The sequence below is a fragment of the Halocynthiibacter styelae genome (assembly GCF_016123485.1).
Lineage (GTDB): Bacteria > Pseudomonadota > Alphaproteobacteria > Rhodobacterales > Rhodobacteraceae > Halocynthiibacter > Halocynthiibacter styelae.
The window spans coordinates 1-56,096 of the sequence record NZ_JADCKQ010000007.1 but is presented as its reverse complement, the minus strand read 5'-3'; the positions used below and the strand labels follow the sequence as shown (position 1 = coordinate 56,096).

Here is a 56,096-nt window from a genome sequence, read left to right as displayed (position 1 = left end):
GCCGAAAGTCTGGATGGTTTCAGCAGCGTCATCCGGGATCTCAATGCCGAACTCTTCTTCGAAAGCCATAACCAGCTCAACGGTGTCCAGGCTGTCTGCGCCCAGGTCGTCGATGAAGGATGCGTTTTCAGCTACTTTGTCCGCGTCTACACCCAGGTGCTCAACAACGATCTTTTTTACACGATCTGCAACGTCGCTCATGTTTCTTCCTCGTTTATTACAGGGGTATTCCCCGTTTCTCTCTGTTTGGCCCGGCTCACCAACTGGGTCCGGCTGTGGGTGACGTAAGGACACCCTCTCTACAGCTTTCCCGACACGGTTCATCCGCGTCCCGGTAAAATGCTGCGTGGCCTATAGCACATCATGCGCATAAGGCAAACGCTTTCGAACGCACATGTCCAACTTGGTGCGACAAATCAAACATTGCAAGTCTCAGATTACTCACCTTAGGGTAGCACTATTTCACTTAAACACTCCATGAGGTTTTTTATGAAGCGCGTCTATTCGCTTACTATTATGATTTCAGCGACACTCCTGACCGGATGTGTCGCAACCACCAGCCCACCAGTGATCTCGGATTTTAACGGTGACAGTGTCAAGCTTGTTACCCCCATGATGGCCGAGAATTTAAGAAAGGCTAATGAGATTTGCGGCACCCGTAACCGTAGCGCACAGTACGCTTCAACAACCACAATCGAAAGCGATATTGCATTCGGCGAAAAGGCAGAACATCTATATCTCTGCATTTAAGTATATTGCCTCCGGCTACTGGAGCCGGAGGCAATAAATCACAACATGGCCATACCGCCGTTCACATGCAAGGTTGAACCTGTGACATAGGCGGCTTCCGGGCTTGCCAGGTAAAGAACCGCTGCCGCGATCTCTTCCGGGCTGCCCATGCGTGCGGCCGGGATCTGCACGTTGATTTTGTCTTTCTGCTCGTCGGTCAGCTTGTCAGTCATCGCTGTCGCGATAAAGCCTGGTGCAACGGCGTTCGCGGTGATTCCCCGGCTGGCAACTTCATAAGCGATGGATTTGGTCATACCAACCATGCCCGCCTTGGAGGCCGCATAGTTCACCTGGCCCGGGTTGCCCGTCGCGCCAACGATAGAGCTGATGTTGATAATACGGCCCCAGCGGGACTTCATCATCGGGCGCATCACACCGCGGCACAGGCGCATGGTGGAGGTCAGGTTCACATCCAGAACAGACTGCCATTCGTCATCAGACATACGCATGAACAGCTGATCGCGCGTGATACCTGCGTTGTTGACCAGAATATCAACAGATCCCATAGCGGCCGCAGCAGCTTTTGGCAGTGCGTCTACAGCTTCGGCGTCAGAAAGGTTACACGGCAGTACATGGGCGCGCTCGCCCAGTTCCGCAGCCAGCGCCTCAAGTGGCTCAACCCGGGTACCGGAAAGGCCCACAGTCGCGCCTGCCCCGTGCAGAGCTTTCGCAATTGAGCCGCCAATGCCGCCGGACGCTCCGGTGATCAATGCACATTTACCTGTCAGATCAAACATCTGAAATTCCTCTTTCAGTTATGTGGTCACCGTTTTCTTTCAAAGAAAACGGTCCGGAAGCTTTGAAAGCTTCCGTTTACGTTTCACTCTGCAGCAACGGCCGCTTTTACGTCGTCCGGTGCGCCAATCGCTTTACAGGCGATGGAACGTTCAATCCGGCGGATCATGCCGGACAGGGCTTTGCCTGCACCGATTTCCCAGATTTCCGTCACGCCCTCAGCCGCCATAAAGGCCACGCTTTCACGCCAGCGCACAGAACCGGTCACCTGCTCCACCAGAAGATTGCGGATGGTTGCCGGATCAGAAATCGCACTTGCCCGCACATTTGCCACCAGAGGCACAGCAGGACGGTTGATTTCCACATGAGACAGAGCCTCAGCCATGACTTCAGCCGCAGGCTGCATCAATGCACAATGGAATGGCGCAGACACAGGCAACAATACGGCACGTTTCGCCCCTTTGCCCTTGGCGATCTCAATCGCACGCTCCACCGCTTCCTTATGACCCGACACAACAACCTGGCCCGGATCATTGTCATTGGCCGCCTGACAGACCTGATCATGAGACGCCTCAGACGCCACCTCAGACGCAGTTTCAAAATCGAGACCCAGAAGCGCGGCCATCGCACCAACACCAACAGGCACAGCCTTTTGCATCGCTTCGCCACGGGTGCGCAACAGACGCGCTGTATCCGCAACGGAAATCGCACCGGCAGCCGCAAGTGCCGAATATTCACCAAGGGAATGACCTGCCACAAAGGAAGCATCCGCGATTTTCACGCCTTCCGCCTCCAGTGCACGCATCGCCGCCAGAGACGTCGCCATCAACGCAGGTTGCGCATTTTGCGTCAATGTCAACGTGTCCGCATCGCCTTCCCAGATCAGGTCCGACAGTTTTTCGCCCAGCGCCTCGTCGACCTCATCAAAAATCGCTTTAGCCGCCGGATAAGCTTCTGCCAGAGCTTTCCCCATACCAATGGTCTGAGCCCCCTGCCCCGGAAATACAAATGCGCGCATATCTCGCCCCTCGTTTTGTTTACTTAACGTTGGGATACCCTGCCCGGGGAAATGTCGCAATGGTTTAACGATCCGGATCGGGAAAGACACAGCCGCCTTGACACAGCGCCCCCGGATGGCAAGATCCGCATTCAACGGTGTAAAAGGTCGTAAATATGTCGGAATGGTTTTCTCAGGTTGTCTCTGGCCTGGCGCTTATACTCACAAATCCTATCCTTCTGTTTCTTGTAATTCTGCTGATCGGGGGAAAATGGTTTATTCTTAACCGTGTGACAAAACGCACTCAGCGCAAATTTCAGGAAAGGTCCACATCCGGATGGGGCACACCCGCACAGCGATCTCTTCGCACACATGACACCGGAGTTGGCACGCTTGATATCAAAGTCATGAAACCGTCACGTCGCACATTGCCGGGCGCCTTTGTTGGGCTGCTGTTTTTCGGAGGTTGCGCCTATCTGGCCTGGACCAGCATGATACCTGAAGCACAGGTACAATCAGCCAGGCCGGACAAACTCTACAAAGCATGGTTTGTATTTGTCATCTCTGGCCTGTTCGCGCTCGGCACGCCATACATAGCATGGTTCAGCTTCCACAGAATTGAAGTAACCCGTCAGGATCTGGTGCTACGTCGCCCGCTGTGTCGCCGCAAAATATTCCTGCTCAGCACCTTGCAAAGCGTCACCCCGATCGGCCCGAACGGCAGCAATGGTGTAAAACTATATTTCTCAGATGGCCGGTCGCTGCGCCTGCTGGCATCCTTTGATGGGTACGGTGAAGTTCTGAATTCACTCACACACCTACACCCCGACCTGATGGTATATAAGTTCCTCGGCAATAGGGCGCGGAACGCGATGAAGAAAAGAGAGTAACAAGCGGCTTTTCGCCTCTTTTCCCCGGGCTTCGCGCATATGTGCACATTCATCGCGCGCCGGCGCAAATAGCCATACTTGCCGTAAACTCCTATTCAGGCCATGCTGAAATACAGCCCGTCAGGAGTATCTTATGTCGCTGAAGAACACCCAAACCCGCTATGGCTCTGTCGCCCGCTTTTTTCACTGGAGCATTGCGCTGTCCATCCTCACCCTGATCCCGCTGGGGATTATTGCGGATGATATGGCTTTTGACACGTCCGAACTTCTGGCGCGCAAAGCCTTCCTGTTCCAGATCCATAAAACCTTTGGCGTGCTGGTGTTCTTTCTGGCCCTCGCCCGGATCACCTGGGCCATCACCCAGCCAAAACCCGCAAACCTGCACCCGGAACGTAAGTTGGAAAGCTTTATGGCCGAACTTGTGCACTGGTTGCTTTATGGCTCACTTGTGCTGGTTCCCCTGACGGGCTGGATCCACCACGCAGCGACCACAGGCTTTGCCCCCATCCTCTGGCCCTTTGGCCAGGATCTGCCTTTTGTGGCCAAATCAGAAAGCACCGCTGAACTTTTTTCGATCCTGCATAAAACCTTTGAACGTGTCCTTGTCGTTTCCCTGTTCCTGCACATCGCAGGCGCCGTCAAACATCACGTAATTGATAAAGACGTTACCCTGACGCGCATGCTGGGGCGCGCCGAAGGCGGCCATCCGCATAAAGCAAAACACAATCTTGCCGCGCCTTTTGCAGCCCTTGCTGTCTGGGCACTTGCTTTGCCCGCCGGGATGGCGTTTTTTCATGAGCCACAAGCGCATGCCACCGAGGCTGTTCCCGCCGTTGAACTGACAGAAAGCCAGGGCAACTGGGAAGTCACAGGCGGCAACCTTGAAATCAGCGTCACGCAGTTTGGCTCTGCCGTCACTGGCAATTTCGCAGACTGGAATGCTGAGATAAACTTCACAGATGATCGCAGCCTGCCGGTAATGGGCAGCGTTGATGTCGAAATCGCGATTGCATCGCTTACACTGGGGTCAGTGACAGATCAGGCCATGGGGGCCGATTTCTTTGACGCTGCACAGTTCCCGGTGGCCCGCTTTACCGGTGACATTATCCCTGTCCTGGATGGCTATGCCGCAGATGGCACCTTGACCCTGAAAGGGATCGAACAACCGCTGCGCTTTAACTTTGATCTGTCGATCACCGACGAGGGGGCCGAAATGGCGTCTCGTTTTGAACTGATGCGCCTGGATTTTGGGATTGGTGCCTCTATGCAGGACGAAAGTTCCCTGAGTTTTCCGGTTGAGGTCGCAGTGTCCCTGACGGCGACCCAGAACTAAACCCTCAATGTCCGGGTGCCGCAGTGGTGCCCGGACATGACCTGACGATCAACAAAAGCAGCCCCTCTGCTTTCTGTCATTCCCCTACATACAATGCTGGTACTTTCTCCGGACACATCAGGCGCACCGCTCGCGGAATGCCGGCCAGCCCTCTTTTCAGTTCGTCAATCAGAGGCTAACGGTCTGGGACTGGAATAGCCTCACGATGCCCACCGGCCCCGGGGTATCTGATCTTCCCGGCAGCAAACCAAAGCCAGATAAAAACTATCAAAACGGCATCACAACGAAAACAAAAAACCCGCCAGAAAGACTGACGGGTTCTTAAAGGTTATATCAGGTCGGTTATTCGGCCTGACCAGCCTCGATTGAGATCTGGATCGCAACTTCATCGGACACATGTGGTGCGAAGTTGCCCACACCAAAATCGGAACGCAGCACAGTTGCAGTCGCGTCAAAGCCCAGCCATGGTTTCTGCGCCATTGGGTTTGTCGCCGCCTGGTTCAGAACCGCATCCAGAACAACAGATTTGGTCACGCCGTTCAGGGTCAGATCGCCAGTGATGTTTGCGGTGTTGTCACCTGTCACTTCGATACCGGTGGATGCGAAGGATACAATTTCATCCCCCTGGGCGTTGAAGAAGTCTTCAGACATGAAGTGACCAAAACGGCCTTCCCAGCCTGTAAACATGGACGCCAGCGGCATGGACACAGAAACGGAAGACGCTGCCGGGTCCGTTTCGTCAAACATAATTTCGCCTTCAAAACCAGAGAACATGCCCCAGGTGGTAGAGAAACCAAGGTGGTTATAAGAAAAGAGGATCTGGCTGTGCGACGCGTCCAGATCGTATTTAACGGCTTCTGCAGAGGCGGCAGTGGCTGCGGTCAGCATGGTAGCTGCCAGGAGGAGAGATTTCATAACGGTGATCCTTTATAAGTTCGGGGTGAACCTGATGCGATCATGCCATGAGATCAATTCAGTGCAGGTAAACAATTTGTGTTCGCAAATGCGCAGAGCAGGATTTCGCCGCTATTTCACGCCAGACTGGCAATATCGGGCCGGAATGGGCCGGAAAGCAAGCTTTGCACAGGTTCACCTCTTACTTCAGCTGATGTGATCTGCAGGCCGTCCCCAAATTCCGTATAAACAGAACCTTCGTTGAATTAATTCCCCCACATTAATTACATCAATATAGACAGCCGACTGGTCATTGAGCTACGCTGTCTGGATTACGTTTAATGCATTGAGATTGAGACATGCATAGTCTGAACTGCCCAAATTGTGGATCTGCCCTGCATGTGTCTTTCGCTGCCGCGAAAATGACAACCTGCCAGTCCTGTAATACCAGCCTGTTTCTTGAAGGTGAACAGATTGAAAAGGCTGGAAAAAGCGGTGAGATGCATGAGGCACCGCAGTTGTTTCATCTGGGTGAGACCACCTCTGTTGACAATGACAGCTATGCGATCGTCGGGCATGCACGGTTCGATTACGGGCCCGGGTTCTGGGATGAATACTGGGCATTGGACCACAATGGCAGAGGTCAATGGATTTCAGTTGATGAAGGGATCGTGATTTTACAGAAACCAGTCGCACCCGAAGCCGTTCCGAAATTCCACAAGACACCTGGTCTCGGTCACGAATTTCAGGCATTTGGTGATAGCTACCGGGTAACTGAGGTGAACCGGGGTACCTGTGTTGCGGTGCGTGGAAGCTTTCCCAGGCCGATGGTTGTCGGGGAAGTTTTTGAATACGTGAACTGCCTGGGCACGCATGACGAACAATTATCTGGCGAGTTCTCCGCAAGCGGCACAGAATGGTTTCGCGGTATCTGGTGTGATCCCTTTGACGTAAAGGTAGTATCCCCGTGACGCGCAGCAATGAGATCAAAACAATAAACTGTACCTCTTGCGGTGCCGGGTTGGATATTTTTGGCGGGGGCCGTGTAGAGGTTCATGCCTGCGGTTATTGTGGATCAGTTCTTGATGCGCAGAAAAATTATCAGGTCATTAAAAAATATACGCATCTGACCCGTCCCGCCAGCCCGTTTTCTATCGGCATGTCTGGTATTGTTCAGGGCGTTGAATTCACGATTATCGGCACTTTGGGATATGAAGAAAACTGGGGACGCAAATTCTGGACCTGGACCGAACACCAACTGTTTTCCCCCACCCATGGTTACGCATATCTGACGGTGGAACAGGGACATCTGACCTTTACGCGCAAATATCGCAAGTCCACCCGTCCCAATTGGGTCAGCAGCTGGACGGTTGAAGCCGCCGAAAATCGCCCTGTGGCATTTAGCAATGATGACCGATACCAATATTACGACACCTCCACATCAAAGCTGACTTTTGTTGAGGGTGAATTTAACTGGCGTCCCGAAATTGACCGCACTGCAACCAGCGTGAACATGATGTCAAATGACGCCATGCTGTCCTTTAGTGAAACAGCGACGGAACGTGAGGTGCATCGCACGGTGTATTTGCCGTTTCAGGAAACCTGTGCAAGCTTCGGCCTGAAGGACCCACAGCCCCCGACGGATACCCACCGGCTGATGCCATATAAACAGGGATTGAATGAAGTTTTCCTGAGATCCGCAAGCTTGAACTTTGCTGCTATAACTTTGGTTTTATTGGTTATACTACTGCTTCAGTCCAAAGGCACCGAGATTGCCCGCGAACAGTTCTCAGCCAGAAAATTACCTGCAGAGTTCACTTTTGAAATTGACCGTCCCGACCGCCTGGCACGCATTGATCTGTCGGCAGATGTGAATAACAGCTGGGCCTATTTTGACCTTTCGCTAAGTGATGCAAATGATGAGCCGGTGTTTGAAGCAGGCCGAACAGTTGAAGTCTACTCTGGCCGCGATTCTGATGGTGCCTGGACCGAAGGCAGCAATCAGACATCCATCATTTTCATGCCCGAAACGGCAGGTACTTATACACTTGAAGTCGGGTCCAGTGAAAGCGACGGCAGAGGTAGCCCGAACGGGCTCGCCTTTGGTCGTGTCACAGTGCGTATCAGCGAAGGCATCGCAACCCTGCGCTGGATGCTGGGCTTAACGCTTGTTTTCGCGGGTATCGCAGCTTACCAGATCGCACGCCCCCTGCTGCATTCGCGCAGGCGTTGGTGGGGCAGTGACTGGACCAATGAGGACGATTGAATGAACACAATGCGCATCATCTTCATCACAATCAGCCTGTCTGCGATCGGTGGTTTTTACTACCTGTCATATATGGGGGTCATGGGGGAAAGCCGTGACCTGGACCGCTCGGTGCGTTTGGGCGGGCCTTCGGGCGTGTCAAACGGACGGGTCAAATAAACAAGAGGTACTAAAATGGACTTATTCTCAGCGATTTCCCTGGCAGAAGTTGTGTCGACCATCGTCTTTTCCCTCATCGGCATCGTCATCCTTTTGCTGTGTTGGTGGGTGATCAAAACGTTCTCGCCCTTCCCAATCGTTAAGGAAATCGAAAAGGATCAGAACGTTGCCCTGGCAATTCTGATCGCATCGGTGTTCTTATCCCTGTCCCTGATCATCTCGGCAGTCATTCTTTCATGACTTCAAAACAAGCTGTGGATCTGCGGCCTGTCTGGCTGTTGCTCGCGACTTTTCTGGTCGCGGTCTCAAGCCTGATTTACGAACTTATCGCAGCAACGCTTTCCAGCTATCTGCTGGGGGATTCAATCCGTCAATTCAGCTTTGTCATCGGGGTATTTCTGTCCGCGATGGGGTTGGGCGTGTGGCTGTCGCGCATGGTAAATGCAGCCCTTTTGGGCTTTGTCTGGGTGCAAATTTTCATTGGCCTGATCGGCGGCGCTTTGGCACCGGCCCTGTTTTTCGCCTATGCCTATCTTGGGGATATCGCAGTTCTTCTTTACGGAATGCTTGGTTTAATCGGGCTGCTTTCCGGTATGGAAATTCCATTGATTGCCCGCGTTCTGAAAGACATTGGTGCGCCGTCATTCCGGTTTGAAAACGTCCTAAGCGTGGACTACGTCGGGGCTTTGGTTGCTTCGCTGGCCTTTCCGGTTTTCGTCATTCCGCATTTCAGCCTGACCTCTGCCAGCATCATTTTTGGCTGCCTCAATCTGGCCGTGGCCGGGGGATCAATCTGGGTCTTTCGTGACAGATTGCCAAAAACAATCTGGGCCGGATGGGCTGCGGCTTTCATCCTTTCACTGGTCGCACTGGTCAATGCGGAGCGCATGGTGTCAGTCGTGGATGCCGCGATGTTTGAAGATGACATTATTATCAACGAAACAACGCCCTACCAGAATATCGTTGTGACACGGTTTCGGGATCGAACCCGTCTGTTTCTGAACCATTCAATTCAATTCGATACTTTAGATGAACACAGGTACCACGAATCTTTAGTGCATCCGGTCATGGCAACGACACCGCGCCGCAACAACATCCTGATCCTCGGGGGCGGGGATGGTATGGCCGCACGCGAAGTGCTTAAGTACCCGGATGTTGATACCGTCACATTGGTTGACCTGGATCCGCGTGTCACAGAGCTTTTTCGTGATCACGATAATTTAAGCACGCTAAACGCTCGTGCCCTGAGCGACCCACGCGTCACAATCATCGCTGATGATGCTTGGTTATTTTCTGAGAATACAGTGGACGTTTATGATGTGATTATTATTGACCTGCCAGATCCTAAATCTATCGCATTATCCAAACTCTATTCAATTGAGTTCTACGCAATTTTGATGGAACGCCTGTCCCCACATGGCGCCATGGTAACACAGGCCGGTTCCCCGGTGTTTGCGCGTGATGCATTCTGGTCAATCGTTGAAACTTTTGAAATGACCCGAAACCCAGCAGCACGGACACCGCTTTCCGTCACGCCATATCACAGCTATACCCCCAGCTTTGGCGACTGGGGGTTCATTATTGCGCGCCCCTTCGCATTGCAGGCGCGCGATGTTTCGTTCCCCGAGAACCTGAAGTATATTAGTTCAGAAACATGGCAATCCGCACAGATATTCGCGCCTGATGCCAGTCGTACTGATGTCGAAGCCAATTCTATAAAATCACACCCCCTTGTGACCTACTATCAGGAAGGTTGGGATCACTGGTTTCGGTAGAATTACGAGGTTTGCCTCCCCCTCCTCAGGCAAAATCCGTTTTGGGCCTGTTCTGTTGAAAAGTTGCCATCGAGCACGTATCACAGATATCGCTCCAAGCCCCTTGCCCCACGCCCAATTCCCCCCTATAAGGCGCCGTCCGGATGCAAAGTATATGAACCGCGCAGTCTCTCGTGGATGGGTCGTATCCGGTGACAAGACCCACCCTTTGAAATGCGCCTTAAAAAATGAACGGAGCACACATGCCGCTTTATGAGCATGTCTTCATCGCGCGTCAGGATCTGTCCAACACGCAAGCTGAAGGTCTTATCGAACATTTTGGCACAGTCCTTGCGGACAACGAAGGTAAACTCGTTGATTCCGAGTACTGGGGTGTCAAAACCATGGCTTACAAAATCAACAAAAACCGCAAAGGCCACTATGCCTATCTGCGTTCCGATGCACCAGCAACTGCTGTGCAGGAAATGGAACGTCTGATGCGTCTGCATGATGATGTGATGCGTGTTCTGACCATCAAGGTTGATGAGCACAAAGAACTGCCATCCGTACAGATGCAGAAACGCGAAGAACGTGGCGAACGCCGCGAACGTCGCTGAGCTGGTTTAAGAAAGGATTGTAAATCATGGCTTCTAAACCATTTTTCCGCCGCCGCAAAGTTTGCCCGTTCTCCGGCGACAATGCACCTGCGATCGATTACAAAGACACACGTCTTCTGCAGCGCTACATCTCTGAGCGCGGCAAAATCGTTCCTTCCCGTATCACCGCAGTTTCCGCAAAGAAACAGCGTGAGCTGGCCCGCGCTATCAAACGCGCACGCTTCCTCGCCCTGCTTCCTTACGCTGTGAAGTGAGGATCTGACCGATGCAAGTTATCCTTCTTGAACGTGTCGCAAAACTCGGCCAGATGGGCGAAATTGTCGACGTAAAAGCCGGTTACGCCCGTAACTTCCTGCTGCCTCAGAAAAAAGCAATGACCGCTTCCAAAGCGAACATCGCAGTTTTTGAAACGCAGAAAGCACAGCTGGAAGCACGTAACCTCGAAACCAAGCAAGAATCTGAATCACTGGCTGAAAAGCTGAATGGTCAGCAGTTCATCGTGATTCGCTCTGCGTCTGACGCTGGTTCTCTCTATGGTTCCGTAACCCCACGTGATGCTGCAGAAGCAGCAACCGCGGCTGGTTTCTCTGTTGATCGCAAGCAGATTGCTCTGCAGGCACCGATCAAAGAGCTGGGTCTGCACACTCTGACCGTGCGTCTGCACGCAGAAGTCGAAGCTGAAATCGAACTGAACGTTGCACGTTCAGAAGAAGAAGCAGAACTGCAGGCTTCCGGTAAATCCATCCAGGAACTGGCTGCTGAAGCAGAAGCTGAAGCAGAATTCGAAATTGCTGAACTGTTCGACGATATCGGCTCTGCCGCATCTGACGACGATGACGACAGCGGTCTCGTGTCCACACCTGAAGGCGACGACGAAGCTTAAGCTTCTCTGACCTGACAAAATAGAAAGCCCGCACATTTTGTGCGGGCTTTTTCTTTGCCCGCAGCCCTCTCCTGACAGAAGGCTGTCAGGATACCCTCGTTATAGCTGTCCTTCTGAAACGTCAGAAAGGACACAGGCCATGACATCGTTCATCAAACCCACCGCACTCTCGCTTGCGATAGCTACCGCATTTTTCAGCACATCCCTGAACGCCGATCCACGGGAAGACGCCCTGGGTGTTATTCACGATATGGCCTCTGCCATGGGGAACGGCCAGGTGGCCCGGGTGGTCAACAGTTATACGCAAGACGGGCTTCTGGTTCTGAACAAAACAGATTTCCGCGGACCCGAAATGCTGACGGCTGCCTACACAGAATTTGCCGCCATCAGCCCGGACATCCGCTTTGAGTATGAGGATCTGCACATCACCGGCGACATCGCCCTGCACATCGCCCCCTGGTCCATGACAGGCACCGCGCCGGATGGCACGGCTGTGATCGATAGTGGATTGTCCGTGGTCGTTCTTCAGAAGCAAACCGATGGTGAATGGCAGATCCTGATGGACCTGCCCCATGCAGAGGCATCTGATCAGGAATAAACTGACAGCAGTCTGGCCAATGCAGGCTGCGATTGCCCATAACTGACGATTGTAACATCAAGCCCGGCGTCATTTACCCTGCGCAAAGCATAGTCAATGGCGTCGGTGATCCATTCTGTCCGATTTCCAAATGCACCGCCGCCCAGAAGCGTCAGAAACAATTTGTCAGACGTTCCTTCGCTTGCGTTCTGCGCCGCGATCCGCAGGGTCGCCTCATAAGCCGCTTCCAGAACAAGCCGGGCGAAAGGCTCCCAGTCCCATTCCGGCAGATTACTATATGCCACCGGCAAAGCACTGGCATATACCTGTGAGACAAGTGATCCACCGCCCGCAACCGTCACTTCGGTATTCTGCTGCAGGCCGATGCGCAGCAAACTCCGGATTTCATCACGCCCGGCCTCATTCATTCTCAGGATCCGGCCGCGCAGTTGGGCCAGGGCTTTTTCTCCCGGAAGAACATATCCGTTTTGCATCCGCCAGATCGCGCCGCTCTCATTCCCAAGCGCCCGCCCCATGTCAGCCAGAGAATCAATCTGCTTTCGGCACTGCCCCAGATCACCGGAAAGCGTTGTGAAATAATTGCGCCAGATCGTTCCTGCACCGCAGGCAATCGCGCAGGCTGGTCCCTGGGTCCGATCATATTCATACCCGGTTATTCCATCCGCCGGAGAAACGGACGGCCCGATCATCTCAAGCAGGTTGAACTGCGAAGCCACCTGAAACACCGCACCGGCATTTTCAGGGTCCACATGCAATGCGGTCACATCAGCAACCATTTCGCACAGCTTATTCTTTCCTCTGGACGGAGGTGGTGATTGACGCAATTCATTCAGAGATGGCACTGTCAACTGGCCAGCCTGCATCCGTCGCCCGGTCGTCTGGCTGACCAGAGTGTGGCCTTCAACGTCAAACGCAGCGCGCACCGCCCCTTCATCGCCCTCGGAAACACCCGCCAGATCCTCAAACCAGGACATGGTCACTCTTCCTCCGGCACATATTCCAGAATGTCGCCGGGCTGACAGTCAAGGTGCTTGCAGATGGCCTCCAGCGTGTTGAAACGCACGCCTTTTACCTTGCCACTTTTCAGCAGGCTCAGGTTGGTTTCTGACAGGCCGATGGCGGCGGCCAGTTCGCGTGAAGACGTTTTGCGCTTCACCAGCATAAGGTCAAGATTAATGGCAATTGGCATCCGTCCCCCCCTTACAGAAACTGGCTGTTTTCTTCTTCAATCTCCGCTGCACGCCGCAAGGCAGAGGCAGTGACCAGCAATGGCAGCGCCAAAACAAGATAGATCGCTTCTAACTCAAATGGGAAGTAATCGACAGACGGCCGAATGTCAGCCGGAATATGCGCAATCAGCGCATAAGACACGGGCCCAAGCAGAATTTGAATAAATCCCCAAAAAGCGATGATGGAAAAGGCGCACACGCGCAATTGATACGCCAGTTTCAGAAAATCATCCTGCACAGCGCGCTGCATGATGCGGTGAATGGCCCAGAAGGCCCGTGCCAGACACACAATCGTACAGGTCATCACCAGCAGGCCAATCCCCCCGACAATCAGACTGGGAGCGGGAAGATCTTCGTCCAGGTCCACAAGATCAAACAAAGCGGAAAAATCATCCGCCACAAAAACAAGAAACGCTGTCAAAACCAGCAGTGTTACAAGCAATGCCAATACAATGATCATAACCACACGCGCAAAAAGAGCCATGTCTTCCCTTTCAATATCCTGGCAACAAATCGCATGTCCGCCACATTTGGTCAAGCAGGCGAATTTTCGCAAAACATCTTATAATTTATGTTTTACGTAAATTTTTCACTTGAAGTCGAAAAACACCACCTCTATATCGCCCTCATCATTCAAACGGGACGACCCGGATTAACAGACGTAAGATGAAGGACAGACCATGATACGAGCCATTATTCTCACCGGACTTATTCTCACAGCCGCCGCCTGCGGTCAGAGCGAGGTGGACCGCCCTCTGACTCTCGATGGTGCAAAGGGCCCGGGCTATGAAATGGACTTGGGACAATGTCGTGCGCTTGCGGCCAACTATCGTGACGAAGATCTGCGCCGTGGTGCGATTGGCGGTGCAGTTGTCGGCGGCATTATTGGTGCGGCAGATGACAGTTCCAACGATGCGGGCGACGCCCTGGTTGGCGCCGCGATTGGCGGGCTCGTTGGTGCGGCGGAAGCCAGTGCTGAGCTTGATGAGTTGCGCCGCGATGTTGTCATCCGCTGTATGATGGGCCGTGGTCACCCTGTGATCGGCTGATATCCCTATACCACGACGGAAAGCCCCGCACAGATCACTCTGGCGGGGCTTTCTTTTATTGAAAATTTGTGTTGACCTGGATCAATACCGTCCAATCGGCACACGGCGCAGACGTTCCAGCGTATTGCCGCCGGCATCCACCGCATGAAGATCTACCGTATAGCGGTTCCCCCGCCCCCCGGAACAGGGTGGCATATAACCATCGGAAGCATATTCGCCAGTTCCCCGTGCCTTTTTAATCACCTGAACGCCGCGCGGCAGGTTGCGATCGGTCAGCCCTGGCACTGCAGGCAAATCTGCGCTGTCACCGGACACAGCATAGCCAATCGTCCCATGCCCGCCATTGCGGGACAGCGGCTGATAGCTGCGGTCATTATACTCCGCCACAATCATCGCCGTGCCCGCAGGCATCCCGGTAATCCGCATGGGAGGTGTGGATCCATTGCCGCCAAACAGCGTGCATTGCTGCCCGTCTGGCACACGATTGCCATCCCACCCGCCGGTCAGAACAACCTGCATTTCTGCCTGCGCCAGTCCGGCAGAAAGCGTAAGTGCAGCCGTAAAACTTAAGAACTTCTTCATATCAAAATCTCCTTTTACGGGAGGATTGCAAATTGAATACACGCAATCAAGCCCCCAGCAGCAGCCCGGGAACACTCTCCGTTGCACGTGACAGCCATTGGGGCAGAATTCACCCTTGCGCGTAGCCCCCCTGCGCCCTAAAAGGTGCCCTGAATTACGTGCCTCGCGCCGTTCTGCGGCTATGGGGTTTTTCCAACGAATAAGGACGACTGACATGCAGGTCACCGAGACCCTGAACGAAGGCCTGAAACGCGCCTATACCATCACACTTTCCGCTGCTGAGCTGGAGGCAAAAGTCAACGAAAAGCTGGTTGAAGCCCAGCCAGAAGTTGAAATGAAGGGATTCCGCAAAGGTAAAGTTCCTATGGCTCTGCTGAAAAAGCAGTTCGGCCAGCGCGTGATCGGCGAAGCCATGCAGGAATCCATCGATGGTGCGATGAACAAGCACTTTGAAGAATCCGGTGACCGCCCTGCCCTGCAGCCAGACGTCAAAATGACCAACGAAGACTGGAAAGAAGGCGACGACGTTGAAGTTGCTATGTCTTACGAAGCTCTGCCAACCATTCCTGAAGTCGACCTGAAAGGTGTTGCACTTGAGAAGCTGGTTGTAAAAGCAGACGACGCTGCTGTGACCGAAGCTCTGGAAGGTCTGGCTGAGAACGCACAGAACTTTGAAGCAAAAGACGGCGCATCTGAGGATGGCGATCAGGTTGTGATCGACTTCGTAGGTTCCGTGGACGGCGAAGAGTTCGAAGGCGGCGCTGGCGAAGATTACCCACTGGTACTCGGCTCCAACTCTTTCATCCCTGGCTTTGAAGAGCAGCTGGTTGGCAAGAAATCCGGCGAAGCTGTCGACGTAAACGTATCCTTCCCTGAAGAATACGGCGCGGAACACCTGGCAGGCAAAGAAGCCCTGTTCAAATGTACCGTCAAAGAAGTCAAAGCGGCTGCCAAAGCTGAGATCAACGATGATCTGGCAAAACAGTTTGGCGCTGAAGATCTCGACGCGATGAAAGCACAGATCACTGAACGTCTGGAAGCTGAATACGCCGGTGCTGCACGGGCAGTTCAGAAGCGCGCTCTGCTGGACGCACTGGACGGCAAAGTAGATTTCGACCTGCCACCAAGCCTGGTTGAAGCTGAAGCCAAGCAAATCGCACACCAGCTGTGGCACGACGAAAACCCTGACGTTCAGGGCCACGACCACCCTGAAATCGAAACCACTGACGAGCACACCAAGCTGGCCAACCGCCGCGTGCGTCTGGGTCTGCTGCTGGCAGAGCTGGGTCAGAAGGCTGAAGTTGAAGTCACCGACGCTGAGATCACTCAGGCGATCATGAACCAGGCACGTCAGTACCCGGGTCAGGAACGTCAGTTCTTTGAATTCGTTCAGCAGAACCCACAGATGCAACAGCAACTGCGCGCACCAATCTTTGAAGACAAAGTTGTAGACTATGTTTTCGAACTGGCTGACGTGACCGAAAAAGAGGTTTCCAAAGCTGACCTCGAAAAAGCAATCGAAGCACTGGACGAAGAATAATCTTCCCCCTGCTGAAGTTACAAAAGGCCGCTCTTATGAGCGGCCTTTTTTGTTTCCGATGTGAAAGGGCCGCCCGGATGATCTGCGAGGCAGAATCTCTTGATCAGCCCAGAACACCCGGCCAGTTCGCATCCGCCGCACGGATACGCCCTGGAATGTCGCGACTCCAGATATCGCGCACACGCAGGCTATAGTTCAGATAAAGCCGCCCACTGTGGATCGTCCAGGCATCCGGATCTGTCTTTGCCGTATAGCCCTCTGACACCGCATAGGAACAATAGCCACCATATTGCGGCGCATGGGATTCCGGGCTTACCTGAAACAGGCGCAGGTTTTCAGCGCTGGCAAACAGCCAGGTCGCGCCATTCCAGGTCAGGCTGTGTTCTTCCCTGCCCCGCACAGGGGCGGATTGCGTAAAATAAGCCACCGGATCATATCCGTTAATCGCCGCGCCACCCTGCGTGAACACCTCTGGTTCAGCACCGAAGGCAGGCCCTACAGTACCAACAAGCGGCACAGCGACGGAAGCAAACAGAAGTTCTCTGCGTTTCATAATCTGATCCTCCTTTGCCATTCAGGTTATCCCGCATCCGGCGAAAATAAACCCCAATGACAGCAATGTGAAATCAGGTGAGCGCAAATCGGGCTGCTCTGCGATAGCGTGAAAGATGAATTATTTGCTGAATTCAAGTGGTGCGGGTGGAGGGACTTGAACCCCCACGCCTCGCGGCGCCAGAACCTAAATCTGGTGCGTCTACCAATTTCGCCACACCCGCATCCATCGGATCGTAATCCGGATCTGTCATTTAGCAAACCTCCGGCCCGGTTGCGAGAGAAAAATGACACATTTTGTGGAAAGTTAATGCAAGCGACCAGTAAGGCGAATTAACTGTGTGTAAATTCCCCCATAAGGAGTAAATATCACTTAACCTTGAATTATAGCCCCATTTCTGACACATTCCACGCCATACTATGCCACATAGGTAAATAGTGAATATGGATGGCGCATAATGAACAGCTCTGACCTGCCAAAGAGCTATGGCGATGCCTCAACACTCCAGGACAGGCATCTGCTTGATAGCACTGGTATCTTTGCGGGTACCTCTGTGATGACCCTTGATGGTCTGTTGTCTGTTGAATATCTCAGCCCCGGTGACAGGGTTGTAACGCGATCAGGGGCCGTGATTCTGCGGGAAATTCTTTCAGGCCGTGTCTGCACAGAAACTTACGCTATTCGGTCTGATGTGCTCGGCCTATTCGATTCCGAAAAAGAAATGGCACTGCCTGCGGATCAGAAAATACTGATCCGGGATCAGCTGGCGAAGCAGTTGACCGGGAAAAACTATGCCCTTATCCCGGCATCGCAGCTTGCGCCGCTGAATGGCGTAACCCGACGCGACGCGATGCCGTTACAGATGTATTCTCTGATATTTGAGAATGATGAGATCTGTTATGCTGGCGGGCTTGAGCTCTTATGTCCGGCGAACCCGAAACGATCAAACAGCATTGCCCTGATCTGATCCGGACAGGCTCTGAAGTACCGCAGGCAGCTGCTCCGGCAGATCCTCTGCGATGAGGCCCGGCCCGAAGTGCCGCGCGCATTCCACATGCAGCCAGGCGGCACCTTCTGCGGCGTGAACCGGTGAAAACCCACGCGCCAGAAGCCCGGTTATGAACCCGGCCAGCACATCGCCAGATCCGGCCGTTGCAAGCCATGGTACAGTGCGATCGTAAACCGCAGCGTTGACAGAGGCCACGCCAGTCTGATCCGAAATCACCGTATCCGGCCCTTTGAACAGAACCGTACACCCCGCCCGTTTCGCCGCTTCCCGTGTCGCATCAATTTTGGAATAGGCCGGGCCTTTTGTCGCCGGTGCATCCAGTTTCGCGGCAATATCCGGGAAGAGCCGCGCAAATTCGCCACCATGGGGTGTCAGAACGCAATCGGGATGCAGTTTTTCAAACAAATCCTTGTCCCGGGCGATCAGCGTCAGCGCATCGGCGTCCAGCACACAATTCCGCCCGCTCTCAAGCGCCACACGGATCAGATTTGCCTCCCGTTCGCCAAGCCCCAGAGCCGGGCCCAAGCATAGCGCATTGATCCGCTTGTCTTCCAGCACGTCTGACAAAGCATCCGCATCCGCAATGCGTTTCAGCATCACAGCCGTCACCTGCGCGGCAACCTCCTGCTGCGCCGTAGGCGGCACCCCAAGCGTCACAAGCCCCGCCCCAATCCGCAAAGCCCCCCGCGCCGCCATCCGCGCGGCACCCGTCTGTGCAGGGCCGCCGGAAAGGATCAAGGCATGGCCGTGTGTGAATTTGTGGGCCGACGGTATTTTCGACAACCTTTGTCCTTGAAGCTTTCCGATCAAATAGGGAAACACTTCAGCAGTTGTAGCCCCGATTGCTTCGTAACAGAATTCAAGACCAATCGATTTCACAACCACCTGTCCGCATAACGCTGCCCCTGCCCCCAGAAGATGACCATGTTTGTGACTATGGAAAGTGACCGTGACGTGCCCAGCCGAGACACCAGATAAGTTCTGTGGCCACTCCATCAGAACGGCGCCCGTATCACTGTTGATGAAACATGGAAGATCGACAGCTACCCGTCGACAGTTAAGCGTCGCAAGAAGTACATTTCGAATATCATCAGGTACTTCACGCGTCAGGCCGGTTCCAAACAAAGCCTCAATGACCAGCGGATGCCGCCCCCACCTGTCAGAAGTACATTTTTCCCAGGGCAGAACCTCCCCGATCTCACACCATTTCTCATAATTCACCCGCGCATCCGGTGGCAGCTTGTCGGCATCACCATAAAGAAACACCTCAACCACCCAGCCGCGCTGATGCAAAAGCCGCGCAACAACGAAACCATCTCCGCCATTGTTCCCCGGCCCGCATAGAACCACCGCCCGCAAGCGGGGCTTCTGTTCATTTTCACCATCAGGTTTTGAAAACGCGGGCCATTCCTCATAAATCGCTTCAACCACGCCCGCGCCAGCACGTTCCATCAGCTCAAGACCAGTGACCGCCCCGCTATCGATCGCGGCTTGTTCAATTGCCCGCATCTGCGCGGCGGTCAGCAGTTCATTCATGACGCAAATCCCCTACTTGCACAAAAAACAGGCACATCGCCCAGAATTAATGCAGCACTTATTGCAATATGCAGCAACCCTGCCGGATTGGCTTTGATCCCTGTCATAGCCGATAGACGCAGCCCGGGGAACATGCTCTGAAAGACCCAACGAAACCAGCCACAGGAATCGCCGCCATGAAGAAGATCGAAGCTATCATCAAACCCTTCAAACTGGATGAAGTGAAAGAAGCGCTTCAGGATGTCGGCGTGCAGGGTCTTTCCGTGGTTGAGGTCAAAGGGTTCGGTCGCCAGAAAGGCCACACCGAACTGTATCGCGGCGCTGAATATGTGGTGGATTTCCTGCCCAAGGTGAAGGTCGAAGTCGTACTGCCCGATGATCTGGTAGATGACGCGATTGACGCCATCATTGAGGCCGCGAAGACCGATAAGATCGGTGACGGTAAGATCTTTGTTTCCCCGGTGGAACAGGCGATCCGCATCCGTACCGGTGAAAGAGATGACGAGGCGCTGTAAGCGCCCCCGACTAAATGAACTGAAATACGAAGTCCGGATGGTGTCCCTCACAGGCCATCCAAACAACGCAGAAAAGGAAAATCAGATGAACTATGCAGACGTTCTGAAGATGATCGAAGACGAAGACATCTCTTATGTGGATGTACGCTTTACCGACCCGCGCGGTAAGCTGCAGCACGTCACCGTACACCGCGACATGATTGACGAAGACTTCTTTGAAGATGGCTTCATGTTTGACGGCTCTTCCATCGCTGGCTGGAAGTCTATCGACAACTCTGACATGATGCTGATCCTCGATCCGGCATCTGCCTATATCGATCCTTTCTACGCAGAAAAAACCCTGGCGATCCACTGTTCCGTGGTTGAGCCGGACACTGGTGAAGCCTATTCCCGCGACCCGCGCGGCACCGCACAGAAGGCTGAAGCTTACCTCAAGTCCTCCGGCATCGGCGATGTGGCTTACATGGGCCCGGAAGCTGAATTCTTCCTGTTTGACGATGTGCGTTTCTCTGTTGAGATGAACAAAGTGTCCTTCCAGATTGATGCGCAGGACGCCTCCTGGAACTCTGACACCGAATATGAAATGGGCAACTCCGGCCACCGTCCGGGCATCAAGGGCGGTTACTTCCCGGTAAACCCGATTGATGACGCACAGGACATCCGTTCTGAAATGCTGTCCACCATGAAAAACATCGGCATGAAAGTTGACAAGCACCACCACGAAGTTGCGTCTTGTCAGCACGAGCTGGGCCTTGTCTTTGACACGCTGACCAAACAGGCGGATGAGCTGCAGAAATACAAATATGTGATCCACAACGTGGCACATGCTTACGGCAAATCAGCAACATTCATGCCAAAGCCTTACTATGGTGACAACGGCACAGGCATGCACGTGAACATGTCGATCTGGAAAGACGGCAAGCCTCTGTTTGCAGGCGATAAATACGCTGATCTGTCCCAGGAAGCCCTGTGGTTCATCGGCGGTATCCTGAAGCACGCGAAAACTCTGAACGCGTTCACAAACCCGGCGACCAACAGCTACAAACGTCTGATCCCTGGTTTTGAAGCCCCTGTTCTGCGTGCCTATTCCGCATCCAACCGTTCCGGAGCTGTGCGTATTCCATGGACCGAAAGCCCGAAAGCCAAGCGCGTTGAAGCCCGCTTCCCTGATCCGGCAGCCAACCCATACCTCTGCTTCGCGGCATTGCTGATGGCTGGCCTTGACGGCATCAAGAACAAGATCGACCCAGGCCCCGCGTCTGACAAAGATCTGTACGATCTGCCACCGGAAGAACTGGATGGCATCCCAACTGTATGTTCCAGCCTGCGTGAAGCTCTGGAATGCCTCGAATCTGATCACGACTTCCTGCTGGCCGGTGACGTATTCACCAAAGACCAGATCGACGGTTATCTCGCGATCAAATGGGAAGAGGTGTATGCGTTTGAACACATGCCACACCCGATCGAATACAAAATGTATTACAGCTGCTGAGTCAGCCGCTGCTACTGTGAGGGAAAGGCGTCCGATCTGGGCGCCTTTTTCTTTTGCCTGCACCTTTCTTTAATCTCTTTCCGCCACCCTGCCCGGCGTGTGTAAGAGGTGAAATATGCGGAATTATCCCGAACTTCATATCCCGGATGTAAAGCTAATTCAGAGCGACACAGCCTTACTTTACAGCCATCCGGATGATGCCGGGCCTGATGTGTTTCAGGCACAATTGAAAGGGTCCGTGGGGCGTCAATATGCGCTGCAACCCTGCGGCGATGGAAGGTTTCTGGTGCTCCATCAGGGGGAAGCCTGCCTGACTGTCAGTGCCGCCGTCCTGCCCTTGTCTGCCGGGCAGTTTTCCGGGATCACCAACCAGGAATTTGGCGCGTTGTCTGCCCTTGAAATCCGCACTCTGATCCTGCGCCATGAAGGGCACATTCTGATCACCCGCAATCGCCCGGATGTACCAGCAGAGGTTCTGCGTGATTTCACGCTTTGGCTGACGCAGCGCCACCCGCCAGAGGCGGTCTTCTGGGGCGACACGGGGACTATGTTCACGCCAGCGGAATTTGTCAGCCTCGCAGGCAAAGCCGGCGCGCCCCTTTCCCCGGAACTGCTGATCAAACCCCGCGCCTTCCGATCCGGGGCGCGGCTGGATGGGATTGAACTGAAAGGCTTTCATGCGGTCGGGGCCGAGGCGATCTTTGATCTGCCTGTCACCATTGCACAGGGCATGCTGGACTTTGCAGATGCTTTTGCCGCCCTGAAAGATCTGGCACTGGATTTCCGCGATCAGGGGCCATTCTATGATCAGCTTTCTCCCGAAACAGATCAGACCGCCGTGCTTTTTGACAGCAACGAATTGCGGATCACCGCGCAACGCATTCAGACCGGCGGCGCAAACCCACACCACCGCCTGCTGATCCGCGCAGAAGATCCTGTTGTTCTTGATACCTTTGCCGAAACACCTGCCCCGGTCTTCGCCACACGCGAAGACGCCCTGCGCGCCGCTTTACGGGCTTAAGCATTTTCCGTTTCAATCGGATGGGCTTCAAGACCGGCACGTTGTTCGTCGGTCAGATCTTCCCGCCGGATCAACGTGGTGTGAATCGAGAAAATCACCGCATTGCTTTTTGGCAGACGCACAAGGCTTTGCCGCTCTGAGCGCAGATAATTCGCCTCCAGCACCTCGGGGCGATCTCTGGGGGCGTTTTCCAGCCGCGGATGGAACAACGCGTGATCCTCATAGAACAGCGCATTCGCCCGCCACAGCCCCCGCCCGGGCCGGATCGCATCAAACATCCGCTGCACGCGTTTGGCAACATCGTCATCATAGCTGCCCACAGGCACATGGATGGCGATCAGCGGTTTCATGAATTTCTGCGCAAGGGTCCAGCTGGCCGGAAAACACAAAAGCGCGCCGGTCAGAACATGTTCATCCGCCCCGTCAGACTTTTCCATGATCACGAAGTCTTCCTGCACAAGCTTTGACAATGTGATCAGAGGATTCGCGCGGTCAATCGCGACAAGCGTCCCGTCAGGGAGCGCGACGCGCGCGCCGGTCAGGGTGAAACCGTCTGTCTCGCTGAGTTCCGCCAGCACATGATCCAACAATTCCTCTGCCGCAGGGCGTGCACCATCTGACAAAGCGTGCACCAGATCCGGGCATTCTTCAATCAATCGGGCTTTTTCCGCCAGCTGCCCCTGGTACGCCTCATCCTGCTGCAGCCACTGCCCTGGTTCCATCGGCATCACCCCAGGCAGTCGGCGCGACTTTTCTGCCATCCAGGGCGCGAAACGCAAATAATCCTGCAAAATCGGAAAAGGGGCCGCTGCGGGCATTTTTTCAGTCATTGGCTTTGTTTCCATGGCTCGGGCGCGTCTTCCCCCTTGCTAAAGCAATCGTTTCATAAACGCTCCTGAAAACCGACATGGATCAAGTCGGATTCAGGCGGGACAAGTTTTGTGCCGCAACGAAATCTGGGCCAAATAAGGGAGACAGCCAGATGAGCCATTTCAGAGACCGCCGTAAGATTGACCCCACCAAAGGCACACATCTTGCGGACGGCAGCCCCAATGAAAACGACCGCGTTGAAATCGGCCCGACCTTGCTGGCAATGCAGGAATGGGAAGCCGCCGGCCTGATCCTGCCGAACCTGGAAAACATGCGCCAGTTCCGCCTTGATCGTCTGGTCGCGGGCATCAATCAGCGCGATTATGGCGGGGTTCTTCTTTTTGATCCGCTGAACATCCGTTACGCCACCGACAGCACCAATATGCAGCTGTGGAACACCCATAACCCCTTCCGCGCAGTGCTGGTTTGTGCCGATGGGTATATGGTGATCTGGGATTATAAACAGTCGCCTTTTCTCAGTGAATTCAATCCATTGGTGCGTGAACAGCGATCCGGCGCAGATCTGTTTTACTTTGACCGTGGCGATAAGGTTGATGTGGCGGCGGATGCCCTGTCCAACGAAATCCGCGTGCTGATCGAAGAACACGGCGGCGGCAATATGCGTCTTGGCGTCGACAAAGTCATGCTGCACGGATTGCGTGCGCTGGAAGCCCAGGGGTTTAACATTCACCCGGGGGAAGAGCTGACGGAAAAAGCCCGTTGTATCAAAGGCCCCGATGAAATTCTCGCGATGCGCTGTGCTTCTGTGTCCTGCGAAGTTGCCGTGGCCGAGATGGAGGAATTCGCCCGTGCTGAGGTGCCCAAAGGCGGCATTTCTGAGGATGACGTCTGGGCGGTTCTGCATGCGGAAAACATCCGGCGTGGTGGTGAGTGGATCGAAACCCGTTTGCTGACCTCCGGCAAACGCACCAATCCCTGGTTCCAGGAATGCGGCCCCCGTGTCATTCAGAACAATGAAATCATCAGTTTTGATACAGATCTGATCGGATCCTACGGCATCTGCGTTGATATTTCCCGCAGCTGGTGGATCGGCGATGAAAAGCCCCCTGCCGAGATGATATATGCCATGAAGCACGCCCGGGAACATATTGACTACAATATGGAAATGCTGCGTCCGGGCCTGAACATCGAAGACCTTAGTCGCGGATGTCACAAGCTGGATGATCAGTTCCAGAAACAGAAATACGGCTGCATGATGCATGGCGTCGGTCTGTGTGATGAATGGCCTCTGGTGGCTTATCCCGATGCAATGGTTGAAGGTGCGTTTGACTACGAACTTCAGCCCGGCATGGTGTTGTGTGTCGAAGCCCTCGTCAGCCCGGAAGGCGGAGATTTCTCGATCAAGCTGGAAGATCAGGTTCTGATCACCGATGACGGCTATGAAAACCTGACGAAATACCCGTTTGATAAGGCGCTCTGCGGGGAAGAACTCTGACGTCCTGACAGGATGATGTGATTTTACACCATTGCCACTGCACGGGTTATTGCGACCTGTGCAATGCAACCCTGAATTGATATGAAACTCATAAAAATTCAACGGATTCCGATCCGGATTTCAGGGAAACATTTCATGTCCAGAACACTGACGTCATTGTTCCTTAGTTTCACATTATCTGCCTCTCCCTCAATCCTGAACGCAGAAGACAATGGCCAGGTCATCAGCCCGCCACGCCTGGAACCTCTCGCTCATTTTCAGGAATGCGCAGACTGTCCGGAAATGATCACCATACCGCCGGGCAGCTTCATGATGGGGGCAACAGAAGAAGAAGCCCGTGACCAGCTCACAATCTACAATTCCTATGACGCGACAAAAGATTCTTCGGATGGGAGGTTTCGTTTCGTACCCATTGAAGAGCCACGCCATCCCGTTGAAATGGATATTCCCTATGCCATGGCCCGCACTGAAACCACCCAGGCAGACTGGATGACTTGTGTTGAGGCGGGTGCATGTTCCCATGTGCCGGACAACTGGATTCTGAAATTCGCGGGCTATGCGCCTCTGGGGCCGGATCACCCGGTCGTCAATGTATCTTATCTCGATACGCTGGAATATGTGGCCTGGCTCAACAGCCTTGTCGGCGCGGATGTCTATCGCCTGCCCACCGAAGCAGAATGGGAATATGCCGCCCGTGCGGGCACAACCACGCGCTTTCCCTGGGGGGATGAGGTGACGGCAGATCAGGCGAATTTTTCACGCGAGATGACTGAAAGCATACAGGGCCGTATTAGTGGGAATGAAGTTTCACGCCCTGATCTGGTGAACCGGGGAATTCCCGTTCCCGTGGATGAACTGAATGCCGCCAATCCATGGGGCCTGCGGCATATGCCGGGGAATGTGCATGAAATCACCATGTCGTGCTGGACCAGAACACATCTGGGGCTGCCCACAGACAGCGCTTATCTGGAACACGCCCGGACGCAGGACACATGTGAAATTATGGTCGGAAAAGGTGGAGGATTTAACTCTGCAATGAGTGCTCTGCGGCCAGCAAATCGGTTTCGCCCCCGATGGGACACCAGGGACTACGTTCGAGGGTTTCGTGTGATCCGCGAGCTTCAGAACCTCCCCGGCAGCTGACATCCTTTCTTCACATCCCGCCACTTCTGCTCACCTTCCCGTGAGACCGCCGGTCTGTGGGTTGATTGCGTCCTGATGTCACGCCAGATTGCAGGTTCTGCCAAAGAGGAAATCCCATGCCAACAGAGCGTATCACATTTACAGGTCACAGCGGCGAAGAACTGGCCGCCCGTTTCGATTTACCCGAAGGCCCGCATCTGGGCACAGCGATTTTCGCTCATTGCTTCACCTGTTCCAAAGACATCACGGCTGCACGGCGTATCGCCGGGCGTCTGGCGGGCATGGGCATTGCGGTTCTGCGCTTTGACTTTACCGGGCTTGGTCATTCTAAGGGCGAATTCGAGAACACGTCTTTCACATCGAATGTTGATGATCTGATCCTGGCAGCAGAATATCTGACACAACGCAACATGGCCCCGGGCCTGTTAATCGGCCATTCCCTGGGTGGTGCAGCGGTTCTGAAAGCCGCAGGCCGGATTGACAGCGTGAAAGCTGTGACAACCCTGGGCGCGCCATTTGATCCGGAACATGTGACCCATAACTTTGGCGGTGCTCTGGGCAAAATCTGTGCGGAAGGCAAAGCGACAGTTGACCTTGGCGGACGTCCCTTCACGATCCGCAAGGAATTTATTGATGATGTCGCCGGCGAGAACTTGTCTGATGATATCGGCCGCCTGAACCGGGCCCTGCTTGTCATGCATGCGCCGCAGGATACAACCGTTGGAATTGAAAACGCCGCTGAAATCTTTGGCGCGGCCAAACACCCGAAAAGCTTTGTGACTCTTGATAAGGCCGATCACCTGATCACCGATCCCTGTGATGCGGAATATGCGGCAGAGGTCATAGCAAGCTGGGCCGGGAAATATCTGGACCTGCGCCCGCCTGCCCCGCCCATCGGCGCGCCGGAAGGCATCGTGCGCATATCCGAGGCTGACGCTGAAGGCTTCATGCAAGACATCCAGAGCGGGCCCCTGCATCATGCGGTGGCCGATGAACCCCTCGCCTATGGCGGCACCAACCGGGGCATGTCGCCTTATGGGTTTATGGCAGCTGGCCTTGGGGCCTGCACATCAATGACCATCCGCATGTATGCCCGTCGCAAAGGCTGGCCTCTCACGCATGTGGCGGTGGACGTGAGCCATGATAAGGTGCATGCGCAGGACGCAGGGGACGGCAGCATCGCGCCTCCGGGTTCAAAGATCGACAGCTTTTCCCGGATGATCCGTCTGGATGGGGATCTGGACGCAGGTCAACGCCAGCGCCTACTGGAGATCGCCGATAAATGCCCGGTGCATAAGACACTGGAAAGCAGTTCCGAGATTAAGACCTGCCTGGCGGATTGAACAAAGGCAGCCGGGGGCCAGCCCCCGGTCCCCCGGGATATTTGAAGAGACAAAATTTGCGGCACTAAGACGTCCCCGCAAGAGAGCGGCAAAGATTCAGCGTGGCAAGGTAAACGGGGCAAGAATACCGTAGTGATCTGAACCCAAAAGCGGACGTCGTCTGATTTCTGTGGCGTAATCACCCGGCACCAGGACATGATCAATTGGCAAAGAAATCCGCCCGTGCTTCATCGGAAAAGTATAAAGCAAATGACCGGCACGCTGCGTATCGGTCGCGCCTTCGATGCTGCGCACCGTATGTGACCAGGGCACCATATTGAAATCCCCCGCAACAAGGACAGGCCCTTCAAGTGCCTCCAGCTGCGGCAGAAGCCGTTCCACCCGTGCCGCCTGACCATAGGGGAATGGCCAGTGCAGATGCAGGGATACAATCCAAAGCGGACCGTAAGCGGTTTCAACCTGCAGGGCGACCATGCCTTCGCCTTCAATGCAGATCGACCCCATATCCGTGCGCGACAGAGAGGATGCAATCGCAACACCGCCTACCCGGGCGAAATCGCAATATGCCTGTGAGGGATGGCTCTCTGCCAGGTCGGCAAGCAGTGATATATTTTCTGCATCCACTTCCTGCAATGTGACGATACCTGCTCTCGAAGCCAGAATATCCTGCTGCAGTGGCCCGGTATCCAGCATGCGAAAAGACATATTCTTCTGATAAACAATCAGATCAAAGTTTGAAGCGGTGCCAATCTTCAGCCCGTAAAACCAGATCCCGACAGCGATCCATGCCCCTGGCAGCGCCAACAACAGCCACCAGGCTCGTTTGCCTCGCCAGAAGATCGCGCCCGTCAGGGCAACAACCATCAACCCAAAAGCAAAATGCCAGCGGAACACCGCCAGCGAATCTCCCAGGGGATGCAGCGCGCCCAGATAGCTGCCGATCAGCGGAAAACCGAAAGCGAGTGTCAGGAAAATCAGAGAATATCTCATGTCTCTGCCTGACATATGCCCATTCCTGAGGCAAGCGGTCGCGACCTGCCCCCGATTGGCGGCCATATACCGCGCAAGGCTTGCAAATTTCGCCCCACACCCTATGAGACTGGGAGCAACGCCAACCCGCATAAAGGCTTTGCCATGATCCCCCGTTATTCCCGCCCCGAAATGGTTTCCATCTGGTCCCCTGAGACCAAGTTTAAGATCTGGTATGAGATCGAGGCCCACGCCTGTGATGCGATGGCCGATATCGGGGTGATCCCGCGCGAAAACGCGGATGCGGTCTGGAAAGCCAAAGACGTGGAATTTGACGTCGCGCGCATTGACGAAATCGAAGCTGTCACCAAACATGACGTCATCGCCTTCCTGACGCATCTGGCCGAACATGTTGGCTCTGAAGAAGCGCGCTTTGTGCACCAGGGCATGACATCTTCCGACGTGCTGGATACCTGCCTGAACGTGCAGATGGTGCGCGCCGCTGACATCCTGCTGGGTGGCATGGACCGTGTGCTTGCGGCCCTGAAAACCCGCGCGCTGGAACATAAAGACACTGTACGTGTTGGCCGGTCCCATGGGATCCACGCAGAACCCACCACAATGGGTCTGACATTTGCGCGTTTCTATGCGGAAATGGATCGCAACAAGAACCGCCTGGAAAAAGCCCGCTGGGAAATTGCGACCGGCGCGATCTCCGGTGCGGTTGGCACATTCGCGAACATCGATCCCGCTGTTGAAGAACATGTCTGTGAAAAACTGGGCCTGCGTCCCGAGCCGATTTCAACTCAGGTGATCCCGCGTGACCGCCACGCCATGTTCTTTGCGACATTGGGTGTGATTGCATCTTCTATTGAGAACATCGCAGTTGAAATCCGCCACATGCAGCGCACCGAAGTGCTGGAAGGCGCAGAGTTTTTCTCTATGGGCCAGAAGGGTTCATCCGCGATGCCACATAAGAAGAACCCGGTTCTGACCGAAAACCTGACCGGTCTTGCGCGTCTTGTGCGTATGGCTGTGATCCCGGCGATGGAAAACGTGGCGCTGTGGCATGAACGCGATATTTCGCATTCTTCTGTCGAACGCGCCATTGGCCCGGATGCGACCGTAACCCTTGATTTCGCGCTGCACCGTCTGGCGGGTGTTGTTGAAAAGATGCTCGTGTTCCCGGAAAACATGTTGGACAACATGAACAAATTCCCGGGTCTCGTGATGTCTCAGCGTGTGCTGCTGGCCCTCACACAAGCCGGTGTTTCCCGTGAAGACGCCTATTCCATGGTGCAGCGTAACGCGCTGAAAGTCTGGGAAGAACGCCTTGATTTCCGTGAACTGCTGCTGGGCGACGCTGAGGTTGTCAAAGCGCTGGGCGAAGATGGGATCAACGAGAAATTCGACATGGGCTATCACACCAAACATGTCGACACGATCTTCAAACGTGTTTTCGGCGAATAATCTGTAAGGTGTAAGGGGTCTCTTAACGCTTTCACGGCCATAGTCGGGGAAACCCGGCGGAAAGCCGGTAAAGCGATGGAGAACCCCTTGCCCGACGGATTACCCGGCCTCCCCTTGCCCCCGCCCCTGCCCGCGATTGGCGGACAGGGCCATGACAGCGATAACCTGCCCGTTGTCCCCCAGCTGCCGCAAAGCCAGAAAGCGGCGATTCTGGTGCGTCTTCTTCTGAACGAAGACATCAAACTGCCTCTTCAGGATCTGCCCGAATCCTGTCAGGTTTTACTGACAGAACACATGGCATCTATGCGCATCGTAAAGCGTGAAATTTCACGCGATGTCGCCAAAGAATTTCTGCGTGAACTTGTGACCATTGGCCTGACGAATTCCCGTGGGCTGGAAGGCGCATTGAGCGATCTTGAGGGTGTGATCAACGAAACCACCATTCAGAAAATGCGCCGTGAAATCGGTCTGAAAGCCATCTCTGATCCCTGGCTGCGGCTGGAACGGCTGGAAAACGAGAAACTGCGCAATATGCTGATGTGCGAAAGTACAGAAATTGCCGCTGTGGTTCTGTCAAAACTGTCTGTCTCCCGCGCCGCAGAACTTCTCAGTTCCCTGCCCGGCGACATTGCGCGCCGCATCACCTGGGCCATGTCCATGACCGGCACTGTCAGCCCGGATGCGATTGAACGTATTGGCCTGTCACTGGCCAGCCAGCTTGATTCTCATGCGCCGATGGCCTTTGAAGAAGCGGCGGAAAACCGGGTTGGCGCGATCCTGAACCAGGCGAAAGCTGCTGTGCGCGATGATCTTCTCGAAAGCCTTGAAGACGAAGATCGCGAATTCGCCCGTGAAGTGCGCCGATCCATCTTTACCTTCGCCCATATCGCCACCCGTCTGGATCCGATGGATGTAACTAAAATTCTGCGCGATGTGGAAACCGGGGCGCAGATTGATGCATTTGCTTTCGCAACCACAGACCCGGAAAGCGACAATGCGAAAACTGTTGAATTTATGCTTACGCAAATGTCGTCGCGCCTGGCTGACAGTCTGCGCGAAGACATGGAAGCCCGTGGTGAGGTGAAAGAAGAAATCGGCGAAGCTGCCATGGGTAAAATCGTGTCCGAATTGCGCCGCCTCGCGGACGCGGACGAGATCGTGTTGCTGGAAATCGAAGAAGAGGAAACCGAAAAAGCCTGACCCCACAATTCCCCGCTGAAACACCCGGTTTCATTCTCAGGACTTGCGGGCTGCGGCCCTCTGACGTATTCCGGCAGAAACAAACCGGAGCGCAGATCGCCCTTATGGCTTTTCAACGTAGAGATATCCCGGATTTCGCGGTTAACATTCTGGCCCGTGGTACCCTGGGCCTTATGGGGCTTTTGCCTTACCGCGCCCGCGTCGCGCTTTTTGGCCGGTTTTTTGAACATATCGTGGCCCCGCTTGCCGGCTGGCGCAAACGGGTACGGGATAACCTTGCATATGTTATGCCAGATCTGCCCCCGGCTGAGGTAAAACGCCTTGAACGCAAAGTTGCCAATAACGCCGGGCGCAGCCTGATCGAAATCTATTCCGGCGAAGAATTCAAACGTCACGCGGCAACTATGCCCATCACGGGCCCAGGCCTTGAAGCCATGAAAACAGCCCAGGCAGAAGGCCGCCCTGTGGTACTGGTGACCGGACATTTTGGCAATTACGACGCACCGCGCGCGGCCCTGATTGAACAGGGACTGAATATTGGCGCGCTTTACCGCCCTATGCGCAACCGTTTCTTCAACGAACATTACACAAAATCCATCGCGGCAATCGGCAGCCCGGTTTTCCCAAGTTCACGCAAAGGCCAGGTGGAAATGATACGTTTTCTGCGTGGCGGTGGTGTCCTTGGTTTCTTTATAGACAACCACGTTGGCAGGGGTATCGAAATGGATTTCTTCAGCAAAAGCGCGATGACAAGCCTTTCGGCTGCTCAAATGGCCCTGAAATACGATGCGTTGCTGCTACCCGTCTGGGGCATTCGCGGCGACGACGGTTTCAGCTTTGAAATCCGTACAGGCGCTCCGGTGCAGCACACCGACGCTGAAAGCATGATTGCGGAGTTAACGTCACAACTTGAAGAAATCACGCGCGACCATATGGAACAATGGTTCTGGATACATCGCCGCTGGAAGCCGGAAGTGATTGAATATCATCAACGCAAACGTGCAGCTGCAAAGACAGGCCCGTGACCTTCCTGCTGAATCAGCACCACAATTGGCAAATCACCTGTCACGTCTGTTTCCAGAGCAAGATCAGAGGCAGCGTCCCATCGCCCCACCGCTTCAAACCCTGTAACAACTGAACTATAGGGCATTGTTTTTCCCGCATTTTCACCACGGCGAATTTCGACACGCTCTTCAGCGCTGTACCGTAGCAGCTGAACCCGCAATTCGCCTTCCGATGGATCATAGCTGATATTCTGCGCAGAAATGTGCAGCACGTCCCCGTCGCGTTCGATATCCATGTTCACACGCGCTGGCCGGGCCTGATGGGCCTGAATTGCGCGCTCCAGTTCAGCGGGGTCACTGCCAACAACAGAGGTTTCCCCGTTCAGGATCATCTGTGGCGTATAAATCATGCGTCTGTCTGACGCCCGGGCATAGCCCCGTTGGCGTGCAGTATATTCCGGACGGGCGAATGTATCGGCCCAACCGATATAGTCCCAGTAGTCCACATGCAGAGCCAACGTGATCACATCGTCTCGTCCGGCATGATCGCGCAACAAAGCGTCTGCAGGCGGACATGAACTACACCCCTGTGAGGTAAAAAGTTCAATGACAAGTGGCCCGCTCTCTTGTGCGCCTGCCGGAGCTGCCAGAGAAAACAAGACTGCTACAGTGCTGAGAATTTTTCTGATCATTCTTTCCATACCTTTATCCGGCTTTTTGTGTAACTCAGAGCGGATACAAAGGCCAATCAAGGTTTTGCGAGGACGCAGCGTCCCAAAGATTTTCACGAAAGCCTGACTGGCAGCCATTCAGGAATCGCTTTGTAACACCTGACCTTTCCGCCATGCCCCCACACCCCAAAAATGCCTGGAAACCGCCACATTTTGTATTTCCGTCAGGTAAACTTCTTATTTATGTCGTAATTTGAAAATGAATTAATTGCGAAATGCGAATAAGTGAAAGTATATTCCGATTCAGCCTATTTTTTTCTGGATTCAAAACCCGCGCCAGGCAAATATTAACCTGTGTAAGAATAGTAGTATGTTTATGATTGATCTGAGTTCACCAAAAGGTCTGGTTCGCCGGACTTCTCTTCCACTCCCCCTGCTTGAGACAGGACTTCTGCTACTTTTGATTGTGTCGCCACTCATCCTCGGTTGACACATCCCCTGAATGCGCTTGCGCAAACAGGTCAGAATTGCAGGAAACAACACTTTGTGCAGTGGGTACCTCACAACCCACTGCACATTTTATTTTAGTGCAACTTATTCGGTGCCTGCAGCCGCTGCCAGCGCAGGGCGGATCACCCCTTCCAGGGTCCGCTGGGTAATTGGCCCGGCGAAACGCAGGACAATGCGCCCTTCTCCGTCCAGAATATAGGTTTCCGGCACACCGGCCACGCCCCATTCAATCGCCGTACGCGCAGAAGGATCCGCGCCAATGGCTTCATATGGGTTGCCAAGCTCATTCAGGAAACCGACAGCATTCTCGGGATTGTCTTTGTAGTTAATTCCGTAGATCGGAAAACCTTCCTGGCGCAGCAGTTCAAGGTTCGGGTGTTCCGCCCGACAAGGTGCACACCAGCTGGCCCAGAAGTTCACAAGTTTCACACCGCCGGTGGTCAGAACTGCGTGATCAATCTCTGGCAGGTCTGCCAGCGGTTCCACAAACAGATCCGGTGCGACAGATCCCTGCCGCCCCTCAAAGCCTTTCTCACCACCAAGGCCCAGAAAAGCAAACACCAGAAAGCCGCCAAAAATCGCAGGCGGCAGCGCCATAACCGGGTTGAATTTCATGACTGATCCCGTCTTGCTTCGATTTCACGCAGGGCACGCGTCACACGTTTTGCCCGCCAGATGCTGGCACCTACAAGGGCCAGAATCAACGCAATGCTGACACCATAGGCCAGCAGAACCTCAAAGGCGTAATCACCAAGTTCAGGCATCTCAGCCAATCCTTTCACGGGCCAGAAGGGCGGATGTGCGGCGCACACGGATCTCTGTACGGGTGCGCAGCAGAACCAGCATGACAAACAGCAGGAAGAACCCCAGAATGCTTAACGCCAGCGGGTAAAAATAAACATTGCTGACTTTCTCAGCCGTATCCGCGCCAGTCACCGCATCCACACGCCCGATGGATGCGCCCTGATGCAGCCCCTGGTTCCAGAAGTTCACCGCATAGCGCGACAGAATGGCAAAGACCGTGCCAACAAGGCAAAGAACCGATGTCAGATCAGCTGCGGTATCCGGGTTCTCAACCGCTTCCCACAGGGCCATATAGCCAAGATAAAACAGCGCCAGAATCAGAAAAGACGTAAGGCGCGGATCCCAGGCCCACCAGGTGCCCCACATGGGTTGCCCCCAGACAGCACCGGTGATCAGCGCAACCAGGGTCATGACAAAACCGATGGGAGCGGCAGCACGGGCAGCAAGGGCCGACACATGATGACGACGGATCACCCAGATCAGAGAGGCCACAAGCATCATAAACCATGCGTTAATCGCCAGCATCGCAGCGGGCACATGGATAAAGATGATTTTAACGGTGGATCCTTGTTTGAAGTCGTCCGGCGTCAGGAAGAACCCCCAGAACAAAGCGGCCGTGATACTAACGCCCGCCAGTACCGACACCCACGGCAAAACAGCGCCCGACAGGCGCATGAATTTGACCGGATTTGCATATTCCCAAAGTGACATGGCGGTTAGCTAACTTTCTTTGTCGTGCGCTTCAAGGGGGCGCATCAGCGCAGGTTCGCCCTCAGCGCCGCAGCGCCTGCCACGGGCAGAAAGGCAAGCGACGCAAGGGTGATAACGGTCAGTAGGATAAAGGGCGTGGTCGGATCTTTGACATTCATCAAAGCGCTGGCACATTCCGCGCCGAACACAAGGCTGGGCACATAAAGCGGCAACACCAGAAGCGATAGCAAAAGCCCGCCCCGGCGCACGCCTACGGTCAGCGCCGCGCCAAAGGCGCCGATAACGGACAGGGAAAGCGTGCCGGGCAGCAATGATGCCATCAGCCAGAAGTACCCTTCCGCCGGCAGGTTCAGAAGCACGCCCAGCAAGGGCGATACCAGGGTCAGCGGCAGGCCTGTGACCAGCCAATGCGCGATAGATTTGACCAACACTACACCAGACAGCGGCAATGGCGCACATAACAACGCATCCAGCGTGCCATCTTCAAAATCCAGCGCAAAGATCCGGTCCAGCGTCAGCAGGCAGGCCAACAGCGCCCCAACCCAAAGCACCCCCGGCGCGATCCGCGCCAGCAGCTGGGTTTCCGGGCCGACGCCAAGCGGCACAAGGATCACAACCATCAGGAAAAACGCAAGGCCCAGCCCGGCCCCGCCCCCTGCCCGCGTGGCAATGCGCAGATCGCGGATAAGAAGTGCCATCATAACGCGCCCTCCTCCAGAAATGCTTCATCGCCCGCAGCGTCTTCTGCCTCCGGTGGAGTATCATTCAGATCGCGGCGGGTGGAATAAGGTTGCAGGTCCAGCGTCGCCGCCTCAACGCCCGGATCAATATGGGTGGCGATCAGGGCCGATCCGCCCGCCGCACAATGGGCACGCACCGCATCGGCAAACAAGGTTACGCTGTCTGCATCCAGCGACACGGTCGGTTCATCCAGCGCCCAGATTTCAGCACCTGTCACCAGAAGCCGCGCCAGCCCAAGGCGGCGTTTCTGTCCGGCAGACAGGCTTTGCGCCGGACGCGTGGTCAGATCACCCAGATAAAAACTGTCTACCGCCTGATCGACCTTCGCTGCAATTTGTCCCCGCCCGACAGCCCCATGCACAGAGGCCCAGAACCGCAGGTTTTCCTGCACGCTTAACGTCGCCTTAATCGCATCCGCATGCCCGGCCCAGGCCACAGACCCGTTCACCGTCACAGTGCCGCGCAAAGGTGGCTGCAGCCCGGCGATGGTACGCAACAGCGTGGTTTTGCCGACACCATTCGGCCCGCGCAACAGCACAGCAACACCCGGGGACAGTTTAAAACTGACGCCACGCAGCACAGGCACACCGCCGCGCGTGCAGGTCAGGTTTTCAACCTTCAGCCCGCCTTTTGGCAATTCTTCTGATGTTTCTGTTCCGCTCATATCGCGCCTGTCTGTTCTCACGCCCGCTTTATCACATGCGCCCGTTTATCAAACCGTCAGCATTGCCGCAGCCACCCGGCGGCCTTCAGACAGCAGAATGTTATAGGTACGCGCAGCAGACGGCGATGACATAGGTTCCACGCCCAGGCCCGCAGCTTCCAAAGCCTCACGAAAGGCACGCGGCGGATGGGCCACATCTTCGCCCGTGCCGCAGAATACAACATCCACGTGATCCTTCAGCGCCGCAATCAGCGTCTCTGTATCCTCAAACCCGCCCCAGGAGGTGATCCCGGTGGACGCGACAATCACATGGCCCTCAAACACTTCGCCTCCAATGCGGAAAAATCCCGGCCCGTATCCATCCACGGGTTTCGCGTCAGTATAGCTGATCTCATTCAGGCGCATGTTTTAATCCCACACAGGCAGACCGGACACCGCCGCCCCGCCAATCACAATATAGGCCAGGACACGATAGCTGCGTTCATATTCAGGCCTGAAAATAGCAGCGCCCACGACATTTGCCAGCATATAAACCGGCGCAATCACAAGACCGATCCAGATGGCAGTTGGGATCAGCTCGCCATACAGCCACAGCACCCCCAGCATCAGGATATCGGTCAGCAGCAGATACAGAAAGATATTCGCCCGCACGACCGACACAGTATGTTGGCTGGCCATATACAGCAGGATCACCGGTGGGCCGGGAATGCCTGCGACACCGGCCAGAAAACCGCCCATGCCGCCTGCCATCCAGATCATATGTTTTTTCAGCTCCCCCGGATAGCGCACCTCTGAAATCAGAAGCACCAGCAGCACAAGCGTGGTGCCAGAAATAAGATAGCGGAAGATCTCGGGCGCAATCAGCGAGAGGATATAAAGCCCCAGCGGCAACGTCAGCGCCATCCCCCCGACAAGGCGCAACACATCACGTGGATGGCTTGCACGCCACATCTGCGGGATCAGGGGCACGGGGCCGATCAGATCCATGATGATCAGAGTTGTCAGGGCTTCAAAAGGAGTCAGAACCTGGCCAGCAAAGGGCAGATAAATCAAGGCTGTGCCAAATCCGGCAAAACCGCGGACAAGGCCCGCAAGGGCCACGCCAAAACATAGAAAAATGATCCCCTCTGCCGATGCAGCGACCAGCAGAGGGGACAGGAACTCAGGCATCAATATCTGCGTATTGGCCGGAAACTTTGCGTGCAGCTTCCTTAGACCAGTCGCGCTTTACACCCAGACGGTTCAGAATAGCCGAGGCCACGAAAACCGAACTATACGTCCCGATGACAACGCCCAGGATCATTGCAAAGACAAAACCCCGGATCACATCGCCGCCCAGCACAAACAGCGAAATCAGCGCGATCAGCGTGGTCACAGATGTCATCACGGTCCGTGACAGAGTTTCGTTGATGGACAGGTTCAGAACCTCAGTTAACGCGCGGGTTTTATATTTGCGCAGGTTCTCACGTACCCGGTCAAAGACAACCACGGTATCGTTCAGAGAGTAGCCGACAATCGTCAGCAGTGCCGCAATGATCGCCAGATCAAATTTGATCTGCAGCAGGGAAAACGCCCCGATGGTGATCACCACGTCATGCACAAGTGCTGCAACAGCGCCCAGGGCAAACTGCCATTCAAAGCGCAGCCAGATGTAGAACAGAACCGCAGCAATCGCCGCAACAACCGCAAGCACCGCTGTCTGCACAAGTTCGCCAGACACTTTCGGGCCAACACTTTCCACCGCTTCAAAGCGCAAGGTTTCATCCACCCCTTGCAGGGCGTCCAGCACCGCAGCGGTGGTTTCAGCAGCAACGGCTGCATCCTGTGCTTCAATCCGGATTTGCGTCACGTTATTTTCCGGTTTCAGAGGATCGCTCACCACCACAATTGACGTATCGCCCAGCCCCAGAGGCTGCAGTGCTGCACGGTAATCCGCGACCACCACTTCATTGTCCGCATTGGTGCGGAAGGTCGTGCCACCCCGGAAATCAATCCCGAAGTTCAGACCCATCATGAGGAACAGCACAACAGAGGCCGCCATCATCACAACGGAAAAACCACCTGTCAGCGCACCGCGCGAAAAGAAATCATAGCTGGTTTCGGAAGGAACAAGTTTAAGTCGCATCTCTTATACCTCGATCTCTTTAGGGCGTTTACGTTCGAACCAGATCACCACCACAAGGCGGGTCACAAAGATCGCAGTGAACACAGATGTGAGAATGCCAAGACCCAGGGTAATCGCAAAGCCTTTCACCGGACCAGACCCCATCAGATACAGGATAAGCGCGGTGATGAACGTTGTGATATTGGCGTCAATAATCGCAGACAGGGCTTTTTCATAGCCCAGTTCAATCGCACGCGCAGGGCCACGTTTCGCCTTTAGTTCCTCACGAATACGTTCAAAGATCAGAACATTCGCATCCACGGCCATACCAATGGTCAGAACGATCCCCGCAATACCCGGCAGGGTCAGGGTCGCACCGATCAGGGACAGAAGGCCAAAGATCAGACCGACGTTAATGATCAGAGCAATATTGGCGAACATCCCGAAGGTGCCATAGGACAGAACCATAAAGACCAGAACCGCGATAAAGGCGACGATACAGGCAATGCGCCCGGCCTCGATGCTATCCTGACCAAGCTCCGGCCCGATGGTGCGTTCTTCCACCACGATCAGTTCGGCAGGCAGCGCACCAGCGCGCAGCAGTGCAGAAAGACGAATGGTTTCTTCAATAGAGAAGCGACCGGTGATAATTCCGGAACCACCTGCAATATGGCTTTGAATGGTTGGGGCAGAGATCACCTCACCATCCAGAACAATCGCAAAAGGCGCGCCGATGTTTTCAGCGGTGTAATCACCGAACTTACGCGCACCCGCCACGTTAAAGCGGAAACTTACAGCCTGGCCGCCATTCTGATCAACAGTCGGCTGCGCATCAATCAGTTCTTCACCGGTGACAACCGCGCCTTTTTCGACGATGTAAAATGTGCCCGGCTCATCCACGGATGGCAGAATCTCATTGCCGGGCCCGGGGGCAGCAGATCCATCGGTTGTACGACGCACAACAGGGCGGAATTCCAGTTTCGCCGTGGTGCCCAAAAGCTCTTTCAGCTCTTCTGCAGAACCAAGCCCTGGCACCTGAATCAGCACACGGTCAGAACCCTGCCGCTGAATGGTTGGTTCACGGGTGCCGACTTCGTCCACACGGTTGCGCACGATTTCCAGTGTCTGGGTCATGGTGCGTTCATCCATCGCGGCTTTTTCCGCATCGGACAGGGTGATGGTAATCACATCCCCATCACCACTGACAACAAGATCGGTTTCACCAACACCCGCCAGCGTCACAACCGGCTGCGCCAGTGTGCGCACCAGTTCCAGCGCACGCGACATGGCGTCTTCATTGGCGATCCGGACCTTCATCACACCAGGGACAGCATCCAGCTGACGCACGCCGCCAATCACCGCACGTTCCGTACGCAGCGTGTCGCGTACCGTCGTCCACATGCCGTCGATCCGGGCAACATAGGTGTCTTCCAGCTTCACTTCTGCCAGCAGGTGAACACCGCCGCGCAGATCAAGGCCCAGGTTCACAAGACCAGAAGGCAGGTAAGACGGCCAGGCATCAACATCGGCCTGAAGCTCCGGCGTAACAGTGCCTTCTTCAATCGCGATAACCGCGTCATTGTGGCGTTCAACCGTGGTGTAAAACGCATTTGGAAGCGCCAGCCACAGACCGAGCGCACACAGCGCCCAGATCGTAACCCGCTTCCAGAGAGGGATATCAAGCATTCGCAAAAATCCGTTTGTGATAAGAAATTAAGGGGAACCTCAAGGCTCCCCTGTAACAGATTGATCTTGCTTTATTTCGCCGGATCAGTCTTGGCAACAACTGTCGCGATTGTCGCCTGAACCACGCGTACTTTCACGCCTTCGCCCAGATCAACAACAACTTCGTTTTCACCTTCTTTCACTTTGTCGACCTTGCCGATCAGACCACCCTGGGTCACAACCTGGTCCCCACGACGCAGGGAGGACACCATATCCTGATGTTCTTTCATCTTCTTCTGCTGCGGACGGATCAGCAGGAAATAGAAGATCCCAACAAGGGCCAGCGGGAAGATAAGCTGGGTCATGTTTTCCATTGGTTTTCTCTCTCTGTTCGCCGGGTTGCCCGGCTAAGTTTTAACGTTGCCGCGCACATTATATGTGATCCCCGTCTCTGACAAGCAAGGGGATCGCAGATGACCAGACGGAAGAAACTGAAGTTCATATAAAAACGGATGATCTTCTTGTTGGAACTCCGCACTTACAGGGCGTGAAATTGTGGTGGACACGCCTTACCTGCGCCAGAAACGCTGCGGAAAGCAGGCCCGACAGATAATCAACATCATGTTGATTGATACACAGGCGATCCCCGACGCTGTCCCGCCAAACGGTTTTTATGCCCTCTCTGACAGCGGCGTTCCCTATAAAATATTAGCGTCGCCTCTGGATAAAACAACTTAAATGCCAACCAGTTTCACGTCCCCTTGTGCCCTGTGACACATATCTGGCGCCCGGTTTCAGCTAATTAAAGGAACCGATGGGCAGATGCGCTGTCCAGGGGAAGATAAGCACATTAAGGGAGAATTTATTATGTGTGTAAGCGTAGCATTTACAGCCGGCTGTACGTTTGGAAGCATTGAAGAAGCTTCAAAAGCGGCTGCAGCCAATCCAGTGACTGTTGCTGACAACTGCGTCAGCGTCCTGTTCACCGCTGGGTGTAGCTTTGGGACTGTCGCCGAAGCACAGGCAGCGGCACAACCACACCTGGATGCAATTGCGGCAAGCGCAGATAGCTGTGGGAACGTATTATTCACGGCTGTTTGTACCGTCTGATCAACACAAAGAGCAGCGGCACCTGTTGCTGCTCTTCTTTTTCATTCCTTCTGCCGAGGCCCCAATGGAACCTGTTGCACGCAATATCCTGCAGAATCTGTCAGATCTGAAGCTGATCACGAACCGCGATATTGTGAATGGTTCGACAACCATTGTCGCAGGCCGTCAGCGCAATCGTTTCTTCGCGGTAAAGCAACTGACCGGCCCCTCTTTCTTTATCAAACAGGCGCATGAAGCAGAGGCCGGAACAGTTGAATCAATCGCGCTGGAAGCCGGGATCTATCAGGCTGTATCCGCCAACCATGCATTCAAAAACCTGCGTCACCTCATGCCCCGGTTGCTGTATTTTGACGCGAAGACATCGACGCTGACGTTGGAGCTGATCAAAGATGCGATCGACATTGGCAATCACGCACGTCAACAGAAAGAGATACACCCGGACCATGCCAGAAGCACCGGTGAGATTGCTGCGAACTTCCATTCTGTCGCCCGCAGGGATGTGGACGCGCTACAGTTAAATTTTGACGGGAAACCTCATTGGATCTTTTGCCTGGATCAGGATCCCAGCCCCCTGCCCTCACTGCGCGGTCGCAGCAAAGCAAGCGCGGCAATTATTGACCTGATCCGCGACCAACCCGACCTGAAGGCCTGCCTTGCGCGTTGCCGAAAGAACATAGCTGAAACCTGTCTGATCCATGGGGATTTCAAATGGGAAAACTTCCTGATCACATCGGCAGGCGGTCGAAACAGATTGAAACTGATCGACTGGGAACGGGCGAACATCGGTGATCCGGCATGGGACGTAGGCTGTGGCCTTGCCGCGTTTTTTATTCATCAGATCTTGCTGCCCAATTCCGATCAGAATTCGAAATATGACCTGAAGGCTTCGACCTTCATCAACGGGATGAATGCATTCTGGACGGGGTATGTCACCACACGAAACTACAGCAATGCTACCATGGAAGTTTTCAGAGAACACTGCCTGGATATGACTGCCGCGCGTATGTTGGTTGCCGCCTATGAACATTGTTACGCACAGGATCAGATACCGGCAGCTGCACTCGACTTTATTGAAATATCACAACAGCTCAGCCACCCTGACAAACGCCAGGAATGGGCCCGGGGGTTGTCAGGTGCGACAAAGGCAGCGGCATGAAACAGCGTCTTCAGACCTTCGTATCAGAAATCCATATTCCTGAAGACGGACTCCTTCATTTTCGGGGTCAGCCCATCCAGGCATCTGCAACTCCCGAAGCAGACGATCTGACCCAAATGACAGAATTTGTTTATAAATATCTCTACACCCATCCATCCGGCGTGATCAAAGACGCCTTTCGCGCAACAGCCCCCGATGCCAGGCTGATCGAAGACCTGAAAAAGGCGAACACCACCCGTTGCGACATACAACAGGGCTGGATTGTGCGCACGCCGCTGACAGATGGATCTGTCGTCGCAGAACGTGCCGGGATCGTTCGTAAATTCATGCCCGGGCAATTTCTTGCGGAAAAAGATACATTGCCGATCCATGCCGGTTCACAACTGACCGTGACTCATCTGGCGGGTTCCATGAATATGCAGCCCGGATTTTTCCACATGTTTGGCCAGGAACAGTCGGATATGGCTGAACAACAGCGCATGATCCGGGTTTATTTTAATCTGCTTGCACCAGGTACAGCTGCATCCGCTGCACATCTGCTGACCAGGGCACTGAATACATATAAAATCCCGTTCATCTATAAAACCGCCACACGTTTGACTGATTTTTCCCGTTCAGACACCGCCGTTTTATACCTGTCACAACGGTTCTTCAGGATTTTTCATCTTATTCTCACACATATCCTGAAACCACTTCGCCCTGTTCTGGCCACTGATATTCCCATGTTCACACGTTCCCTGGGACCTGGCATTGGCTTCGCAGAAGACCCTGACGGAGAAATCAGTTTCGGCGCCGCCCGCAGCAAAATTGTTGCACAAGCCATTTTAAGCAGTCGATGCAGCACCGGGACATATGTTGAACGTTTCTGGTCTGATTTTTGCCAGATCTGCGATGCCCGGAGCCTTGATCTGGACGCTTTGCACCTGAACGCCGGTTCGACAGATACGCTTTACTTTCCACCTGCATCACCGGAGATTGCCGCATGAAAGACGCTGATATCCTGAACGCAGCCGGGACCATCGGAATGCTTCTGGCGCGGGATGCGATCTGGGATGGCGAACGTTGCAATTGGCTTGGCCCCGTCAATGATGTTTTTTTTGGCAAAATGCTGGCCGGATACGGCACCCTGGGCCCGGGGATATATGACGGCACAGCGGGTATTGCATTGTTCCTGGCTGAATTAGGCCATCTCACAGACGATCCAGTGATCTGCGCCACAGCGATTGGTGCCATCAAGCATTCCGTTTCACGTTTTCAGGACTGCCCGGAAACAATTTCACTGTCTTTCTACACCGGTCACACTGGCATCGGATACGCCGCAATCAGGATCGGGCAGCTTTGTGACCAACCGAACCTTCTGCACAGTGGAATATCGATCCTGAAGAACACGCTTCACAGCGATACATCCGGCAAATCGGTGTTGGATGTGATGCTGGGGGTTGCGGCATCTATTCCCGCTATTCTTTCACTGTCTGATGTTTTCGATAAAGACGAGATTGAAGAACCCCTTTTGATCTGGGGCAGGAAAGTTCTTCAGCTGGGGCAGAAATCAGATACGGGCCTCTCCTGGGACACAAGTACAGAAATGAAACAGAATGCAGGCGACGCGGATTGGCTGCAATCTGATCTGGAAACCCGCCCCAATCTGCTTGGATACGGGCACGGCGCCGGTGGTATCGGGCTTGCCTTGCTGGAACTTGGCACGGCTTTTGATGCACGGGGCATGACGGATGCAGGTCTGCAGGCTTTCAAATATGAAGATCATTGGTTTGATGAGGATCGACAATGCTGGCCGGATCTGCGGTATTACAACGATCCCACGGCAAAGGGCCAGACTGAAGTCGCCTGGTGCCATGGCGCAACCGGTATCGGCCTTGCCCGTTTCAGAGCCTTCGAACTGACCAGACATCAACAGTTTTTGCATGATGCGCATAAAGCAACCCACCTGACCCGCAACGCCCTTGCCACGCGTTTAACGCCCGCAACCAATCTGTGCCTCTGCCATGGCGTTGGCAGTGATCTGGAACTGATCCTGCGCGCACGGGACACCGGGCCTGTGGATGACCGGGATTTAATCGGAAAGACGCTTGATTTCATCTCTGAAAACTTTCTTCAGACCCATCATCCTTTGCCATATGGCGGCGGTGAACGCCATCAACCCCCCGGATTGATGACCGGGCTGGCTGGTACGGGATATGCGTTTCTGCGCAGCCTCAGTGAAAAGCAAAATTTGGCCCCGCCCTCGCTGTTATGTGTTGGGTCAAAAGCCTGATCCGCACCCTTGGAATACTTTTGCTCTGTGCGCTTGATCACAGAAAATTAGTTTTTTTTGCCAAATAGTATCGGCGAACACCCACAGCTACATAGCCCAACATACATATCGATCCTGAAATTATGTTGGCGCTTTTTTCGCCAAGGAGAACAAGATTGGACCTATCTGAGATTGATCACACCGGAGAGGGCTTTAACCTTTCCAGAGCCGAAAAATTCATGGTTATGTATCTGAATACAAGCATGACACGGACGGCGGCCTTGTCCCGTCTGAAAGCAGATTTACAAGCTGCAATTTCCGTGGAACTGGCCACAATCCCAATTTATCTGTACACGTATTATTCCCTCAAACGCGACAATTCCACCGGCGAAAATATAAACCAGGCACAGCTGTTTGCAAATAAGGCTGGCGGTGTCATCATGTCTGTCGCGGTTGAAGAAATGCTGCATATGTCTTTGTCTTCAAACATTTATTACGCCCTGACAGGCACGCCGCCAAAACTGTATATGAATGCCCCACCGATTTATCCGGCAATGTTGCCACATCATAATCCTGTCGGCCCGCCCGGCCCTGACGGGGACACCGATACACATATTCCGCTTGGGAAGTTTGGTTTTGAACAACTCTGGCATTTCCTGCAAATCGAATACCCGGAAGTGCCAAGCAACGAAACATTTGAAGCATTGAGTGAGGCAGAGGATCTGGAAACAACCCTTCGCCATTATCTGCACCAACATGGCTGGCCAGCGGATGAGAACTGGAATTCCATTGGCCAGTTTTACAGTTTTATCCGGTGCTTAATTGCATCTGATCACGTGACAGATGCGGATTTTTCCAATGGCGACAAAGACCAGCAAATTCAGCATTACAATTACGCTCCCAACAACATCGATACGATCTATCCGGAAGGCAAGTTCAACCCCTGGAAACCGGCACCAAAATCAAAATGGACCACAGCGGACGCAAACGCATCTGGCATTACACAGCCGGACTTCATGGGGTCCACAGTGACCGGCGCTGCCGATGTGACGCAATTTCCCAATGCCCCAGACAGCCACGCCGGGGCCTTTGAACTGATCACAGTTCACAACCGTCAGGATGCCATGAACGCGCTAGAGACCATTTGTGAGCAAGGGGAAGGATACGCAGACCCGGGCGGCGCAGAGGGCGCAAATGCTGATGCAGATGACGAAGAGGACAGCCATTTCTTCAAATTCCTTTCATTGCAGGCCCAACTGAAGGAATTCAAGGATACGAAAGAACGGCTTCCGGCCTGGATGGCTGACAGCATTCAGCAAATGGAAACCTGGGAAAGATACCAGGGCGAATTTGCGGTCTGGTCCGAAGAGGATATGGTCGCAGCTCAGGTGCTTTCTGACTTCCCCGACAGCCCGGTTGGCGCGAGCTACCCTAAGGATCTTGCCGCGCTGAATGACTTCAATTCCGGTCTGTTCCAATACATGCTTATCATGACCGAAACCCTGTATATGGTTCCCCCGGGGGCCAATTCGGGTGCATCAGGCCTGGTTGAAAATCAGAAGTGGTTTTTCAATGTCGGGCTGCACAGATCGATGATCTGGGTGATGGACAAATGGATTAAGTTCATGCGTGGCATCGAGATATCTGAAGGGCCTTACAAAGGTAAGATGTTGGCACCAACCTTTGAAAACCTCAGCCTCGGACACCCGGAAGATGCCTTTGAGAACCTGAAAGTTCTGGGGGCCAAAGCCAGGGCGGCAGGCGCGGCAATCGGGAACACCGGCGGCGACAGCATCATCGCCCAGGCCCTGTCCCTGATGGACGGGACACATTCGATGCATCTGCCGGATGTGGCACCCTATTGGAAATCAAAGGAAGGAAACTGAAATGGCGAATTGTTCAACACCAAAACCAAGCAGCGAACCCGGCCAACCTGTTCCGGCGGAAAATCCTTATTCTTCAGCCAATGGTGTTCCCCCCTTTTCCTGGACATCGACAAAGGCCTACAAAACACATCAGATCGCCAAACCAGAATTGCCTGATCATTTGCCGTTGCATGCCTGCATGGGGCTAAATCATTGCGCCGGGTCTGATCGATACGGTCTGTCCGGGCCAAACGGCGATGATCCCAACAGCTGTGCTGGCCAGGGGTATTGCGCCACAACAGCGGATCACACCTGTCACACGCAAAACAACTGCGCAAATCAGGGCGGATGCGGATTGTACGGCTGGGGCCCTGAAATGGATCACCCCGGCACCAATGACTGCAGATCAATGGGGTCTTGCGCAACGCCGATCAATGCGGAACGCTTCACCACATCCGGCCCCAATCGTGGCGAAAGCGTCTGGGTGCGGGCACGGGCGGTGTTTGAAAAATCCTGGACAGAACAGCATGCACCTGAACTGAAAGCACGCATGGAAGCGAATGAAAGCACCGATCCTTCCCCAGGTGCCAACGCAAAGATACCTGATACAGCAGGCCCTGTTCCGGCCCCCTTCACAGGCACCGGGCCCAGTTATCTGTGGATTTCCGACGACAATGACAACCGCGGGGCCATGACGTCTTGTGGGGCAAGCGGTCTGTCTGGTGCGGGTGGCTGCGGATGACCCGACACACCAGCATTGCGCAACTTCCCCGGCTTGGTCTTGGGCTGGGTTTGCGCAATTCGCATTTCGAACACATCCTTGCGCATTGGCCAGAGGTCGACTGGTTCGAAGCCATCTCAGAAAACTTTATGGATTCAGGCGGGCGCCCCCGCGATGTCATCCGCAAAGTCGCTGAAAGATATCCAGTCGTATTGCACGGTGTCTCAATGTCTATCGGCAGCACCGATCCGCTGGATATGACCTATCTTGCACGACTGAAAGCGCTTGCGGCCGATGTTCAGCCGCAATGGATTTCAGATCATCTGTGCTGGACAGGGGTAATGGGTTTGAACTCGCATGACCTCCTGCCCGTTCCCCTCAATGAGGAAACCCTCGCGCATATTGCTGCGCGCATCCATAAAGTGCAGGATTTCCTTGGCCGACCTCTGATCCTCGAAAACCCTTCCACCTACGTCGGGTTCCAGGAAACAACACTGGAAGAACCCGACTTTTTACGCGCATTGGCGCAGCAGACAGGCTGCGGCCTGCTTCTTGATGTGAACAACGTCTATGTCAGTTGTTTCAATGCAGGCACCGACCCGCTGAAATATCTGCAGGGTTTCCCAATGGAACACGTGGTTCAGATGCATATCGCAGGACATTCACACTATGGCACACATATCATCGACACCCATGACCAGCCCGTGCGATCCGAAGTCTGGGACCTGTATGCAATTGCCTTTCATGCCAGCAATGGTGCGTCTACCCTGCTGGAATGGGACGGAAACATCCCGGATTTTGACACATGCCATGCAGAGCTTCTGAAATCAAAGCGCCATATTCAGGGCAATCTTTCTACACCTGATATGGCGCCCGTTATCGCCTCTGGGTCGGCCATATCAAACCCTGTCGATTTCCTTGTGCCGGATGTGCTTTCAAGCAAAAGCAGCCTGCCGTGACCGGATTTGCGCTTAAAGACCTGCAAAAATGGATGCAGTCCGCCCTGATCGCACCTGAAGGTGCCTTCGCTGCAACCCGGCTGATCGACTCGCAACGTTTGACCGCGGCAGAGGGGTTGGCGATTTATCAGCGCAGCTATGCCCTGCGTATCGCCGCCTGCATGCGGGAACAGTTCCCGGCGCTGTGTCACGCCTTGGGAACAGATCTGTTCAATGACTTCGTCGCTGAATACATTCGCGAAGCCCCGCCTGAAAGTTACACACTTTACGATCTGGGGCGTCGGTTTCCGGGGTTCCTGCAAAAAAACCGAACGGATTCAGGTGCGGATACCCCTGAACCCTGGTTTGATTTCATGGTGGATCTGGCACAGTTTGAACGTCTCGTATTCACAGCTTTTGACAGTGCCGGATCCGAAGATATGCAGCTGGCCACGACCACAACACCAGAAAGCGCCCTGCAGGTGCAGCCCAGCCTGCGTATCGCGCAGCATCGCTATCCCGTCGCCTGGTATTACCACCAGATACGTGACGGGCAATCGCCTGATATTCCGCAAAAGGAACAGTGTTGCGTCGCTGTGCTGCGTAAAAACTTCCAGACAACAACCTTCCCTGTTGCGCCGGCGCATGCTGTGTTTTTACAGGCGATGTGCGATGGGGCTGACGTTGACAACGCACTTTGCACCGTGGCGCAGACATACGGCCATTCCTATGACGACGTCGCAACCTCCTGGCATAACACTCCTGAGCTTCTGGAAGGCTGGAAAGCTGCGGGTGTTTTTATCGACACCCGCGCAGGTTTTCACACGCAAAGCAGCTGATCCGGGCGATGCCTGTCATAAATACGCTGAATGAAACGGCCGGTGGGGCGTTGGCGCAGCTCGCTATACACTTTCTGCATTTCAGGGGGGCAAACAGCCTGATTTGGCAGCATTCCGTGATACCCCTGCGCAAGGATCATAGGCCCGCCCGAGGTCGCGACAGCTAAGTCCGCGAAAGTGAGGCGATCCCCCACAAGATATTCACGCCCATCTTTCAGAATTTCATCATATTTGTCCCAGCCTGCACAGATCTTTGTCAGGGACGCATCAGAAACGGCCTGATCAAGTTTCAGCCCTTTATACATCAGCCACCGGATGCCCCGAAACCCGAATTGGCATGTCAGTTTTTCATACCAGGGCACATCTGTTGTGATGGAGGGCCAGACGACCTTTTTGTACTTTAACAAGTTCCAGTAAGACCAGTTCACAACATCCGTGCCCATTTCCCAGCGGGCATAATGCTGAAGATCCCAGGCTTCCTTATGCAGCAGCGGTTCTTTTTCTGCGTCAGGCAGCAGGCGTAAATATTGTGCGGCCTCTCGTTCCAGCAGGGGCAACATCTTTTCAATGCCACCGTATTTTTCGCCACCCCGAACAAACAGCGGATAATCATCCTTGCCCACCCCCCAGGCCTTCAGCGCAAGAATATGAAAAATCGGGGCATGGGGCCGCTCTGAATATTCAACCTGATAATGCGCCAGCAACCAGCGTCCGAGATCAACATCAGCAGACGGCAAAAGTGTGATGAGAAGTGGATTTTTCATGACAGAACCTAACGATCAAATTCGATGTGGAAGTGTTGCGGGAAACCGGATGTTCCAGTGTCGATCTGGCCTTTCGCCCCGGCGGCACGGCGCAGGTTTTTCTGGGCCAGAACCGGTTTCAGAATCGCAGGGATCACAGCTTTGTTGATGGCGTCGCCAAAACATTTGTGCATACCATAGCCCCAGATGATATAATCGCTCCAGGGTCTGTCTGTACGAAATTCATTTGGGGAAATGATTTCAGACCGATCAAAACAGGCCGAGAAATTCGCCGCAAAAACGATTTGCCCCTTGCGTATTTTCCTTTGGCGCAAACTGTTCGGCGCAATCACCGTATCATGGATCGCCCGGCGATAAATCACGGGGTTAAAAGGATTAAACCTCAGGGCTTCCCAAATATGTTGCGCAAGCAGATCATCATCATCTTCCAGCGCAGCTTTGCGGGCAGAGGCCAGGGCCTCTGGGCGCTTCAACAGTTCATCCAACGCAATGCAACTTGCCTTTGAAATTGTCGGAATGGCCCCGATCAACAACCCCAGCAGATTGTTCCGGATGCCAAGATCAGACATCCCCGGCGTGTCAGATGATTGCAGCGCCAGGCAGCGGTTCAGAATATCAGGTGTATCTGTGGGCGTTGCCTTACGATCCGCGATCGCCGCATCCAGGTATTCGCGCAATTCTGCAGCATGACCAAGGGCGGTGGCCCCACCCTGTTTGTCCGCGCCAAGATCCTGAAACAAATACCAAAACAGCGACGTGGTCCATTTCTGCATCTTTTCACGTTCCCCTCCGACACCGAAATAGCGCTGGGTCATATCCCAGGGCACTTCAAGCGTCAGCGCTGGCACGATATCGATCTTTCCCGGGCTGTCTGCCAGGATGTTATGCGCCAGTTCTGATGCCCGTGGCAGCACAATTTCAGGCACATCCGTCATCCTGGCCGCCAGGCGCATCGCCGACGTATCACGGGTGTAATCCCAGCCGGGCTGCATGCCGAGGAAAAAGTTATCCCCCTCGGTCAGCTGACGCATCCTTGTGCCGTAAACCACTTCAAAGTCCTCATTCCGATTGAGAACATCCAGGCAATCCTGACGGCGTGTGACAATGGCAGTGCCTGTATTTTCATAGCATTTCATCAGCACCTTTGAGACCGAAATATTTGGCCAGAATGCCCGTAAAAATGCGAAAACACGGCGCTGGGTTCCCGGTTTCAGGAAAAAGGCTCCTACACCACCGGAAAACAGCGCCAAGATCCCCATTGAGATCAGATAAAGCAGTGAGATCAGACCTTCCGACCAGATCACAAGCCTTTGGTATATCGCCGTAAAGACGTTTGATATTGCGGCAAACATTACAAATCTCCGTTCAGGTTGGATCAACAATGCCCATTGCCATCATCCGCAAAGCGGTCAGCGAGGGGACGAAGAAATAGTCGCCACCCCGGCATTCAACAAACGTCTTCAGTTTGCTCATGACATAGGGCGGCTTGCCGGATTTCGGATCAGACGGGATGGTGTGGCGTTTGTGGTGATCATGGTTCCCAAGCATGGGGCATGTGTTGTTGCCCTGATGGAAATCCAGGCCATATTGGATCCATTGCTGCTGTACGAATTCAAACTGCCGGAACAGGCTGGCCCCCATGATGATCATGATCACGCCTTGTTCGGTGTCGTCATCTTTGTGTTCATAAGCCGGGGCACCATAAGGCAGGCCACGACGCAGGATGCGACGCCGCTTGTTCAGCGCGCTGGTTGCATCCGGGTTTTCTTCTGGCTTGCCAGTTTTCTGGTCCACGCCATTCTTATTCATTGGATCCAGGTAATCGCGGGTATTCATCCGGCGCATATGGGCGCCGGCCGGGCATTTGAAACCGCTCATATCGTCGGCGTATCGAAAGTCCCGGGCTTCTGGCGAGGCTATATAAGCAAGGTTTTTCCGGTAGCCATCGATGGGATCAACCCCATCACCGTGAAAACCCATCTTTTCACCAAAGGCCACCCATTCAGGATAGGTCGGCACTTTGGACAGAGGCACACCATCAGACCAGCGCCCGCACATTTTTGCACGCAGGGTTTCAACGGCTTCTTCGTGGCTGACCTGCATAACGCTTGCGTATCGGGTTGCTTCTTCCTCAACAACCTCATGGAAGCTGCCAACATTTTCATGCAGCTTGCGAAAGGCGAAAAATGTGCCGTTGTGTGTAAATTCCGGCGGGTTGGCAACGGGCGGTAGTTCCTGGGATTCATCAGGATGCCCCAGGATGAACTCGCCCGTGGCCAGTGGCTGCCAGCCATCCCCCATCAGTTTTCCGCGACCGATCACAGCCTGGTCGATAATGTCATCGGGCAACTGCCCCTCAAACACCGGGTTTCCAATGCCGTCGGTAAAGCCAAAATGCTCTTTCGCTGTGGGCAGGTTCAATTTGCCGATTTTATCAAAAACCGTTGAGGCTTCCTGATAATCCTGATCCCCATTGGCCCCGATGCCTTTGATATGGGTGACACCAGTTTGGGTTGCCGCGTCTAACAACCACTGTGTCCGCTCTTCAAGCGCATCATTTGGCTGATCGCTGGTTCCGGGGGCAAGCTGGGCATTCAGTGTCACCAGAACATGCACATCATCTTTCCCAAAACCCAGCGTGCCCGGCTCCCGGCTTTTTTGCCAGATCGGGTCCCAGTTCTTATCCCAGTCTTCTTTCAGGGCGTCTTCTTCGGTTTCCGTCTGGTCCCGGTCCCCCAGCAAAAAGGCCCGCGCTTTCATACCTTCAATGAATTCATCCGGCATGGCCTGCAATGTGCGCACCGGCAGTTGCAGCGCAAGCATTCCCGGGAATGTCAGGGCAACATTTGTTGTGCAAAGAGGCTTGTCTTTTTTTGTTGGCCAATAGGCCGCGGTCGTGACCTGTTTGCGCACAATATCCAGAAAATCCCGACCCGCAGCAGGTGACGGAAAATGAAAGAATATGTAGCGTGCGAAGGGAAAGGAATAGCGGCCATAGGCACGGGTAATATTCCCCTGAATGTCATTGAGATTGAGTTCACGTGTCATGTCACATCCACCCGTTAAGAGGTTACGTTTTTGAGATCAGATGAAGAAATGACACCTGGTTTTTGGGTTTTCGAATGGCGATCTGCCGGTCTGTGATCTTTGACAAAACGACCAAAGGATTCATGAAGGTCCGCAGCGCTTGCGCCCTGATTTTCAATGAAAAATTCTGCGAATTTCTGCTGAATATATAAGGATTTCAGGACTGACGGCAGGTCATCATATTTCGCCGGCGCAAGCGGTTTCTCACCGTTTCGCAATGTGAATTTGACGGCCAGGAATGCAGCAACGCCACCAAGCAGAAACGCCAGGAACCAGGTTATCAGACTGGGCCAGCCCAGTATCGGCAACGCCTGCATCCCAAATAACCAGAACAAAAGCGCGACCATCCCAACCAGAACCGGGGCCAATACGCCGTATAACAACCCTTTCAGTGGCAAGGTGTTGAACCTGGGCAGTTCCAGATAATAGTCATGGAACGGCATCGTGGTTTCAACGTGGCATCGTTCCAGGTAATCCGCAAAATCATCGGCAGATTTTACATTCTCAAACCCATAGCAGTTGGAATAAATTGCGATCAGTTCTTCGCGCATCGTTTCCCAAAGCTTATGCGCATAGGAATTCCGCACCTCTTTCTGCTGCGCCCTTGTCAGCGTCGCAGGCAAAGCATCCCCGTCTTCGGTGATCGCATCAACATCGGCACAGAAGATCAGATAAGGCGCATTCAGCCTGTCCACCTTTTGCGGAACAAATGGTTTGTCGCCTTCAATTTGCGCTTTCAGTGCATTCTGACCGACACGCCCGTTATAGACCACATCATTCAACACAAACATCCGCGCCAGATGGTTCCGCATATTGCGGGTAAACGGGCTGTTATACGGGCCGGTTTCTGTTGCGGGCGACTGGTTGGCAGTGGGCAGACGCGCCAACGCCATCCGCACCCTTTGTTCATGCGAGCTATGCGGATTGTCCTCTGGTGCACCCGGCAAAATCGGGGCCATTGTCGTCAGGAAAATATGTCCGGAATCAAGATCAGGCATCGGGCTTCTCCTCAGTGGATTTGCGTGCGGCATGGTCACGCTGGCTGGCAAATTTTGCCTGCGACGCGGCAACATATTTCTCACGGTTTACGTCGGCACGTTCCGTATCCAGGCTGGCCACCGGCCCGAAACCGGGGTCACCCAGACCAATCTGCATCGCAAAAGAGGCCTTGTGATAAGCCGCTGCAAATTCTTCCGGTGTTGATTTGGCCTGCAGTTCAGTCAGCTGCAGCACGTGATCATAGATCAGCAGACTTGTTTTGATGTCTCGCTGGGCTGATCCTGGCGTTGCGCTGTAGTAGTAATCCGTATTGATCTGATTGAAGGTAATGTAATCTTTGAACGGTGTGATCGGGATTGATTTCGGATATTTGGTCGCGGAATACCAGAACAGGTCCAGCCCGCTGGGGATCCCATCGGAAAACGCATCAATATACTGATCCCAGGTGCCGTTGAAGTTGGAACAAAACAACATGTAATCATTTTGCAGATTTTCTTTCCCCTGCCCCAGATCGGGCCAGTCTTTGGGGGTCAGAATGACCCAACGCGCAAAGTGAATAAGGGATAACCCCAACAGCCCCATAAGGTTGGACGGCAGCCCGCGCGCGGCCATAAACAACAGCCGGTTGATCCAGGTTATCCGGGGGTTACTGGGGGTAACCACATTCATTGCATAGGCTTTGCCAGCAATATTTGACATATAAAGATCCCTCCTGCTTCGTTACAACTGCACCACGTTTTGTGGGTGTTTCTTTTCATGGAAAATGTGATCAGGAATTTCTGATCTGTGGGTTTTCCCCGGAAAGATCCCGGAGAAAACCAAAGTGCATTCAGGGTCAGAACTTCAGTTCAAACAGCAGGCTGCCGCCATAAATGTCTGTGGTGCTGTCACCGATGCCGTCATAGAAAACATCCACCGTGATCGAAGCCTTGTCCGACAGTGCTAAGACCGCACCCATTTCTGCCCCCCACTGTGAAGAGCTCTCGTTTGAGAACGCCCCGCGTGTATCGGAGAAGCTTGCACTGATACCCGGCGTCAGCAGAACGTCAGCGGTTTCAAGCGCAAGCGGGATTTCAAACCCAAGCCCAAGCCGTGCTGTTGACTGCGTGATCTCCTGTTCCGGTATCGTGGTATTTGCGCTGTCCACATAGGCGTGCCGTTTGTCGTTCAGATAAAAGACATCCAGCGACGGGATCATCCGAATGCCTCTTTCAAGGTCCACACTGCCCTCAACACCAAGTGTCGCAAGCGTACGGGTGCTGTCGAACTGATCAGTGGGCTGCCCTGTTGGTGTCCGGTCGTTTTTCGTCCGGCCATGCAACAAGCTACCTGAGAAAATCAGCGGCTGCTTTGACAGTCTGGCGACAAAATATGGCCCGATCAGATAACCGGTGCTCTCAATTCTGCTGTCCGTCAGTGTGCTGTCTGCACGATCAAACTGCGCCATTGCACCAATGACCAAAGTGTCCGTCGTCAGGATATGTGATCCAAGCGCCAGATGGGCATAGGATTGTTTCTGCCCGTCCTCATCACTCCAGATCCCCATGGCATTTGTCCAGACGCGTGCATCAGATCCAGTGGCAAAGTTCAGATGTCCTCGTGTGGCCGACCCATTCAAAGCAAAAGAACCGGGGGTGCCTGACGATAAGAAACGCGACAGATTGGGTTGCGCACGTGTAAGCAGCATCCCACGTTGCTTAAGGAATTCATCAACCTCACGCTGGGTCGTCTCAACCGAGTTGCCGCTAATGCTGACAGGCGCGGACGCTTCGTTCCCGTTCCCGCTTAAATCTTCGGCACCATTTTCCACGACGCTCACAACAACAGCTTGCGCCGCATTCTGTGGTCTAATCAGAATTTGATGATGGGTGACGTAGTTGGCAAACGCAACCACGTTACCATTTTGAACGTCTATATCTTCAGGCGCAAAACCGGTCACTACCTCTGAGAATTCTATCCGCAAAGAGATGAGCGTATTGCCATCATGCATGGACGGTGCCCCGGACAGCGTAACAGTCGGTCGCGTGATATCTGCAGGCGGATTCACGGTGACAGTCACGGTTGAAACAAGAGAATCTTCAAAGCCGTCATTCACAGTCAGTTCAAATGTCAGGACATGAGGCGGCTGGCCCGCCGGAAAATCCGGAACCGTGATGGCCGGGTTTTGCGCAGTGCTGCCAGATGGCAAAACTGATATGCCCCCGGTCTGGATCCAGCTGTACGTCAGCATCTGGCCCACGTCATTCGCATCGGAAGCAGACCCGTTCAGCGTCACGCCAGCACCGGATGCCACGCTCCGATCGCTGCCCGCATCGGCGGTTGGCGGCGTATTGACCGGGCCGTTCACCGTGATCGCAACCGTGTCCAGAGTGGAATCGACAAACCCGTCGTTCACAATCAGGCGGAAGGTGAGGATCTCACTGTCGCTAATCGCAACCACGGGGGCCGTAAACGCCGGGCTTGCCACAGTGCCATCGTTCAGCGTCACAGAAACGCCCCCGGTCTGAAGCCAGCTGTACGTCAGCACCTGGCCCACGTCATTCGCATCGGAAGCAGACCCGTTCAGCGTCACGCCAGCACCGGATGCCACGCTCTGATCG

At 54.2% G+C, this 56,096-nt stretch carries 60 protein-coding genes and 1 tRNA gene (1 of these 61 running past the window's edge); 31 read left to right on the top strand and 30 right to left on the bottom strand.

What is annotated here, in order from left to right; all coding sequences use genetic code 11:
• Positions 1-201, bottom strand: partial view of an acyl carrier protein gene (locus tag H1D41_RS10575; protein ID WP_107498065.1) — the 5' portion only. Its footprint begins 33 nt before the window's first position; 201 of the gene's 234 nt are visible here — the first part of the coding sequence; its start codon is at positions 199-201; the stop codon falls past the left edge of the window.
• A gap of 288 nt (positions 202-489) precedes the next feature.
• Between H1D41_RS10575 and H1D41_RS10570 the strand changes: the two genes are divergently transcribed.
• Positions 490-750, top strand: a complete 261-nt coding sequence (locus tag H1D41_RS10570) for a hypothetical protein (RefSeq protein WP_228848876.1) — start codon at positions 490-492, stop codon at positions 748-750.
• A gap of 38 nt (positions 751-788) precedes the next feature.
• On the opposite strand, the gene fabG is transcribed toward H1D41_RS10570, so the two are convergent.
• The gene (gene fabG / locus H1D41_RS10565) at positions 789-1,526 is read right to left on the bottom strand and encodes a 3-oxoacyl-[acyl-carrier-protein] reductase (protein WP_107498066.1); all 738 of its coding nucleotides are present in this window, start codon (positions 1,524-1,526) and stop codon (positions 789-791) included.
• A gap of 83 nt (positions 1,527-1,609) precedes the next feature.
• Entirely contained in the window at positions 1,610-2,542 is a 933-nt protein-coding gene (fabD, locus tag H1D41_RS10560) for an ACP S-malonyltransferase (RefSeq protein ID WP_228848875.1), read from the bottom strand.
• 155 nt (positions 2,543-2,697) lie between these two features.
• Here fabD and H1D41_RS10555 point away from each other — a divergent pair, with 155 nt between their 5' ends.
• Positions 2,698-3,411: a hypothetical protein gene (locus H1D41_RS10555; protein ID WP_228848874.1), complete on the top strand. Its 714-nt coding sequence runs from the start codon at positions 2,698-2,700 to the stop codon at positions 3,409-3,411.
• A gap of 133 nt (positions 3,412-3,544) precedes the next feature.
• Positions 3,545-4,744 carry a cytochrome b/b6 domain-containing protein gene (locus H1D41_RS10550; RefSeq protein WP_228848873.1) on the top strand — a complete coding sequence of 400 codons (1,200 nt, stop codon included), beginning with the start codon at positions 3,545-3,547 and terminating at the stop codon, positions 4,742-4,744.
• Between the two features lie 342 nt (positions 4,745-5,086).
• Here the strand turns inward: H1D41_RS10550 and H1D41_RS10545 are convergent, their stop codons facing one another.
• Positions 5,087-5,659, bottom strand: a complete 573-nt coding sequence (locus H1D41_RS10545; protein WP_228848872.1) for a YceI family protein — start codon at positions 5,657-5,659, stop codon at positions 5,087-5,089.
• Between the two features lie 338 nt (positions 5,660-5,997).
• Between H1D41_RS10545 and H1D41_RS10540 the strand changes: the two genes are divergently transcribed.
• The 9 genes from H1D41_RS10540 (at position 5,998) to H1D41_RS10500 (ending at position 11,915) form a co-directional block, all read left to right on the top strand.
• On the top strand, positions 5,998-6,609 hold the full coding sequence (locus H1D41_RS10540) for a DUF4178 domain-containing protein (RefSeq protein ID WP_228848871.1): 612 nt from the start codon (positions 5,998-6,000) through the stop codon (positions 6,607-6,609).
• Positions 6,606-7,904: a DUF4178 domain-containing protein gene (locus tag H1D41_RS10535; protein WP_228848870.1), complete on the top strand. Its 1,299-nt coding sequence runs from the start codon at positions 6,606-6,608 to the stop codon at positions 7,902-7,904. Before H1D41_RS10540 ends, H1D41_RS10535 begins: the two co-directional genes overlap by 4 nt.
• Positions 7,905-8,063 carry a hypothetical protein gene (locus H1D41_RS10530; protein WP_198645478.1) on the top strand — a complete coding sequence of 53 codons (159 nt, stop codon included), beginning with the start codon at positions 7,905-7,907 and terminating at the stop codon, positions 8,061-8,063. It begins immediately after the preceding gene.
• 15 nt (positions 8,064-8,078) lie between these two features.
• On the top strand, positions 8,079-8,303 hold the full coding sequence (locus H1D41_RS10525; RefSeq protein WP_107498073.1) for a DUF350 domain-containing protein: 225 nt from the start codon (positions 8,079-8,081) through the stop codon (positions 8,301-8,303).
• Positions 8,300-9,838 carry a polyamine aminopropyltransferase gene (locus H1D41_RS10520; RefSeq protein WP_228848869.1) on the top strand — a complete coding sequence of 513 codons (1,539 nt, stop codon included), beginning with the start codon at positions 8,300-8,302 and terminating at the stop codon, positions 9,836-9,838. Before H1D41_RS10525 ends, H1D41_RS10520 begins: the two co-directional genes overlap by 4 nt.
• Positions 9,839-10,080: 242 nt before the next feature.
• On the top strand, positions 10,081-10,434 hold the full coding sequence (gene rpsF / locus H1D41_RS10515; protein WP_107498076.1) for a 30S ribosomal protein S6: 354 nt from the start codon (positions 10,081-10,083) through the stop codon (positions 10,432-10,434).
• 26 nt (positions 10,435-10,460) lie between these two features.
• Entirely contained in the window at positions 10,461-10,688 is a 228-nt protein-coding gene (rpsR, locus tag H1D41_RS10510) for a 30S ribosomal protein S18 (RefSeq protein WP_039018159.1), read from the top strand.
• An 11-nt stretch (positions 10,689-10,699) separates the two neighbouring features.
• On the top strand, positions 10,700-11,317 hold the full coding sequence (gene rplI / locus H1D41_RS10505) for a 50S ribosomal protein L9 (protein WP_107498077.1): 618 nt from the start codon (positions 10,700-10,702) through the stop codon (positions 11,315-11,317).
• Between the two features lie 139 nt (positions 11,318-11,456).
• Entirely contained in the window at positions 11,457-11,915 is a 459-nt protein-coding gene (locus H1D41_RS10500; protein WP_228848868.1) for a YybH family protein, read from the top strand.
• Here the strand turns inward: H1D41_RS10500 and H1D41_RS10495 are convergent.
• Genes H1D41_RS10495 through H1D41_RS10485 form a run of 3 tightly spaced genes read right to left on the bottom strand, consistent with a single transcriptional unit; the run spans position 11,906 to position 13,628 of the window.
• On the bottom strand, positions 11,906-12,889 hold the full coding sequence (locus H1D41_RS10495; protein ID WP_228848867.1) for a hypothetical protein: 984 nt from the start codon (positions 12,887-12,889) through the stop codon (positions 11,906-11,908). The genes H1D41_RS10500 and H1D41_RS10495 overlap by 10 nt on opposite strands.
• 2 nt (positions 12,890-12,891) lie before the next feature.
• Positions 12,892-13,104 carry a helix-turn-helix domain-containing protein gene (locus tag H1D41_RS10490; protein ID WP_228848866.1) on the bottom strand — a complete coding sequence of 71 codons (213 nt, stop codon included), beginning with the start codon at positions 13,102-13,104 and terminating at the stop codon, positions 12,892-12,894.
• Positions 13,105-13,115: 11 nt separating this feature from the next.
• Complete coding sequence (locus H1D41_RS10485) at positions 13,116-13,628, bottom strand: hypothetical protein (RefSeq protein ID WP_228848865.1); 513 nt, start codon at positions 13,626-13,628, stop codon at positions 13,116-13,118.
• A 196-nt stretch (positions 13,629-13,824) separates the two neighbouring features.
• Between H1D41_RS10485 and H1D41_RS10480 the strand changes: the two genes are divergently transcribed.
• On the top strand, positions 13,825-14,193 hold the full coding sequence (locus H1D41_RS10480; protein ID WP_228848864.1) for a glycine zipper family protein: 369 nt from the start codon (positions 13,825-13,827) through the stop codon (positions 14,191-14,193).
• Between the two features lie 81 nt (positions 14,194-14,274).
• On the opposite strand, the gene H1D41_RS10475 is transcribed toward H1D41_RS10480, so the two are convergent.
• Positions 14,275-14,775, bottom strand: a complete 501-nt coding sequence (locus H1D41_RS10475) for a hypothetical protein (protein WP_228848863.1) — start codon at positions 14,773-14,775, stop codon at positions 14,275-14,277.
• A 214-nt stretch (positions 14,776-14,989) separates the two neighbouring features.
• Between H1D41_RS10475 and tig the strand changes: the two genes are divergently transcribed.
• Entirely contained in the window at positions 14,990-16,315 is a 1,326-nt protein-coding gene (tig, locus tag H1D41_RS10470) for a trigger factor (protein WP_228848862.1), read from the top strand.
• Positions 16,316-16,418: 103 nt separating this feature from the next.
• Here the strand turns inward: tig and H1D41_RS10465 are convergent, their stop codons facing one another.
• Together H1D41_RS10465 and H1D41_RS10460 are read right to left on the bottom strand one after the other, a co-directional pair.
• Positions 16,419-16,868 (bottom strand): YHS domain-containing (seleno)protein, encoded by a 450-nt coding sequence (locus H1D41_RS10465; RefSeq protein ID WP_228848861.1) that lies wholly within the window; start codon positions 16,866-16,868, stop codon positions 16,419-16,421.
• A gap of 138 nt (positions 16,869-17,006) precedes the next feature.
• Positions 17,007-17,091: transfer RNA gene (locus H1D41_RS10460), tRNA-Leu, on the bottom strand.
• A gap of 234 nt (positions 17,092-17,325) precedes the next feature.
• On the opposite strand from H1D41_RS10460, the gene H1D41_RS10455 reads away from it, so the two are divergent.
• A complete protein-coding gene (locus H1D41_RS10455; RefSeq protein WP_228848860.1) occupies positions 17,326-17,835 on the top strand; it encodes a Hint domain-containing protein in 510 nt (169 codons plus the stop codon).
• Here H1D41_RS10455 and H1D41_RS10450 read toward each other — a convergent pair.
• Complete coding sequence (locus H1D41_RS10450; RefSeq protein WP_228848859.1) at positions 17,812-19,413, bottom strand: NAD(P)H-hydrate dehydratase; 1,602 nt, start codon at positions 19,411-19,413, stop codon at positions 17,812-17,814. The genes H1D41_RS10455 and H1D41_RS10450 overlap by 24 nt on opposite strands.
• Positions 19,414-19,589: 176 nt before the next feature.
• Here H1D41_RS10450 and H1D41_RS10445 point away from each other — a divergent pair, with 176 nt between their 5' ends.
• From H1D41_RS10445 to H1D41_RS10435, 3 genes are all read left to right on the top strand, one after another.
• Complete coding sequence (locus H1D41_RS10445) at positions 19,590-19,928, top strand: P-II family nitrogen regulator (RefSeq protein WP_107498086.1); 339 nt, start codon at positions 19,590-19,592, stop codon at positions 19,926-19,928.
• Between the two features lie 85 nt (positions 19,929-20,013).
• Positions 20,014-21,420, top strand: coding sequence for a type I glutamate--ammonia ligase (glnA, locus tag H1D41_RS10440; RefSeq protein ID WP_228848858.1), 1,407 nt, complete (start codon positions 20,014-20,016; stop codon positions 21,418-21,420).
• Positions 21,421-21,535: 115 nt separating this feature from the next.
• Positions 21,536-22,441, top strand: a complete 906-nt coding sequence (locus tag H1D41_RS10435) for a hypothetical protein (protein WP_228848857.1) — start codon at positions 21,536-21,538, stop codon at positions 22,439-22,441.
• On the opposite strand, the gene H1D41_RS10430 is transcribed toward H1D41_RS10435, so the two are convergent.
• Positions 22,438-23,271, bottom strand: coding sequence for a heme-dependent oxidative N-demethylase family protein (locus H1D41_RS10430; RefSeq protein ID WP_228848856.1), 834 nt, complete (start codon positions 23,269-23,271; stop codon positions 22,438-22,440). The two genes, H1D41_RS10435 and H1D41_RS10430, sit on opposite strands and share 4 nt — an antisense overlap.
• Before the next feature lie 152 nt (positions 23,272-23,423).
• Between H1D41_RS10430 and dddP the strand changes: the two genes are divergently transcribed.
• The 3 genes from dddP to H1D41_RS10415 all read left to right on the top strand — a co-directional run bounded on the left by dddP (position 23,424) and on the right by H1D41_RS10415 (position 27,253).
• Positions 23,424-24,767: a dimethylsulfonioproprionate lyase DddP gene (gene dddP, locus H1D41_RS10425; protein ID WP_228848855.1), complete on the top strand. Its 1,344-nt coding sequence runs from the start codon at positions 23,424-23,426 to the stop codon at positions 24,765-24,767.
• 135 nt (positions 24,768-24,902) lie between these two features.
• Positions 24,903-25,910, top strand: a complete 1,008-nt coding sequence (locus H1D41_RS10420) for a formylglycine-generating enzyme family protein (protein WP_228848854.1) — start codon at positions 24,903-24,905, stop codon at positions 25,908-25,910.
• A 116-nt stretch (positions 25,911-26,026) separates the two neighbouring features.
• Entirely contained in the window at positions 26,027-27,253 is a 1,227-nt protein-coding gene (locus H1D41_RS10415) for a bifunctional alpha/beta hydrolase/OsmC family protein (RefSeq protein WP_228848853.1), read from the top strand.
• Positions 27,254-27,349: 96 nt separating this feature from the next.
• Here the strand turns inward: H1D41_RS10415 and H1D41_RS10410 are convergent, their stop codons facing one another.
• On the bottom strand, positions 27,350-28,243 hold the full coding sequence (locus tag H1D41_RS10410) for an endonuclease/exonuclease/phosphatase family protein (protein WP_228848852.1): 894 nt from the start codon (positions 28,241-28,243) through the stop codon (positions 27,350-27,352).
• 144 nt (positions 28,244-28,387) lie between these two features.
• Between H1D41_RS10410 and purB the strand changes: the two genes are divergently transcribed.
• The 3 genes from purB to H1D41_RS10395 all read left to right on the top strand — a co-directional run bounded on the left by purB (position 28,388) and on the right by H1D41_RS10395 (position 31,917).
• Positions 28,388-29,692, top strand: a complete 1,305-nt coding sequence (purB, locus tag H1D41_RS10405) for an adenylosuccinate lyase (RefSeq protein WP_228848851.1) — start codon at positions 28,388-28,390, stop codon at positions 29,690-29,692.
• An 87-nt stretch (positions 29,693-29,779) separates the two neighbouring features.
• Positions 29,780-30,892, top strand: a complete 1,113-nt coding sequence (locus H1D41_RS10400; RefSeq protein ID WP_228848850.1) for a FliG C-terminal domain-containing protein — start codon at positions 29,780-29,782, stop codon at positions 30,890-30,892.
• 104 nt (positions 30,893-30,996) lie between these two features.
• On the top strand, positions 30,997-31,917 hold the full coding sequence (locus tag H1D41_RS10395) for a lysophospholipid acyltransferase family protein (protein WP_228848849.1): 921 nt from the start codon (positions 30,997-30,999) through the stop codon (positions 31,915-31,917).
• On the opposite strand, the gene H1D41_RS10390 is transcribed toward H1D41_RS10395, so the two are convergent.
• From H1D41_RS10390 to yajC, 11 genes are all read right to left on the bottom strand, one after another.
• The gene (locus H1D41_RS10390; RefSeq protein ID WP_228848848.1) at positions 31,881-32,588 is read right to left on the bottom strand and encodes a DUF1223 domain-containing protein; all 708 of its coding nucleotides are present in this window, start codon (positions 32,586-32,588) and stop codon (positions 31,881-31,883) included. The genes H1D41_RS10395 and H1D41_RS10390 overlap by 37 nt on opposite strands.
• A 573-nt stretch (positions 32,589-33,161) precedes the next feature.
• A complete protein-coding gene (locus H1D41_RS10385; protein ID WP_228848847.1) occupies positions 33,162-33,692 on the bottom strand; it encodes a DsbE family thiol:disulfide interchange protein in 531 nt (176 codons plus the stop codon).
• Complete coding sequence (gene ccmD, locus H1D41_RS10380) at positions 33,689-33,841, bottom strand: heme exporter protein CcmD (RefSeq protein ID WP_107498095.1); 153 nt, start codon at positions 33,839-33,841, stop codon at positions 33,689-33,691. Before ccmD ends, H1D41_RS10385 begins: the two co-directional genes overlap by 4 nt.
• Position 33,842: 1 nt before the next feature.
• A complete protein-coding gene (ccmC, locus tag H1D41_RS10375) occupies positions 33,843-34,592 on the bottom strand; it encodes a heme ABC transporter permease CcmC (protein WP_228848846.1) in 750 nt (249 codons plus the stop codon).
• Positions 34,593-34,636: 44 nt separating this feature from the next.
• Positions 34,637-35,293: a heme exporter protein CcmB gene (gene ccmB / locus H1D41_RS10370; RefSeq protein WP_228848845.1), complete on the bottom strand. Its 657-nt coding sequence runs from the start codon at positions 35,291-35,293 to the stop codon at positions 34,637-34,639.
• Positions 35,290-35,997: a heme ABC exporter ATP-binding protein CcmA gene (ccmA, locus tag H1D41_RS10365; protein WP_228848844.1), complete on the bottom strand. Its 708-nt coding sequence runs from the start codon at positions 35,995-35,997 to the stop codon at positions 35,290-35,292. Before ccmA ends, ccmB begins: the two co-directional genes overlap by 4 nt.
• 48 nt (positions 35,998-36,045) lie before the next feature.
• Positions 36,046-36,402, bottom strand: a complete 357-nt coding sequence (locus H1D41_RS10360; protein WP_228848843.1) for an Mth938-like domain-containing protein — start codon at positions 36,400-36,402, stop codon at positions 36,046-36,048.
• A gap of 3 nt (positions 36,403-36,405) precedes the next feature.
• Positions 36,406-37,167, bottom strand: coding sequence for a sulfite exporter TauE/SafE family protein (locus H1D41_RS10355; protein WP_228848842.1), 762 nt, complete (start codon positions 37,165-37,167; stop codon positions 36,406-36,408).
• Positions 37,160-38,122 carry a protein translocase subunit SecF gene (gene secF / locus H1D41_RS10350; RefSeq protein ID WP_228848841.1) on the bottom strand — a complete coding sequence of 321 codons (963 nt, stop codon included), beginning with the start codon at positions 38,120-38,122 and terminating at the stop codon, positions 37,160-37,162. Before secF ends, H1D41_RS10355 begins: the two co-directional genes overlap by 8 nt.
• A gap of 3 nt (positions 38,123-38,125) precedes the next feature.
• Positions 38,126-39,787 carry a protein translocase subunit SecD gene (secD, locus tag H1D41_RS10345; RefSeq protein ID WP_228848840.1) on the bottom strand — a complete coding sequence of 554 codons (1,662 nt, stop codon included), beginning with the start codon at positions 39,785-39,787 and terminating at the stop codon, positions 38,126-38,128.
• Positions 39,788-39,858: 71 nt separating this feature from the next.
• Positions 39,859-40,140 (bottom strand): preprotein translocase subunit YajC, encoded by a 282-nt coding sequence (yajC, locus tag H1D41_RS10340; RefSeq protein WP_107498103.1) that lies wholly within the window; start codon positions 40,138-40,140, stop codon positions 39,859-39,861.
• Positions 40,141-40,940: 800 nt separating this feature from the next.
• Between yajC and H1D41_RS10335 the strand changes: the two genes are divergently transcribed.
• The 7 genes from H1D41_RS10335 (at position 40,941) to H1D41_RS10305 (ending at position 48,646) form a co-directional block, all read left to right on the top strand.
• Positions 40,941-42,032, top strand: coding sequence for a phosphotransferase (locus H1D41_RS10335; protein WP_228848839.1), 1,092 nt, complete (start codon positions 40,941-40,943; stop codon positions 42,030-42,032).
• Positions 42,029-43,018, top strand: a complete 990-nt coding sequence (locus tag H1D41_RS10330; protein WP_228848838.1) for a T3SS effector HopA1 family protein — start codon at positions 42,029-42,031, stop codon at positions 43,016-43,018. Before H1D41_RS10335 ends, H1D41_RS10330 begins: the two co-directional genes overlap by 4 nt.
• Entirely contained in the window at positions 43,015-44,304 is a 1,290-nt protein-coding gene (locus H1D41_RS10325; protein WP_228848837.1) for a lanthionine synthetase LanC family protein, read from the top strand. Before H1D41_RS10330 ends, H1D41_RS10325 begins: the two co-directional genes overlap by 4 nt.
• A gap of 155 nt (positions 44,305-44,459) precedes the next feature.
• On the top strand, positions 44,460-46,169 hold the full coding sequence (locus H1D41_RS10320) for a ferritin-like protein (protein ID WP_228848836.1): 1,710 nt from the start codon (positions 44,460-44,462) through the stop codon (positions 46,167-46,169).
• A 1-nt stretch (position 46,170) separates the two neighbouring features.
• Positions 46,171-46,890, top strand: a complete 720-nt coding sequence (locus H1D41_RS10315) for a hypothetical protein (protein WP_228848835.1) — start codon at positions 46,171-46,173, stop codon at positions 46,888-46,890.
• Positions 46,887-47,828 carry an MNIO family bufferin maturase gene (gene bufB / locus H1D41_RS10310; protein WP_228848834.1) on the top strand — a complete coding sequence of 314 codons (942 nt, stop codon included), beginning with the start codon at positions 46,887-46,889 and terminating at the stop codon, positions 47,826-47,828. Before H1D41_RS10315 ends, bufB begins: the two co-directional genes overlap by 4 nt.
• Positions 47,825-48,646, top strand: coding sequence for an HvfC/BufC family peptide modification chaperone (locus H1D41_RS10305; RefSeq protein WP_228848833.1), 822 nt, complete (start codon positions 47,825-47,827; stop codon positions 48,644-48,646). Before bufB ends, H1D41_RS10305 begins: the two co-directional genes overlap by 4 nt.
• Here the strand turns inward: H1D41_RS10305 and H1D41_RS10300 are convergent.
• The 6 genes from H1D41_RS10300 to H1D41_RS10275 form a co-directional block, all read right to left on the bottom strand.
• On the bottom strand, positions 48,628-49,410 hold the full coding sequence (locus tag H1D41_RS10300; protein ID WP_228848832.1) for a glutathione binding-like protein: 783 nt from the start codon (positions 49,408-49,410) through the stop codon (positions 48,628-48,630). The genes H1D41_RS10305 and H1D41_RS10300 overlap by 19 nt on opposite strands.
• Before the next feature lie 8 nt (positions 49,411-49,418).
• The gene (locus H1D41_RS10295) at positions 49,419-50,762 is read right to left on the bottom strand and encodes a cytochrome P450 (RefSeq protein WP_228848831.1); all 1,344 of its coding nucleotides are present in this window, start codon (positions 50,760-50,762) and stop codon (positions 49,419-49,421) included.
• A 13-nt stretch (positions 50,763-50,775) separates the two neighbouring features.
• On the bottom strand, positions 50,776-52,458 hold the full coding sequence (locus H1D41_RS10290) for a Dyp-type peroxidase (RefSeq protein WP_228848830.1): 1,683 nt from the start codon (positions 52,456-52,458) through the stop codon (positions 50,776-50,778).
• A 14-nt stretch (positions 52,459-52,472) separates the two neighbouring features.
• Positions 52,473-53,495 (bottom strand): YrzE family protein, encoded by a 1,023-nt coding sequence (locus H1D41_RS10285; RefSeq protein ID WP_228848829.1) that lies wholly within the window; start codon positions 53,493-53,495, stop codon positions 52,473-52,475.
• Entirely contained in the window at positions 53,488-54,195 is a 708-nt protein-coding gene (locus tag H1D41_RS10280) for a hypothetical protein (protein WP_228848828.1), read from the bottom strand. The genes H1D41_RS10285 and H1D41_RS10280 overlap by 8 nt, the downstream gene beginning before the upstream one ends.
• Before the next feature lie 136 nt (positions 54,196-54,331).
• The coding region (locus H1D41_RS10275; protein WP_228848827.1) for an autotransporter outer membrane beta-barrel domain-containing protein at positions 54,332-56,096 on the bottom strand (1,765 nt) is incomplete at its 5' end.

Excerpts from the sequence above, each read along its gene's own strand:
- H1D41_RS10415 (WP_228848853.1), top strand. The coding sequence starts at position 26,027 with ATGCCAACAGAGCGTATCACATTTACAGGTCACAGCGGCGAAGAACTG.
- rplI (WP_107498077.1), top strand. The coding sequence starts at position 10,700 with ATGCAAGTTATCCTTCTTGAACGTGTCGCAAAACTCGGCCAGATGGGC.
- H1D41_RS10285 (WP_228848829.1), bottom strand. The coding sequence starts at position 53,495 with ATGCCTGATCTTGATTCCGGACATATTTTCCTGACGACAATGGCCCCG.
- H1D41_RS10330 (WP_228848838.1), top strand. The coding sequence starts at position 42,029 with ATGAAACAGCGTCTTCAGACCTTCGTATCAGAAATCCATATTCCTGAA.
- H1D41_RS10300 (WP_228848832.1), bottom strand. The coding sequence starts at position 49,410 with ATGAAAAATCCACTTCTCATCACACTTTTGCCGTCTGCTGATGTTGAT.
- ccmD (WP_107498095.1), bottom strand. The coding sequence starts at position 33,841 with ATGCCTGAACTTGGTGATTACGCCTTTGAGGTTCTGCTGGCCTATGGT.
- H1D41_RS10435 (WP_228848857.1), top strand. The coding sequence starts at position 21,536 with ATGCGGAATTATCCCGAACTTCATATCCCGGATGTAAAGCTAATTCAG.
- H1D41_RS10355 (WP_228848842.1), bottom strand. The coding sequence starts at position 37,167 with ATGCCTGAGTTCCTGTCCCCTCTGCTGGTCGCTGCATCGGCAGAGGGG.
- tig (WP_228848862.1), top strand. The coding sequence starts at position 14,990 with ATGCAGGTCACCGAGACCCTGAACGAAGGCCTGAAACGCGCCTATACC.
- H1D41_RS10555 (WP_228848874.1), top strand. The coding sequence starts at position 2,698 with ATGTCGGAATGGTTTTCTCAGGTTGTCTCTGGCCTGGCGCTTATACTC.
- purB (WP_228848851.1), top strand. The coding sequence starts at position 28,388 with ATGATCCCCCGTTATTCCCGCCCCGAAATGGTTTCCATCTGGTCCCCT.
- H1D41_RS10545 (WP_228848872.1), bottom strand. The coding sequence starts at position 5,659 with ATGAAATCTCTCCTCCTGGCAGCTACCATGCTGACCGCAGCCACTGCC.
- H1D41_RS10295 (WP_228848831.1), bottom strand. The coding sequence starts at position 50,762 with ATGTTTGCCGCAATATCAAACGTCTTTACGGCGATATACCAAAGGCTT.
- H1D41_RS10360 (WP_228848843.1), bottom strand. The coding sequence starts at position 36,402 with ATGCGCCTGAATGAGATCAGCTATACTGACGCGAAACCCGTGGATGGA.
- H1D41_RS10455 (WP_228848860.1), top strand. The coding sequence starts at position 17,326 with ATGAACAGCTCTGACCTGCCAAAGAGCTATGGCGATGCCTCAACACTC.
- ccmC (WP_228848846.1), bottom strand. The coding sequence starts at position 34,592 with ATGTCACTTTGGGAATATGCAAATCCGGTCAAATTCATGCGCCTGTCG.
- H1D41_RS10550 (WP_228848873.1), top strand. The coding sequence starts at position 3,545 with ATGTCGCTGAAGAACACCCAAACCCGCTATGGCTCTGTCGCCCGCTTT.
- H1D41_RS10520 (WP_228848869.1), top strand. The coding sequence starts at position 8,300 with ATGACTTCAAAACAAGCTGTGGATCTGCGGCCTGTCTGGCTGTTGCTC.
- yajC (WP_107498103.1), bottom strand. The coding sequence starts at position 40,140 with ATGGAAAACATGACCCAGCTTATCTTCCCGCTGGCCCTTGTTGGGATC.
- H1D41_RS10420 (WP_228848854.1), top strand. The coding sequence starts at position 24,903 with ATGTCCAGAACACTGACGTCATTGTTCCTTAGTTTCACATTATCTGCC.
- H1D41_RS10430 (WP_228848856.1), bottom strand. The coding sequence starts at position 23,271 with ATGACTGAAAAAATGCCCGCAGCGGCCCCTTTTCCGATTTTGCAGGAT.
- H1D41_RS10385 (WP_228848847.1), bottom strand. The coding sequence starts at position 33,692 with ATGAAATTCAACCCGGTTATGGCGCTGCCGCCTGCGATTTTTGGCGGC.
- H1D41_RS10410 (WP_228848852.1), bottom strand. The coding sequence starts at position 28,243 with ATGAGATATTCTCTGATTTTCCTGACACTCGCTTTCGGTTTTCCGCTG.
- bufB (WP_228848834.1), top strand. The coding sequence starts at position 46,887 with ATGACCCGACACACCAGCATTGCGCAACTTCCCCGGCTTGGTCTTGGG.
- H1D41_RS10395 (WP_228848849.1), top strand. The coding sequence starts at position 30,997 with ATGGCTTTTCAACGTAGAGATATCCCGGATTTCGCGGTTAACATTCTG.
- H1D41_RS10485 (WP_228848865.1), bottom strand. The coding sequence starts at position 13,628 with ATGGCTCTTTTTGCGCGTGTGGTTATGATCATTGTATTGGCATTGCTT.
- H1D41_RS10530 (WP_198645478.1), top strand. The coding sequence starts at position 7,905 with ATGAACACAATGCGCATCATCTTCATCACAATCAGCCTGTCTGCGATC.
- glnA (WP_228848858.1), top strand. The coding sequence starts at position 20,014 with ATGAACTATGCAGACGTTCTGAAGATGATCGAAGACGAAGACATCTCT.
- fabG (WP_107498066.1), bottom strand. The coding sequence starts at position 1,526 with ATGTTTGATCTGACAGGTAAATGTGCATTGATCACCGGAGCGTCCGGC.
- H1D41_RS10325 (WP_228848837.1), top strand. The coding sequence starts at position 43,015 with ATGAAAGACGCTGATATCCTGAACGCAGCCGGGACCATCGGAATGCTT.
- H1D41_RS10315 (WP_228848835.1), top strand. The coding sequence starts at position 46,171 with ATGGCGAATTGTTCAACACCAAAACCAAGCAGCGAACCCGGCCAACCT.
- H1D41_RS10445 (WP_107498086.1), top strand. The coding sequence starts at position 19,590 with ATGAAGAAGATCGAAGCTATCATCAAACCCTTCAAACTGGATGAAGTG.
- H1D41_RS10490 (WP_228848866.1), bottom strand. The coding sequence starts at position 13,104 with ATGCCAATTGCCATTAATCTTGACCTTATGCTGGTGAAGCGCAAAACG.
- dddP (WP_228848855.1), top strand. The coding sequence starts at position 23,424 with ATGAGCCATTTCAGAGACCGCCGTAAGATTGACCCCACCAAAGGCACA.
- H1D41_RS10570 (WP_228848876.1), top strand. The coding sequence starts at position 490 with ATGAAGCGCGTCTATTCGCTTACTATTATGATTTCAGCGACACTCCTG.
- H1D41_RS10500 (WP_228848868.1), top strand. The coding sequence starts at position 11,457 with ATGACATCGTTCATCAAACCCACCGCACTCTCGCTTGCGATAGCTACC.
- H1D41_RS10465 (WP_228848861.1), bottom strand. The coding sequence starts at position 16,868 with ATGAAACGCAGAGAACTTCTGTTTGCTTCCGTCGCTGTGCCGCTTGTT.
- secD (WP_228848840.1), bottom strand. The coding sequence starts at position 39,787 with ATGCTTGATATCCCTCTCTGGAAGCGGGTTACGATCTGGGCGCTGTGT.
- rpsR (WP_039018159.1), top strand. The coding sequence starts at position 10,461 with ATGGCTTCTAAACCATTTTTCCGCCGCCGCAAAGTTTGCCCGTTCTCC.
- rpsF (WP_107498076.1), top strand. The coding sequence starts at position 10,081 with ATGCCGCTTTATGAGCATGTCTTCATCGCGCGTCAGGATCTGTCCAAC.
- H1D41_RS10495 (WP_228848867.1), bottom strand. The coding sequence starts at position 12,889 with ATGTCCTGGTTTGAGGATCTGGCGGGTGTTTCCGAGGGCGATGAAGGG.
- H1D41_RS10525 (WP_107498073.1), top strand. The coding sequence starts at position 8,079 with ATGGACTTATTCTCAGCGATTTCCCTGGCAGAAGTTGTGTCGACCATC.
- H1D41_RS10480 (WP_228848864.1), top strand. The coding sequence starts at position 13,825 with ATGATACGAGCCATTATTCTCACCGGACTTATTCTCACAGCCGCCGCC.
- H1D41_RS10540 (WP_228848871.1), top strand. The coding sequence starts at position 5,998 with ATGCATAGTCTGAACTGCCCAAATTGTGGATCTGCCCTGCATGTGTCT.
- H1D41_RS10290 (WP_228848830.1), bottom strand. The coding sequence starts at position 52,458 with ATGACACGTGAACTCAATCTCAATGACATTCAGGGGAATATTACCCGT.
- H1D41_RS10390 (WP_228848848.1), bottom strand. The coding sequence starts at position 32,588 with ATGATCAGAAAAATTCTCAGCACTGTAGCAGTCTTGTTTTCTCTGGCA.
- secF (WP_228848841.1), bottom strand. The coding sequence starts at position 38,122 with ATGCGACTTAAACTTGTTCCTTCCGAAACCAGCTATGATTTCTTTTCG.
- H1D41_RS10280 (WP_228848828.1), bottom strand. The coding sequence starts at position 54,195 with ATGTCAAATATTGCTGGCAAAGCCTATGCAATGAATGTGGTTACCCCC.
- ccmA (WP_228848844.1), bottom strand. The coding sequence starts at position 35,997 with ATGAGCGGAACAGAAACATCAGAAGAATTGCCAAAAGGCGGGCTGAAG.
- H1D41_RS10475 (WP_228848863.1), bottom strand. The coding sequence starts at position 14,775 with ATGAAGAAGTTCTTAAGTTTTACGGCTGCACTTACGCTTTCTGCCGGA.
- H1D41_RS10335 (WP_228848839.1), top strand. The coding sequence starts at position 40,941 with ATGGAACCTGTTGCACGCAATATCCTGCAGAATCTGTCAGATCTGAAG.
- ccmB (WP_228848845.1), bottom strand. The coding sequence starts at position 35,293 with ATGATGGCACTTCTTATCCGCGATCTGCGCATTGCCACGCGGGCAGGG.
- H1D41_RS10450 (WP_228848859.1), bottom strand. The coding sequence starts at position 19,413 with ATGAATGAACTGCTGACCGCCGCGCAGATGCGGGCAATTGAACAAGCC.
- fabD (WP_228848875.1), bottom strand. The coding sequence starts at position 2,542 with ATGCGCGCATTTGTATTTCCGGGGCAGGGGGCTCAGACCATTGGTATG.